Annotated in this window: 49 protein-coding genes and 1 pseudogene (1 of these 50 cut by a window edge); 30 read left to right on the top strand and 20 right to left on the bottom strand. The window is 71.7% G+C overall.

Going from position 1 to position 56,358, the window contains the following annotated elements; all coding sequences use genetic code 11:
• On the top strand, positions 1-970 hold the 3' portion of the coding sequence (locus ACZ7LV_RS06840; RefSeq protein ID WP_471936517.1) for an ABC transporter permease. The gene continues 227 nt to the left of window position 1, outside the view; the window shows 970 of its 1,197 coding nt (coding positions 228-1,197); its start codon lies beyond the left edge, outside the window; it ends in the stop codon at positions 968-970.
• A 102-nt stretch (positions 971-1,072) separates the two neighbouring features.
• Here the strand turns inward: ACZ7LV_RS06840 and ACZ7LV_RS06835 are convergent, their stop codons facing one another.
• On the bottom strand, positions 1,073-2,014 hold the full coding sequence (locus ACZ7LV_RS06835; RefSeq protein ID WP_471936515.1) for an endonuclease/exonuclease/phosphatase family protein: 942 nt from the start codon (positions 2,012-2,014) through the stop codon (positions 1,073-1,075).
• A 136-nt stretch (positions 2,015-2,150) separates the two neighbouring features.
• Between ACZ7LV_RS06835 and ACZ7LV_RS06830 the strand changes: the two genes are divergently transcribed.
• The 3 genes from ACZ7LV_RS06830 to ACZ7LV_RS06820 all read left to right on the top strand — a co-directional run bounded on the left by ACZ7LV_RS06830 (position 2,151) and on the right by ACZ7LV_RS06820 (position 4,681).
• Entirely contained in the window at positions 2,151-3,539 is a 1,389-nt protein-coding gene (locus tag ACZ7LV_RS06830; protein WP_471936513.1) for an amidohydrolase, read from the top strand.
• A gap of 118 nt (positions 3,540-3,657) precedes the next feature.
• The gene (locus ACZ7LV_RS06825) at positions 3,658-4,347 is read left to right on the top strand and encodes a DUF899 domain-containing protein (protein WP_471936511.1); all 690 of its coding nucleotides are present in this window, start codon (positions 3,658-3,660) and stop codon (positions 4,345-4,347) included.
• Between the two features lie 160 nt (positions 4,348-4,507).
• Positions 4,508-4,681, top strand: a complete 174-nt coding sequence (locus ACZ7LV_RS06820) for a hypothetical protein (protein ID WP_471936509.1) — start codon at positions 4,508-4,510, stop codon at positions 4,679-4,681.
• Positions 4,682-4,688: 7 nt separating this feature from the next.
• On the opposite strand, the gene ACZ7LV_RS06815 is transcribed toward ACZ7LV_RS06820, so the two are convergent.
• The 3 genes from ACZ7LV_RS06815 to ACZ7LV_RS06805 all read right to left on the bottom strand — a co-directional run bounded on the left by ACZ7LV_RS06815 (position 4,689) and on the right by ACZ7LV_RS06805 (position 8,016).
• Positions 4,689-6,551 carry an ABC transporter ATP-binding protein gene (locus ACZ7LV_RS06815; protein ID WP_471937768.1) on the bottom strand — a complete coding sequence of 621 codons (1,863 nt, stop codon included), beginning with the start codon at positions 6,549-6,551 and terminating at the stop codon, positions 4,689-4,691.
• A 377-nt stretch (positions 6,552-6,928) separates the two neighbouring features.
• Positions 6,929-7,363, bottom strand: a complete 435-nt coding sequence (locus ACZ7LV_RS06810; protein WP_471936507.1) for a hypothetical protein — start codon at positions 7,361-7,363, stop codon at positions 6,929-6,931.
• Positions 7,354-8,016 carry an ATP-binding protein gene (locus tag ACZ7LV_RS06805; RefSeq protein ID WP_471936505.1) on the bottom strand — a complete coding sequence of 221 codons (663 nt, stop codon included), beginning with the start codon at positions 8,014-8,016 and terminating at the stop codon, positions 7,354-7,356. Before ACZ7LV_RS06805 ends, ACZ7LV_RS06810 begins: the two co-directional genes overlap by 10 nt.
• Before the next feature lie 322 nt (positions 8,017-8,338).
• Here ACZ7LV_RS06805 and ACZ7LV_RS06800 point away from each other — a divergent pair, with 322 nt between their 5' ends.
• From ACZ7LV_RS06800 to ACZ7LV_RS06790, 3 genes are all read left to right on the top strand, one after another.
• On the top strand, positions 8,339-9,199 hold the full coding sequence (locus ACZ7LV_RS06800) for a helix-turn-helix domain-containing protein (protein ID WP_471936503.1): 861 nt from the start codon (positions 8,339-8,341) through the stop codon (positions 9,197-9,199).
• Positions 9,200-9,475, top strand: a complete 276-nt coding sequence (locus ACZ7LV_RS06795) for a DUF397 domain-containing protein (RefSeq protein WP_218513020.1) — start codon at positions 9,200-9,202, stop codon at positions 9,473-9,475.
• Positions 9,476-9,596: 121 nt separating this feature from the next.
• Complete coding sequence (locus tag ACZ7LV_RS06790; RefSeq protein WP_471936501.1) at positions 9,597-10,385, top strand: SAM-dependent methyltransferase; 789 nt, start codon at positions 9,597-9,599, stop codon at positions 10,383-10,385.
• A 158-nt stretch (positions 10,386-10,543) separates the two neighbouring features.
• On the opposite strand, the gene pdxR is transcribed toward ACZ7LV_RS06790, so the two are convergent.
• A complete protein-coding gene (gene pdxR, locus ACZ7LV_RS06785) occupies positions 10,544-11,956 on the bottom strand; it encodes a MocR-like pyridoxine biosynthesis transcription factor PdxR (RefSeq protein ID WP_471936499.1) in 1,413 nt (470 codons plus the stop codon).
• A 47-nt stretch (positions 11,957-12,003) separates the two neighbouring features.
• On the opposite strand from pdxR, the gene ACZ7LV_RS06780 reads away from it, so the two are divergent.
• Entirely contained in the window at positions 12,004-12,531 is a 528-nt protein-coding gene (locus ACZ7LV_RS06780; RefSeq protein WP_471936497.1) for a carboxymuconolactone decarboxylase family protein, read from the top strand.
• 125 nt (positions 12,532-12,656) lie between these two features.
• Here ACZ7LV_RS06780 and ACZ7LV_RS06775 read toward each other — a convergent pair whose 3' ends face one another.
• The 3 genes from ACZ7LV_RS06775 to ACZ7LV_RS06765 all read right to left on the bottom strand — a co-directional run bounded on the left by ACZ7LV_RS06775 (position 12,657) and on the right by ACZ7LV_RS06765 (position 15,665).
• On the bottom strand, positions 12,657-14,144 hold the full coding sequence (locus ACZ7LV_RS06775) for a glutamate synthase subunit beta (protein ID WP_471936495.1): 1,488 nt from the start codon (positions 14,142-14,144) through the stop codon (positions 12,657-12,659).
• Positions 14,145-14,251: 107 nt separating this feature from the next.
• A complete protein-coding gene (locus ACZ7LV_RS06770) occupies positions 14,252-14,731 on the bottom strand; it encodes an anthrone oxygenase family protein (protein ID WP_471936494.1) in 480 nt (159 codons plus the stop codon).
• Between the two features lie 202 nt (positions 14,732-14,933).
• Positions 14,934-15,665, bottom strand: a complete 732-nt coding sequence (locus tag ACZ7LV_RS06765) for a DUF2293 domain-containing protein (protein WP_471936491.1) — start codon at positions 15,663-15,665, stop codon at positions 14,934-14,936.
• A gap of 102 nt (positions 15,666-15,767) precedes the next feature.
• On the opposite strand from ACZ7LV_RS06765, the gene ACZ7LV_RS06760 reads away from it, so the two are divergent.
• A complete protein-coding gene (locus ACZ7LV_RS06760) occupies positions 15,768-16,400 on the top strand; it encodes a nucleoside/nucleotide kinase family protein (RefSeq protein ID WP_471936489.1) in 633 nt (210 codons plus the stop codon).
• Between the two features lie 139 nt (positions 16,401-16,539).
• Positions 16,540-16,968: a CBS domain-containing protein gene (locus ACZ7LV_RS06755; protein WP_401676202.1), complete on the top strand. Its 429-nt coding sequence runs from the start codon at positions 16,540-16,542 to the stop codon at positions 16,966-16,968.
• A gap of 30 nt (positions 16,969-16,998) precedes the next feature.
• On the opposite strand, the gene ACZ7LV_RS06750 is transcribed toward ACZ7LV_RS06755, so the two are convergent.
• Positions 16,999-18,126 (bottom strand): magnesium and cobalt transport protein CorA, encoded by a 1,128-nt coding sequence (locus ACZ7LV_RS06750; protein ID WP_471936487.1) that lies wholly within the window; start codon positions 18,124-18,126, stop codon positions 16,999-17,001.
• A gap of 290 nt (positions 18,127-18,416) precedes the next feature.
• Here ACZ7LV_RS06750 and ACZ7LV_RS06745 point away from each other — a divergent pair, with 290 nt between their 5' ends.
• Entirely contained in the window at positions 18,417-19,211 is a 795-nt protein-coding gene (locus tag ACZ7LV_RS06745) for a methyltransferase domain-containing protein (protein WP_471936485.1), read from the top strand.
• 31 nt (positions 19,212-19,242) lie between these two features.
• Here ACZ7LV_RS06745 and ACZ7LV_RS06740 read toward each other — a convergent pair whose 3' ends face one another.
• Positions 19,243-20,178, bottom strand: coding sequence for a carbohydrate kinase family protein (locus ACZ7LV_RS06740; RefSeq protein WP_471936482.1), 936 nt, complete (start codon positions 20,176-20,178; stop codon positions 19,243-19,245).
• Entirely contained in the window at positions 20,175-21,083 is a 909-nt protein-coding gene (locus tag ACZ7LV_RS06735; RefSeq protein WP_471936480.1) for a pseudouridine-5'-phosphate glycosidase, read from the bottom strand. Before ACZ7LV_RS06735 ends, ACZ7LV_RS06740 begins: the two co-directional genes overlap by 4 nt.
• A 99-nt stretch (positions 21,084-21,182) precedes the next feature.
• Between ACZ7LV_RS06735 and ACZ7LV_RS06730 the strand changes: the two genes are divergently transcribed.
• Positions 21,183-21,611 (top strand): VOC family protein, encoded by a 429-nt coding sequence (locus tag ACZ7LV_RS06730; RefSeq protein WP_471936478.1) that lies wholly within the window; start codon positions 21,183-21,185, stop codon positions 21,609-21,611.
• Between the two features lie 31 nt (positions 21,612-21,642).
• Here ACZ7LV_RS06730 and ACZ7LV_RS06725 read toward each other — a convergent pair whose 3' ends face one another.
• Together ACZ7LV_RS06725 and ACZ7LV_RS06720 are read right to left on the bottom strand one after the other, a co-directional pair.
• Positions 21,643-22,197, bottom strand: coding sequence for a methylated-DNA--[protein]-cysteine S-methyltransferase (locus tag ACZ7LV_RS06725; protein WP_471936476.1), 555 nt, complete (start codon positions 22,195-22,197; stop codon positions 21,643-21,645).
• Between the two features lie 56 nt (positions 22,198-22,253).
• Positions 22,254-23,132, bottom strand: a complete 879-nt coding sequence (locus ACZ7LV_RS06720; protein WP_471936474.1) for a glycerophosphodiester phosphodiesterase — start codon at positions 23,130-23,132, stop codon at positions 22,254-22,256.
• A 281-nt stretch (positions 23,133-23,413) separates the two neighbouring features.
• On the opposite strand from ACZ7LV_RS06720, the gene ACZ7LV_RS06715 reads away from it, so the two are divergent.
• The 6 genes from ACZ7LV_RS06715 to ACZ7LV_RS06690 all read left to right on the top strand — a co-directional run bounded on the left by ACZ7LV_RS06715 (position 23,414) and on the right by ACZ7LV_RS06690 (position 31,795).
• Positions 23,414-24,274: an MHYT domain-containing protein gene (locus ACZ7LV_RS06715; protein WP_471936472.1), complete on the top strand. Its 861-nt coding sequence runs from the start codon at positions 23,414-23,416 to the stop codon at positions 24,272-24,274.
• 40 nt (positions 24,275-24,314) lie between these two features.
• Positions 24,315-26,465 carry an excinuclease ABC subunit UvrB gene (gene uvrB, locus ACZ7LV_RS06710; RefSeq protein WP_471936469.1) on the top strand — a complete coding sequence of 717 codons (2,151 nt, stop codon included), beginning with the start codon at positions 24,315-24,317 and terminating at the stop codon, positions 26,463-26,465.
• A gap of 160 nt (positions 26,466-26,625) precedes the next feature.
• Entirely contained in the window at positions 26,626-27,204 is a 579-nt protein-coding gene (locus ACZ7LV_RS06705; RefSeq protein ID WP_401676182.1) for a TerD family protein, read from the top strand.
• Between the two features lie 120 nt (positions 27,205-27,324).
• The gene (locus ACZ7LV_RS06700) at positions 27,325-29,319 is read left to right on the top strand and encodes a TerD family protein (protein ID WP_471936468.1); all 1,995 of its coding nucleotides are present in this window, start codon (positions 27,325-27,327) and stop codon (positions 29,317-29,319) included.
• 241 nt (positions 29,320-29,560) lie between these two features.
• Positions 29,561-30,559, top strand: a complete 999-nt coding sequence (locus ACZ7LV_RS06695; RefSeq protein WP_471936466.1) for a TerC/Alx family metal homeostasis membrane protein — start codon at positions 29,561-29,563, stop codon at positions 30,557-30,559.
• Positions 30,560-30,694: 135 nt separating this feature from the next.
• Positions 30,695-31,795, top strand: coding sequence for a calcium:cation antiporter (locus tag ACZ7LV_RS06690; RefSeq protein ID WP_471936464.1), 1,101 nt, complete (start codon positions 30,695-30,697; stop codon positions 31,793-31,795).
• Between the two features lie 2 nt (positions 31,796-31,797).
• Here the strand turns inward: ACZ7LV_RS06690 and ACZ7LV_RS06685 are convergent, their stop codons facing one another.
• Positions 31,798-33,081, bottom strand: coding sequence for an MFS transporter (locus ACZ7LV_RS06685; protein ID WP_471936462.1), 1,284 nt, complete (start codon positions 33,079-33,081; stop codon positions 31,798-31,800).
• 96 nt (positions 33,082-33,177) lie between these two features.
• Positions 33,178-34,224, bottom strand: a complete 1,047-nt coding sequence (locus ACZ7LV_RS06680) for a S66 family peptidase (protein WP_471936460.1) — start codon at positions 34,222-34,224, stop codon at positions 33,178-33,180.
• Between the two features lie 102 nt (positions 34,225-34,326).
• Between ACZ7LV_RS06680 and aroQ the strand changes: the two genes are divergently transcribed.
• Entirely contained in the window at positions 34,327-34,800 is a 474-nt protein-coding gene (gene aroQ, locus ACZ7LV_RS06675) for a type II 3-dehydroquinate dehydratase (RefSeq protein WP_471936458.1), read from the top strand.
• A gap of 229 nt (positions 34,801-35,029) precedes the next feature.
• Here the strand turns inward: aroQ and ACZ7LV_RS06670 are convergent, their stop codons facing one another.
• Both ACZ7LV_RS06670 and ACZ7LV_RS06665 read right to left on the bottom strand, forming a co-directional pair.
• Complete coding sequence (locus ACZ7LV_RS06670; protein WP_471936456.1) at positions 35,030-35,686, bottom strand: MBL fold metallo-hydrolase; 657 nt, start codon at positions 35,684-35,686, stop codon at positions 35,030-35,032.
• Between the two features lie 50 nt (positions 35,687-35,736).
• Complete coding sequence (locus ACZ7LV_RS06665) at positions 35,737-36,447, bottom strand: maleylpyruvate isomerase family mycothiol-dependent enzyme (protein ID WP_471936454.1); 711 nt, start codon at positions 36,445-36,447, stop codon at positions 35,737-35,739.
• Positions 36,448-36,671: 224 nt separating this feature from the next.
• Between ACZ7LV_RS06665 and uvrA the strand changes: the two genes are divergently transcribed.
• Positions 36,672-39,698, top strand: coding sequence for an excinuclease ABC subunit UvrA (gene uvrA, locus ACZ7LV_RS06660; RefSeq protein ID WP_471936452.1), 3,027 nt, complete (start codon positions 36,672-36,674; stop codon positions 39,696-39,698).
• 67 nt (positions 39,699-39,765) lie between these two features.
• Here uvrA and ACZ7LV_RS06655 read toward each other — a convergent pair whose 3' ends face one another.
• The 3 genes from ACZ7LV_RS06655 to ACZ7LV_RS06645 all read right to left on the bottom strand — a co-directional run bounded on the left by ACZ7LV_RS06655 (position 39,766) and on the right by ACZ7LV_RS06645 (position 42,810).
• Entirely contained in the window at positions 39,766-40,677 is a 912-nt protein-coding gene (locus tag ACZ7LV_RS06655; protein ID WP_471936450.1) for a carbohydrate kinase family protein, read from the bottom strand.
• Positions 40,674-41,705 (bottom strand): LacI family DNA-binding transcriptional regulator, encoded by a 1,032-nt coding sequence (locus ACZ7LV_RS06650; protein WP_471936448.1) that lies wholly within the window; start codon positions 41,703-41,705, stop codon positions 40,674-40,676. The genes ACZ7LV_RS06655 and ACZ7LV_RS06650 overlap by 4 nt, the downstream gene beginning before the upstream one ends.
• A 115-nt stretch (positions 41,706-41,820) precedes the next feature.
• Complete coding sequence (locus tag ACZ7LV_RS06645; RefSeq protein ID WP_471936446.1) at positions 41,821-42,810, bottom strand: hypothetical protein; 990 nt, start codon at positions 42,808-42,810, stop codon at positions 41,821-41,823.
• 302 nt (positions 42,811-43,112) lie between these two features.
• On the opposite strand from ACZ7LV_RS06645, the pseudogene uvrC reads away from it, so the two are divergent.
• The 10 genes and pseudogenes from uvrC to ACZ7LV_RS06595 all read left to right on the top strand — a co-directional run.
• Positions 43,113-45,644, top strand: a pseudogene (uvrC, locus tag ACZ7LV_RS06640) (excinuclease ABC subunit UvrC); the annotation flags it as partial.
• A complete protein-coding gene (gene rapZ, locus ACZ7LV_RS06635; RefSeq protein WP_471936444.1) occupies positions 45,641-46,699 on the top strand; it encodes an RNase adapter RapZ in 1,059 nt (352 codons plus the stop codon). The pseudogene uvrC and the gene rapZ, both read left to right, overlap by 4 nt.
• Positions 46,696-47,763, top strand: a complete 1,068-nt coding sequence (locus tag ACZ7LV_RS06630) for a gluconeogenesis factor YvcK family protein (protein ID WP_471936442.1) — start codon at positions 46,696-46,698, stop codon at positions 47,761-47,763. Before rapZ ends, ACZ7LV_RS06630 begins: the two co-directional genes overlap by 4 nt.
• On the top strand, positions 47,754-48,743 hold the full coding sequence (gene whiA / locus ACZ7LV_RS06625; RefSeq protein ID WP_053762310.1) for a DNA-binding protein WhiA: 990 nt from the start codon (positions 47,754-47,756) through the stop codon (positions 48,741-48,743). Before ACZ7LV_RS06630 ends, whiA begins: the two co-directional genes overlap by 10 nt.
• A 221-nt stretch (positions 48,744-48,964) precedes the next feature.
• The gene (locus ACZ7LV_RS06620) at positions 48,965-51,916 is read left to right on the top strand and encodes a M14 family metallopeptidase (protein WP_471936440.1); all 2,952 of its coding nucleotides are present in this window, start codon (positions 48,965-48,967) and stop codon (positions 51,914-51,916) included.
• A 224-nt stretch (positions 51,917-52,140) separates the two neighbouring features.
• A complete protein-coding gene (gene gap, locus ACZ7LV_RS06615; RefSeq protein WP_471936438.1) occupies positions 52,141-53,151 on the top strand; it encodes a type I glyceraldehyde-3-phosphate dehydrogenase in 1,011 nt (336 codons plus the stop codon).
• 128 nt (positions 53,152-53,279) lie between these two features.
• On the top strand, positions 53,280-54,491 hold the full coding sequence (locus ACZ7LV_RS06610; protein WP_471936436.1) for a phosphoglycerate kinase: 1,212 nt from the start codon (positions 53,280-53,282) through the stop codon (positions 54,489-54,491).
• A gap of 41 nt (positions 54,492-54,532) precedes the next feature.
• On the top strand, positions 54,533-55,288 hold the full coding sequence (tpiA, locus tag ACZ7LV_RS06605) for a triose-phosphate isomerase (RefSeq protein WP_471937766.1): 756 nt from the start codon (positions 54,533-54,535) through the stop codon (positions 55,286-55,288).
• A gap of 138 nt (positions 55,289-55,426) precedes the next feature.
• On the top strand, positions 55,427-55,657 hold the full coding sequence (secG, locus tag ACZ7LV_RS06600) for a preprotein translocase subunit SecG (RefSeq protein WP_365454130.1): 231 nt from the start codon (positions 55,427-55,429) through the stop codon (positions 55,655-55,657).
• Between the two features lie 198 nt (positions 55,658-55,855).
• Positions 55,856-56,191, top strand: a complete 336-nt coding sequence (locus tag ACZ7LV_RS06595) for an RNA polymerase-binding protein RbpA (RefSeq protein ID WP_003957010.1) — start codon at positions 55,856-55,858, stop codon at positions 56,189-56,191.
• Positions 56,192-56,358 lie beyond the last annotated feature (167 nt).

Genomic DNA, 56,358 nt, shown 5'->3' with positions numbered 1-56,358 from the left:
GCGGGACGCCCGAAAGGTGCGGGGAGTTCGGCAGGTCGTGGGCGACTACTCCTCCGTGCTCTACGCCGAGGAGAACGGGACGTACGACCTGACCAGCCGCACCCTCACCCCGGGCGACGATCTCCCGGTCACAGAAGGCGCCGTCCCTGCCGCGCTGGGGCCGAAGGAGGTCGTGCTGCCTGCCCGCGCGCAGGGAACCGATTTCACCCCGCTCGTCGGGCGGACCGTCGCTTTCGGCTACACCCAGGCTTCAGGTGCGGGGTCCGGCACCACCGAGGTCGTCGAGCTGAGGATCGTCGCTCTGTACGACCCGACCTGGCAGGTCGACGGACCCGGTGTCGCCTACCTGTCCGAGGACACTGCCGCGTTCCTGGCCGCGGCACGATCGGGTGTCGAGCCGGAGGTCTTCAAGGAGAAAGAGGGCGCCCAGTCGGCCGTCGTGGTGGTGGAGCACCAGCGGCAGGTGGCCGCGGTGACCGGAACGCTGCAGGACGACGGGTTCTCGGCGTCCGCGGTTTCCGACCGCGTTCGCAACCTGCCGGGACTCTTCGGCGTTGCGGACCTCGCGATGCGGGGCGGGGTCCTGGTTGTGGCACTGGGCGCCTTCGGGCTCGGTGCCGTACGGGCGGGGGACAGCGCGCGAGCGAGGCTCGGTCAGTTCGCCGTTCTGCGGATCCTCGGCACCGGACGCCCGGAGCTGCGCAGGATTCTGCTCGGCGAAGCCCTCCTGTCCGGGATGGTGGCGGGGCCGGCCGGGGCGGTCCTCGGGACCGCGCTCTCCGTAGCGCTGGTCGGGCCGCTCAGCGAGGTGCTCGGTCTGCCCATCACCGTGACCGATGCCCTGCCCGGACCCGCGTGGGCGGCCGCCGCGCTGCTCCTGCCCGTCCTCGGCCTCGCCTGCGGCACCCTTCTCGGCATCCGCGAGGCCCTCCGGGGAGATCCCTACCTCACCGCGCGAGCGCACGGCTGACAGCCTCGAAGGCGGCCTCACCCCCGAGGGCTGCAGCAGGCGGGGCACGCTCAAAGACCCTGCATCACGGGCTCTCCTCACGCTCGGCGGCCCGGCCGGCTCTCACGTGCCGAGGCGGATCCACACCGGTGCGTGGTCCGAGCCCGGCACGCCTCGGCGTTCCGTCGGGTCCGGGCCCACGGACGGGAGGGGCGGGGGGTTGGAGCCCGGCAGGCCCGTGCCCGCCTCCGTCACGCGGCGGACCAGCCGGTGACTGCACAGCACGTGGTCGATCAGTTCGCGGCGGCCGGAGTTGACGCGCGAGAACCGCTGTGCGGCGGGGATCAGCGGGGCCACGTTCCAGAGCCGGGCGGCGTCGCCCTTGTCGGACGCCTGGAAGCCGGGAGTGCCGATCTCGGAGCCGGGCGGGCCGAGCAGGATCTGGCTGGTCGCCGCCTGCGCCTCGTCGTTGAGGTCGCCGAGGACCAGCACGTCCCGCGTCCGCCCGTCGCCCGCCAGCAGTTTGTCGGCCAGGGCGCGCAGCGCGGTTGCCTCGGCGGTCCGCCGGAACAGGGCGTAGGCGCCGTAGCGTGCGCGTTCGCCCTCGTCGCGAGGGTGGAACCGGCCGTCGGGGTAGGACAGCAGCTTCGACTTCAGATGTGCCACCGCGACGGACAGTTCACCGGCGCGCACCGCGAGCAGGCCCCGTCCCGCCGCCGCCACCTCCGGCCCGGAGTCGTCCGCCTGCACCGGCCGCAGCGGCGCCGGGAACCCCGTCGTGTCGGAGAGCACCACCATGGGCGTACGGCTGAGGAAACCGACCCGGATGCCCCGGCCGTCGGCGTGTGCGGACAGGGCGATGTGCCAGTTTCCGGCCAGCATCCCGGCCAGGTCCGCCAGGGCGTCCGGATCCCCGACCTCCTGTACGCCGAGCAGGGCCGGGTCGAGTTCGGCGATCACGTCGGCGAGAGCGGCGAGCTTGGTCTCGTAGGCTGCCTTGTCCTCGGGGCCGTACGGCCCGCCGGGCCGGTACAGGTTCTCCAGGTTCCAGGTGCCGAGCAGCATGCCGGGCTCCTTTCAGAGGCCGGACGACGTCTGTGGTCCAGGCCAGCGTGCCCGCACGGACGCTTCCTGGACAGACCCGCGACGTGATGCGCCGTTCACTTCACGTGCCCCGGCGCTCGCGTCGTACGTTGGCGGGATGACGCCCTCTCCCGCGGACGATCCCGCCGGCCCGCGCGCAGCAGCCCCCGCGGACCTCGTCGTCACGGGGTGCGCCGTCCTCGTGCACGACGACCAGGAACGGATCGGGTTCGAGGAGGACGCCGCGGTCGTCGTGCGCGGCGGAGTCGTCGAGTGCGTCACGACCGCCGAGGCCGTGCGGCAGCTGCCGGCCGTCGAGCGCATCGACGCCACCGGACAGGTCGCGCTGCCCGGCCTGGTCAACTGCCACACCCACGCCCCGATGGTCGCCCTGCGCGGCCTCGCCGAGGATCTGCCCACCGAGGCGTGGTTCAACGACGTCGTCTGGCCCGTCGAGTCCAACCTCACCGAGCGGGACGTGGAGTTGGGCGCCCGGCTGGCCTGCGCCGAGATGATCCGGGGCGGCGTCACCTGCTTCGCCGACCACTACTTCACGATGGACGCGGTGGCCGCCGTCGTCGAGGAGTGCGGAATGCGCGCCCACCTGGGCGAGGCCTTCTTCTCCTCGCAGGGACCCGAAGGGCGCGAGCGCAGCCTTGACTTCGCGCTGCGCAACCGGGAGCGCGCCGGCGGCCGCATCACCACCGCCCTCGCCCCGCACGCCCCCTACACCGTCGACGACGCCGACCTCGCCGCGACCGCTGCCCTCGCCCGTGCCCACGACCTGCCCGTGCATCTGCACGCCGCCGAGAACCGCGACCAGACCGACACCAGCCTGGCCCGTCACGGCGTCACCCCCATCGGGGTCCTGGAGCGCACCGGACTGCTCGACACCGATCTGCTCGTCGCGCACGGCACCGGCATCCTCGACCGGGACCTGCCGCTCCTGGAGCGCGCGGGCGGCCGGATCGCCGTCGCCACCGCGCCCCGTGGCTACCTGAAGTTCGGCTGGCCCACCACCACACCCGTACGTGCCCTGCGCGCCCTCGGCATCCCCGTGGGCCTCGCCACCGACGGCGCCGCCTCCAACAACTCCCTCGACGTCTGGGAGTCGATGGCGCTCACCGCCCTCGTCCAGAAGTCGGTCGAGGGCGACCCGCGTTGGCTGACCGCGCGTCAGGCCCTGCACCACGCCACGCTGCAGAGCGCCCGCGCGGTCGGCCTCGGGGACACCGTCGGTTCCCTCGCCCCGGGCCGGCGCGCCGACTTCGTCCTGGTCGACCTCAGCGGCCCGCACACCCAGCCCGTGCACGACCTCGCCGCGACCCTGGTGCACAGCGCCCGCTCCGCCGACGTCCGCACGACCGTCGTCGACGGCCGGGTCCTGATGCGGGACCGCGAGCTGCGGACGCTGGACGTGGGGGCGGTCGTCGAGGAGTTGCGCGAGCGGACGCCCGCGCTGGTCGAGCGCGGCCACGGACGCCGTATCCAGGAGTACGACACCTGACGCGCCGGCCTCCGCCACCCGGCCCGGGAAACCTCCCGAAAAATTTCGGGGATCGGCGATGAGTTCCGCTCCCTCCACCGGTCACCACACGCAACGGGACCGTTGCACAGGAGGGGCCATGTCGCTTCCAAAGATCGCCGCGCGCGAGGACTGGCGCAGGGCGCGTCAGGAACTGCTGGTCAAGGAGAAGGCGGCCACGCGCGCGCGGGACGCACTCAACGCCGAGCGCCGTCGGCTGCCGATGGTGGAGACCGACACGGAGTACGTGTTCGAGGGAGGCGACGGAAAGGCCACCCTCCTCGACCTGTTCGAGGGTCGGCAGCAGCTCGTCGTCTACCACTTCATGTTCGCGCCCGAATGGGAGAGCGGCTGCCGCAGCTGCTCCGCGTTCCTCGACCAGGTGGGCCATCTGGCGCATCTCCACGCGCGCGGGACGACGTTCGCCGCCGTGTCGCGGGCGCCGTACACGAGAATTCTTCCGTTCAAGGCACGGATGGGCTGGACGCTGCCCTGGTATTCGTCGCACGGCGACGACTTCAATGCCGACTTCGAGGCGACGCTGGTGCACGAGGGTGAACTTGTCGAGCGGCCCGGTGTGAGCTGTTTCCTGCGGGACCGGGACCGGGTGTTCCACACCTATTCGACGTATGAGCGCGGGCTCGACGGGCTCGGCTCGACCACCAGCTTCCTCGACCTCACCGCCCTGGGCCGGCAGGAGGAGTGGGAGGAGCCCAAGGGGCGCGCGTCGGTTTTCGGGGCACCCGCGGGCAGCGAACGGATTCGCTATCACGACGAGTACGAGGAGTGAAGCGGAGGGTAACGGTAAACGCGGAAACCCGGCGATACCGTTCTCGCATCCGACGGTGAACGAGTGTCAACTACGTCTCAGTCGTGTCACTTGGCGAGGCGGTTTCCCTTCCGAAGGCGTTAACTCCTACAAGTACGACGCTTTCTGGAGGTGCAGGATGATGAACGGGCGAACGGTGGTCGAACGCTTTCCCGCAGGCGGCCCGCGAGGCTCGTGGCCGGCGGAGGAGTTCGCGCAGGCGCGTCGCTCGGAGGGACTTCCGGCCGAGGTCGTGATGGACCTCGCGACGGACACGTTCCTGGTGATCGTCCGAGGCGGCGACGGCACGGAGTGAGCAGGGGTCAGCCCGCCTTCGGCGCGGGCGCCCGCATCGCGAACTGCTCGGCCTGCAAGCCGTACAGCTCCGCGTAGACCCCGCCCTTGGCGAGCAGCTCCCGCGGAGTTCCCGATTCCACGAGCCGGCCCTCGTCCAGCACGTGCACCAGGTCCGCATGGCGTACGGACGCCAGCCGATGGGTGATGAGCACGACCGTCTGGCCGGTCCCGGCCAGTGCGCGGATCTTGTCGAAGACCTCCAGTTCGGCCCGGGCGTCGAGGGCCGCCGTCGGTTCGTCGACGATCAGGATGCTGCCCCGCCGGTACGCCGCCCGGGCGATGCCGAGCCGCTGCCACTGACCGCCGGACAACTCGTGCCCGCCGCTGAAGTTGCGGGCCAGCAGCGTGTCCAGACCGCGCGGCAGATCGGCGACGACATCCTCGGCGCCCGCCTCCGCGACCGCGGCCGCGAGCCGCTCCTCGGTCACCGGCGCCGAAGGGCGCCCGACGGCCACGTTCACCCGGGCGGTGAACGGCCACCGCTTGAAGTCCTGCGCCACCATCGCGACCCGCTCGGCCAGCCGGTGCCGGTCCGCGGTCGCCGCGTCGACGCCGTCCCACAGGATCCGGCCCCGGTCGGGTTTGTACAGCCCGGCGAGCAGTTTGACCAGGGTGGTCTTGCCGGAGCCGTTCTCGCCGACCAGCGCGATGATGCCGCCCAGCGGCAGCGTCAGGGTGACGTCGTCGAGCGCGGGGCGGGTGGCGTCACCCGGGTAGCGGAACGTGACGTTCTCGAAGCGGATCTCCCGCGGGTCCTCCGGCAGGGCCGCGCCGCCGACCGGGATCGCCCGTTCGGCGGCCTCGACGTACAGCCGCTCCAGATCGCCCACGAAGAGGGCCTCCTCGTGCAACTGGTTGATCTCCAGCACGAGCGTCTCCAGGCTCGCCGAGCCGGTCCGGACGGCGATCACCGCCGTGCCCGCCACCGCCAGTGACATCGCCCCCGCGAGCAGCAGTCCGCCCAGGGTGGCGTACGTCGCCACCGTGGCGAGGCCCGTCCAGGCCGCCGCGATCAGCCCGGTGCGGGCCGCGAGCCGCGCCAGCCTGGCCTGCTCCGCCTCCGCCGCCTCCGACATCGCCCGGAAGTGCCGCAGCAGGAAGGGGCCCAGACCGTGCACCCGGATCTCCGGGGCCGCCCCCGGTTCCGTCAGCAGGCCGCTGATCAGGTGACCCGCGCGCGCGTGCTGCACCCAGGTGTGGAACGACTCGTAGCGGCGCCGGGCGTTGGTCAGCGCGCTCCAGGCGCTGGGCAGCGTCATCGTCACCAGCAGCGGCAGTAGCAGCGGATGCAGCACGGTGAGGACGCCGGCCGCGGCGACCAGCGAGATCATCGCGTTCACCACCCGGGTGCCGTACATGATCATGCGGCGGGCCGAGGAGGCCCCGTACTGGGCCGTGTCCAGCAGCTTGTGGAAGGCGTGGTCCTCGATCGCCGCGAGCTCCACGGCCGCGGCCCGCTCCAGGTACCGCTCGGTGGCGACCCGCTCCACCTTCGGCTCGAGACGGCCGGTGGCGTACGTCGACGCCGCCCGCAGCAGCGCGCCGAGCAGCAGGACGACGGCGATGGCGGTCAGCGCGGGGACGGCCCCCCGCAGCCGGTCCTCCATGGGGCCGCTGCCCATCAGGCCGCTCAGCACGCTGTTGACCGCGAACAGGCTCACCGCCTGGGCCAGGCCCCGGCCCACCTCGGCCGCCAGCACGATCCGCGCGGCACCCGGGTCGGCCTGCCGGGCCAGCCGGAGGCTCGCGGCGAGCAGGGCGGGCATCCGCGTGATCATGGCTCGGAAGCTGAGCTCCAGGAAGGCGTCCGCGTGCTGGTTCCAGCCCATGTCGTAGCGGAGGGGGCCGCCGAACAGCAGTCGCTCCGACTCGGACACCTCCGGCTCGCCCACGCCGCCTCTCGTCCCCACGGTCGACCTCCCCCGAACGTGCACGAACGGCCACTATCGCGGCACGGCCGGCGACTGGGCAGGGCGCAGGGTGGGGGGCGGGGGCGTACGCCCGGGTGCGTGGAGGTGCGGGCCGTGAGGCGGGGGCGCATGGGGGAGGGGCCGCGCGGGGCGGCCGAGCGGGGGGCGTACGCCGGTGGCGCGGAAAGCCGCCGCGGCCGAGAGGACCTGGTCCGGCGAACCCAGGCCGACCTGGACCCGCGGCGGAGAGCTCCTGGTCCGGCGAGCCCACGCCGACCCGGACCCGCGGCGGAGCCCTACGCGGTGATCGCCCGCGACCAGCTGGGCGCCGTCCCGATGATGCGGCACAGGGCCAGGTAGAGCGGGATCGGCGGGGTGTAGGGGAGGGTGCCGTCGGGCCGGTGGATCAGGCGGGGGCTCTCGGGAACCAGCGCGCCGGTCGCGTAGCGCGCGGGCGCGGGCCACTCCAGGGCGTAGTCCGAGTCGGACGGGACCAGCCACCACCAGTGCGCGTCGTCGGCGTAGACGCAGCCCACGCGCGGGAGGCGGGGCAGCACGAGCGGGCCGAAGCGCGCGGGCACCTGCACCGCGTCGCAGCCCAGGGGAGCGGTCATGCCGTCCGGCACGGACAGCCGCAGCGACGGTGCCTCCGGCCTGCGCAGTCCCCGGCCGAGGCGGACCAGCGTGTCCAGGGTGAGCGCCTGTCCGCCGGGAGCGGCCGTCACACCCATTCGGTCCCCGTTTCGCCGTTCGCCGGGCGGCACACGCGCGCGTGCGCCTCGTCGTCGTCGTCCTCGTCCGAGCCGCCGGACGGATCCGGCTTGGGGCGGGCGCCCCAGCCGAGGTCGCCGCGCGCGGCGTCGGCCTGGCGCGGCAGCTCGGCCCAGACCAGCAGCCCGAGACCGCACTCATGGGCGCCCCAGGCGTGGGCGAGCGCGTCGACGAGGAGCAGTCCCCTCCCGTGCTCCTCCTCGGCCCTGGCCGGGGTCGGGTGGGGCTCACCGGTGGCACACCCCTGGTCACGCACGGCTATGCGCACCAGGTCGTCCTCGTCGTGCAGCTCGCAGACGACGATGTCACTCGCGGTGTGCAGGATCGCGTTGGTGACCAGCTCCGACACCACCAGCGCGGCCGTGTCGCAGGTGTCCTCGCACACGGCCCAGCCGGTCAGCCGGTTCCGGGTCAGCCGTCTGGCCCGCGCGGGAGAACCCGGATGCGCGGCGAGCTCGAAGCGGAACCGGCGCTCGGCGGCGGACCCGAAGGGATCGACTGCCTCCCCCGCTCTCGCACCGGTGCGAGCGGAGGGACCTCCCGGGGCACCGAGGCCGAAGCGGCCCGCGGTGGCGTCTGTTCCTAAGGGCACGGACGGAATCACGCTTGCCACTATCGCCCTGTCGCGAACAACTTGGCAAGTGTCACTCTGAAAATTGCAGAGTGCTGTGTGACGCGGCGAGTGGTCGTGGCACACTGCTCGCAACAGCATGTGATGCGGCGCCAGTTGAGATCTGCGAGGTCGGCCCCGACCTTCGAATAGATCTTCGAATGGCGCCGCTGGGCTGTCGGGATTCGTACAGGATTCGTACGGGATTCGTACGGGATGGATACGGGATGAGTCCCGGACAGGTCCCGGACGAGTCAGGGATCCCTGCGGATCGCGCGGTTGTCAGGGTTCGAGTGGTCAGGGATGCGATGAGCGGAGGTGGGGCGTGAGCGAGCCCCGGTCGGCGCCGACGGTCGGCCAGGTCGTCCTCGGCAGGCGCCTGCTCGACCTGCGCGAACGCGCCGGGATCAAACGCGAGGAAGCGGCCCGTGTCCTGCGCGTCGCCCCCGCCACCATCCGCCGGATGGAGACGGCCGAGGTATCCCTCAAGATCCCGTACCTCCAACTGCTCCTGAAGGCCTACGGGGTCCCCGACGACGAGGCCGAGGCGTTCGTACAGCTGGCCGAGGAGGCCAACAAGCCCGGCTGGTGGCAGCGGTTCCACGACATCCTGCCCGGCTGGTTCTCGATGTACGTCAGCCTGGAGGGTGCCGCCTCCCTCATGCGCAGCTACGACCCGCACTTCGTGCCCGGACTGCTGCAGACCGAGGACTACGCGCGCGGCGTCCTGAGATCGGGGGCCGTCGGCCAGACCCGGCCCGAGGACATCGAGCGACACGTCGCCCTGCGTATGCAGCGCCAGGACCTGCTCACCCGCCCGGACGCGCCCAGGATGTGGGCCGTGCTGGACGAGACCGTGCTGCGCCGCCCGGTCGGCGGTGCGGAGGTGATGCGTGCCCAGATCGAAAGACTGCTCGACGCGACGAAGCTGCCCAACGTGACGTTGCAGGTCGCCCCCTTCGCGACGGGGCCGCACCCCGGCACCTACGGGCCCTTCGTGCTGTTCCGGTTCGCCGTGCCCGAACTTCCGGACATGGTCTACAGCGAGTACCTGACCGGCGCCGTCTACCTGGACGCGCGCGTCGAGGTGGCCACCCACCTGGAGGTCATGGACCGCATGGCGGCGCAGGCCGCCACGGCACATCGCACGAAGGAGATCCTCGAGGATCTCCGCAAGGAGCTGTGAATGGATCGCATCACGTCCCAGCCCAGGCCGCGGGTCCGCGCCGAGCGGATCTACAACGGCATGCCCGCCCGGGAACTGGGCAGCGAGGGCTGGCACAAGCCGTGGAGCGGTGGCAACGGGGGCAACTGCCTGGAGGCGATGAAGCTCGCCGACGGCCGTATCGCCGTCCGGCAGTCCACCGACCCCGACGGGCCGGCGCTGATCTACACCTCCGACGAGATGACCGCGTTCATCGAGGGTGCGAAGGCGGGGGAGGCGGACTTCCTGCTGTCCTGACGGACTTCGTGTCGTGTCTCCTGCCCCCGTCTCCTGCCCCCTGTCTCCTGTTGTTTGTTCAACTGCCTTATGTTGGTGCTGAATTGATCACACATCACGACCGACGCCCACGGAGCGCCTCATGACCGGGATCGACACCAGCAAGCCCCATCCCGCACGGATGTACGACTGGTATCTCGGCGGCAAGGACAACTATCCCGTCGACGAGGAGATGGGCCGGCAGATGCTGGCCCTGGACCCCCGGGTGCCGGTCATGGCGCGGGTCAACCGCGCCTTCATGCACCGGGCCACGCGCTGGCTGGCCACGAACGGTGTACGGCAGTTCCTCGACGTCGGCACGGGCATACCGACCGAGCCCAACCTGCACCAGGTCGCGCAGGCCGTCGCGCCGGACGCGCGTGTGGTCTACTGCGACAACGACCCGATCGTGCTGGCCCACGCGGAGGCACTGCTGCGTGGCACGCCCGAGGGCGTGACCGAGTACCTCCAGGCGGACGTGCGGGATCCGGCCACGATCATCGACGGGGCCCGCAAGGTCCTGGACCTCAGCCGGCCGGTGGCCCTGTCCCTCGTCGCGCTGCTGCACTTCGTGCCCGACGAGGACGGCGCACACGAGCTGGTCTCGGAGCTGCTGTCCGCGCTTCCGTCCGGCAGCTATCTGATGATGACCCACGCCACCGCCGACTTCACTCCGGAGGAGTCCGCGGCGGCCACCGCGCAGCTCCGGGCCGCGGGGGTGACGCTGGCGCTGCGCTCGCGGGAGGCGTTCTCCGGGTTCTTCGACGGGTTGGAGCTGGTGGAGCCGGGCGTCGTGGTGGTGCCCGAATGGCGCCCCGAGCTGGGGGAACCGGTGCCGGGCCAGGACGACGGGGTGATCCCGGGGTACGGCGCGGTGGGACGGAAGGCGTAGGCGTTCACGTCCGGCTCTCGTCACGGGGGCGATGGCTGGTGTGGGCGGGTTGCGTCCCGGGCCTCGTCATCGGGCGGCGGCTGGTGTGGGCGGGTCGCGTCCCGGGCCTTGTCGCGGGGGCGGTGGCCGGCGTGAGCGGGTCGCGTCCGGCCGTCGTGTCACGGGGGCGGCAGCAGGCCGCACAGTGCGTCCAGTGCCGCCCCGTACGCATGTTCCGACGGTGTCGCGTAGCCGACGACCAGGCCGTCCCCCGCGCTCGTCGCGGTCCGCGGGTGCCGGAACGCGTCGAGGCCGTCGAGCGCGACGCCCTGCCAGGCGGCCGCCTTGACCGTGGACCGCTCGGTGCCCGGCGGCAGTCGCAGCACCGCGTGCAGGCCGGCCGCGACACCGGTGACCTCGATGTGCGGGGTGTGCTCGGCGAGCGCGGCGACGAGCCGGTCCCGGCGGGCGCGGTAGCGCTGGCGCATCCGGCGCACATGGCGGTCGTACGACCCCGTGGTGATGAAGTCGGCGAGACCGAGCTGGTCCAGGACGCCGGCCCACGCCTCCCGCTCGCCCTTGGCCGCGAGTACGCCGTCGACGTACCGCTGCGGCAGGACCATCCAGCCGAGCCGCAGCGCCGGTGACAGGCTCTTGCTGACAGAGCCGACGAGGATCACCCGCTCGGGGTCGAGGCCCTGGACGGCGCCGACGGGCCGGCGGTCATAGCGGAACTCCCCGTCGTAGTCGTCCTCCAGCACCACGGCCCCCCTCGCGCGTGCCCAGTCGACGACGGCGGCGCGACGCGTGGCGTGCAGGGGTCCGCCGGTCGGGAACTGGTGGGCGGGCGTGAGCAGCACGCCCCGTTCGCGCGCGAGCAGGTCGACACGGGCGCCGTCCTCGTCCAGCGGTAGCGGGACCGTGCGCACGCCGGCGGACGTCAGCAACTCCCGGTGGAAGGCGAGTCCGTACGCTTCGACGGCCAGGGGGCCGCGCAGGACACCGCCCCCGAACAGCAGCCGCAGCGCGTGCGCGAAACCGGAGCAAATCACGATGCGACCGGGCGCGGTGCGCACTCCCCGCGCGCGTGCCAGGTACTCGGTGAGCGCCTCGCGCAGTTCGACCCGGCCGGCCGGGTCGCCCGGTCCGAACACCTCGTTGGGCGCCTGCTGTAGTGCCCGCCGGTACGAGGCGAGCCAGGCCGCGCGCGGGAAGGCGGACGCGTCCGGCGTGCCCTGCCGGAGGTCGTGCCGGGGGCCACCCGCGCGCGTGGGCGCCTTTCGCGCGACCCGGGTGCTGCCCTTCAGGGGCTCGGCCCGCTCGGCGACGCGGGTGCCCGAACCCTGACGGGCGGTCAGCCAGCCCTCCGCGACGAGTTCCGCGTAGGCGTCGGCCACCGTGTTACGGGCGACACCGAGGTCGGCGGCGAGCGAGCGGTACGGGGGCAGACGGGTGCCGGGGGCGAGTCGGCCGCTGCGTACGGCGTCCCGCAACGCGCGGATGAGGGCGGCGCGGCGGCCGCCCGGACCGTCGAGCTCCACGTGCAGGTCGGCGCCGATGCGTCGGGCGGAATTGACCCACGTTTCTGCCATGGAAATGCACCCTACAGCCGGTCTATATGGCCCGTAGGTTTCATGGCATGACGACGAACACGACGAACGCAACGAACGCGACCCACGCGCCGATCCCGGCCGCTACCACGACCCCGACGGCCCGGCCCCGCCTCGACTTCGCCAGGTCCGCCCCGCAGGCCTTCCGCGCCCTCGTCGGCTTCGACGCGGCGGCGCGCCAGGGCCTCGATCCGGCGCTCGTCGAGCTCGTCCAGATCCGCTCCTCGCACCTCAACCACTGCGCGTACTGCCTGCACATGCACACCAACGACGCCCGCAGGGCCGGTGAGAGCGAGGACCGGCTGCACATGGTGGCCGTCTGGCGCGAGGCCCGGCACTTCTTCACCGCCGAGGAGCAGGCCGCCCTGGCGCTGACCGACGCGCTGACCATGGTCGCCGACGCGGGCGTCCCCGACGACGTCCACGCCGCGGCCGCGGCCCTGTTCGAGGACCGGGAACTGGCGCAACTCATCGCCCTGATCTGCGCGATCAACACCTGGAACCGGGTGGCACTGGTCACGGCGAAGGTGGCCGGAACGGACGAGCGACGCCGCTGACAGCGCCGGGTCCGGGGGGGGGGAGGGGGCTCGCGGACGGTTCGGGGGTGGCTCGGGGACGGTTCGGCGGTGGCTCGGGGACGGTTCGGGGGGTGGCTCGGGAGCGGCTCGGGGGGGCGGGCTCCTCACACCACCATCGGCCGGTCGTACGGCCCGATGGGCGCCGGCAGCGCCGAACTCCCCGTCAGATAGCGGTCGACGGCCGCCGCCACCGCGCGCCCCTCCGCGATGGCCCAGACGATGAGCGACTGCCCGCGCGCCGCGTCGCCCGCGGCGAACACCCCCGGGACGTTGGTCGCGAACCCGGCGTCCCGAGCGATCGTGCCGCGCGGCTCCGTCGCGAGGCCCAGCTGGTCGACGAGCCCGTCCTTCCGGTCGGGGCCGGAGAAGCCCAGCGCGAGCAGCACCATGTCGACGGGCAGCACGCGTTCGGATCCGGAGACAGGCTGCCGTCGCGCGTCCACCTCCACGAGGTGCAGGGACCGCACCCGCCCCCGCGCGTCCCCCGAGAAGCGGAGCGTCGACGCCGCGAACAGGCGCGCGTCGGCGTCCGCCGCGGGTGCGGTGCGCAACTCGCCGGCCTCCTGGTGCGCCGGCGAGAGACGGTAGATCTTCGGATACGTCGGCCAGGGCTCCGCGTCCTCGTCCCGGTCGGCCCCCGGCAGGGCGTAGATGTCCAGCTGTGTCACGGACGCCGCGCCCTGGCGCACCGCGGTCCCCAGACAGTCCGCCCCCGTGTCGCCACCGCCGACGATGACGACGTGCCGTCCGGCCGCGGACATCGGCGAGGTCTCCAGATCTCCCTCGCACACCCGGTTCGCCAGCGGCAGGTACTCCATGGCCTGATGCACACCGGCCAGCTCGCGCCCCGGTACGGTCAGCTCCCGCCACGCCGTCGCGCCGGTCGCGACCACCACCGCGTCGTACCGTGCGCGCAACTCCACCGCCCCGACGTCCCGGCCGACCGTGGTCGACGGCCGGAACCTGGTCCCCTCGGCGCGCATCTGCTCCAGCCGCCGTTCCAGGTGGTGCTTCTCCATCTTGAACTCGGGAATGCCGTACCGCATCAGCCCGCCGACCCGGTCGTCCTTCTCGTACACGGCGACGGTGTGCCCCGCGCGCGTCAGCTGCTGTGCCGCCGCCAGCCCCGTGGGCCCCGAGCCGATCACCGCGACCGTCCGCCCGCTCAGCCGGTCCGGGGGACTCGGCCGTGCGAAGCCCTCCTCCCAGGCCCGGTCGGCAATCGCGCACTCGACGTTCTTGATCGTGACCGCGGGCTGGTTGATGGCGAGCACGCAGCCCGCCTCGCAGGGCGCGGGACACAACCGCCCGGTGAACTCGGGGAAGTTGTTCGTGGCGTGCAGCCGGTCACTGGCCGCCCGCCAGTCGTCCCGGGAGACCAGGTCGTTCCACTCGGGGATGAGGTTGCCGAGCGGACACGCCTCGTGGCAGAAGGGGATGCCGCAGTCCATGCAGCGGTCCGCCTGCTGGTTGATGATGGGGAGGAGGGCCCCCGGGACGTAGACCTCGTGCCAGTCCCGCACCCGCTCCTCGACCGGCCGCCTGGGCCACTCCTGGCGGGGCGTGGTCATGAAACCCTTGGGATCGGCCATGGCCGGCTGTCCTTGCATCGGGGTACGACGGGCCGTACGTCATCGGCGACACCCTTTCGGCCACGATACGTCCCGTGGGCCCCCCGCGCAGAGCCCCGGCCGGCGGCTCATACGAGGGCCAGCAGGTACGCCACCACGGCCCCGGCGGCGGCGACCGTCCGCACGTGGTTCCACGCCGTCCACTCGCGCACGTACGCCGGCCAGTACGCGGCCGCCTCCCCGGTGCCCGCCTCCATCTTGACCAGCGCGTTGTTGCGCGGCACGTTCGCCAGCACGGTCACCCCGAAGCACCCGAACAGATACAGAGCGCTGCCCACCAGCAGCTCCACCGCGCCGTCCTGCGGCCACAGCACGAAGGTCACCACCGCGATCACCGCGCAGACCAGCGTCGACCCCAGGAACACGGCCATGAACGGCGGCCGCAACGCCGTCACGTTGATCGCCTTCATCGCGGCGACGCCCTGCGCGGGCGGCAGGGACGCCAGCCCCCGCATCACGAACGTCGAGAAGCCGCAGAACACCCCCGCCACCAGTCCCGCCCCGAGCAGCCCCACGACCGTCAGCACGAAGTACGGCCCGTCGACCACGTCACCCACTCCTTCGACCTCGTCCCCTTGTTCCGACCGGCACCGCGGTCGTCCCCGCTGCCCCTCAGTGAATCCCGCCCGGCCGGCCCGGACCATTCCTCGACCCCGCAGGCCCATACGCGAGCGTCCAGGGACAGGGTTCCGCGTCGCGCCGTGTGAGCGGTGGACTCCAGCACTCGCCCCACGCGGTGGACTCCAGCACTCACCCGACGGAGTCGAGCCCCGCCTCCCGCCACGCCCGCAGCACCGTCTGCACGGTCGCCGCGATCCTGCGCCGCGCCTCGTACCGGTGCACCCCGCTCATCAGCAGCTGGTCGTACGGGGTGTCCACATGCCGCACCGCCGCCACCACCGCCGACGTCACCGCGCTCTCCGTCAGCGCCCGCCCGGCCGCCGACCGTCCCACCCGCCCGCTGCCCCGCTGTGACGCGTACGCCGCGATCGCTTGGGCCCGCTCCTCAGGGCACCCCGGGAACAGCCGCAGGATCTCCGACGCGAACGCCTCCGCGAACCGCGAGTCCTCCACCGCCCGGCGCCGTGCGTCCCGCGCCCGGCGTCTACGGCGCGCCTCCGCGTCGGCCAGGCACCGCTCCTCGGCCCGGGCGAGCCCGGACTCCTCGACGAGGACGCCCTGCCGTTCGTACCGGCTCCTGCGCCGGTCGAACCGCACGACGACCACCGACAGCGAGCTCTCCTCCCGGGCCCGGCGCGTCAGCGCCGTGTCGCCGCGCGGAAGGAACACCAGGTGGTCGAGGTCGGCGCAGTGGAGGCACCGGGGCGCGCCGTCCTCCATGGCGAGCAGCGACAGCGGTCCACGCCGGCAGCGGGCGCACCGCTTCTTCTTCAGCGACTGGATGACGACAGGAGCGGTACCGGCGCCGGTGAGGAGTTCGGTCCCGCCGCCGGGGGACGAGGGAGTCACGCGCAGGGCCATGTCCGCTTCCTTCCCACGGTCCACGGGCTTCCACGCACCGCGGCCGGGCCCCGGTCCGGCGGCCCTGTCCGCCACCTCCCGCGCGTCCGTAATCATGGGGGTGTGCGACTCGAAGCGATCACCTGGGACCGGCTCGTCGACCGCCTCGCCGAACGCCTGCTCGACCTGACGCCGGCCGACGGCAGCCCCTGGCCACGCATCGCCTTCGACGGCGCCCCGGCCTCCGCCCCCGGAGACCTCGCCGCGCGCGTCCACGAGGCCCTGCGCGCCCGAGGTCGCCCCTCGCTGGTCGTCGGCACGGAGGGCTTCCTGCGCCCGGCCTCCGTCCGTCTGGAGCACGGGCACCAGGACGTCGACGCCTACTACGACGGCTGGTTCGACACCGGCGCCCTGTGGCGCGAGGTGTTCGGACCTCTCGAAGCGGGCGGTGACGGGCGCGTCCTGCCCGACCTGCTCGACCCGGTCACCGACCGCGCCACCCGCAGCCCCTACGTCCAACTGCCGCCCGGCGGCATCCTGTTGCTGCACGGCCCCCTCCTGCTGCGGCACTGGTTCCCCTTCGACCTGACCGTTCATCTCCTGCTCTCCGCGGGCGCCCTGCGCCGCCGCACCCCCGAGGCCGCCCACTGGACCCTGCCCGCCTTCGAGCGCTACGAGCAGGAGACCGACCCCGCCGGGACGGCCGACGTCCTCGTCCGGGCCGACGACCCGCGCCGCCCGGCGTGGAGCGGATAGGCGCTCGGAGCTCCCGCACCGGGGCCCGGAATCCCGCCGCTCCCGGGTGCGTGCGCCGGACGCCCCGACGAGAATGAAGGCGCCGGGACTAGCGGTGTGTCCGGCGCCGCGCCGGCCGTCCGGCACCGGGAGGTACCCCATGACCACCGCCGGAGAGATCATGCACCGAGGCGCCCAGTGGATCCCCGCTCACGAGACCCTGGACCGCGCCGCCCAGCTGATGCGTGAGCTGAACGTCGGGGCGCTGCCCATCAGCGACCAGAACGAACGGCTCTGCGGCATCCTGACCGACCGCGACATCGTGGTCGGCTGCGTCGCCATGGGGCACGATCCGTCCAAGATCACCGCCGGTGAGATGGCGCACGGCACTCCGCGCTGGATCGACGCGAGCGCCGACGTCGGCGAGGTGCTCCAGGAGATGGAGGACCACCAGATCCGTCGGCTGCCCGTCATCGAGAACAAGCGCCTGGTCGGCATGATCAGCGAGGCCGATCTCGCCCAGCACCTGACGGAGGACCAGATCGCCTCCTGGGCGGAGCGGGTCTACGCCAGGAGCGCGAGCCGCTGACCGTCGGCCTGCCTCACCCGCACCGGTCGGTCACAGCCAGCCGTTGCGCCGGAAGCCACGGTAAAGGGCCAGGCAGGCCACTGATATGACACCGATGACCATGCCGTAACCGTATTTCCAGTGCAGCTCGGGCATGTGATCGAAGTTCATGCCGTAGACCCCGCAGACCATCGTGGGCACGGCGACTATCGCGGCCCACGCCGTGATCTTGCGCATGTCCTCGTTCTGCGCGACCGTCACCTGCGCCAGATGCGCCTGCAGGATGGAGTTGAGCAGCTCGTCGAACCCGGCGATCTGCTCCGTGGCGCGCATCAGGTGGTCCGAGACGTCCCGGAAGTAGGCCTGTATCTCCGGCTCCACCACCCGCATCGGCCGGTCGGCGAGGTCCAGCAGCGGTCGGCCGAGCGGGACCACCGCGCGCTTCAGCTCCAGCAGTTCGCGTTTGAGCTGGTAGATGCGGCCGGGGTCCGCGCGTGCGCCGTTCTCCGCGAAGACGTCCGTCTCCACCTGCTCGATGTCCGCCTGCACGGAGTCGATGACGTTCAGATACTCGTCCACCACGTGGTCCGCGACGGCGTGCAGGACGGCGGACGGGCCCTTGGTGAGCTGGTGGGGATCGGCCTCCAGCTCCTCGCGCAGGGGGCCCAGTGAGCCGTGCCGGCCGTGCCGCACCGTGATGACGAAGTCCTGGCCGACGAACACCATGATCTCGCCGGTGTTCACCACTTCGCTGGTGGCGGTGAGTTCCTCGTGCTCGACGTAGCAGACCGACTTGAACACCGCGAACAGTGTCTCGCCGTACCGCTCCACCTTGGGGCGCTGATGGGCCTCGATCGCGTCCTCGACGGCCAGCGGGTGCAGGTCGAAGAGCTCGGCGATGCCGGCGAACTCCTGGTCGGTCGGCTCGTGCAGGCCGAGCCAGACGAAACCCTCCCCGTTCTTGCGCACCCGGCTCACCGTGTCGACGAGGTCGCCGCCGAGGGGGAGCCGGCTCCCCTCCTCGTAGGCAACGCAGTTGACCACCGAGGAGCCCAGCGGGGACCGCGCCGGGTGGCTCAGGTCGACCCGCCGGCGCCTTCTGGCCAGCCGTGCGACCTTGCGCAGGCCGCCGACCCTGCCCAGGCCCGTGACCTTCCGCAGATTCCCTGCCATGGACATCTGCATCTCCTCGCGTGGATCCTCTCGCGCCGCATTCCTGCGCCTCTCGCGCCAGTGTGCCAGGACCGCGTGAGCAGCGGGTAAGCCTGTGGAAAGCCCTGATTCCGCTTGGTTCCCGGCTGTGGACGAAGGGAGTTGACCCCTCGGCCCGGCCCTCGTCGCCGTCGCCGCCACGGTCCTCGCCACGGTCGGCGGTGAGGTGACGCGCCGTAGACCACATGTCGTAGCGGACGTGTCCCGCCGGAGCGTCAAGCACTTCGGACAAGTAGGACAAGTGGGATGATCAGGGTATGACGCTAACCGAGAACAGCTATCGGCCCGACAGTCGCCAGCCCCGGGTGGTCTCGATCTCCGACGCCCTCGCCGGCCTCTTCGACCCGACGACGTTCCGGCACTTCGAAGCGCTCGGCGTCGGGCCCGGCTGGCGTTGCTGGGAGGTCGCGGGCGGCTCCTCCGTCGAGTCGTGGCTCGCCAAGAAGGTCGGTCCCACCGGCAAGGTCGTCGTGACCGACGCCGACGGCGCGCGGGCCTCGGGGCCGTCACGCTCACCGGTCGAGCGGCGCGCGCACGACGTGAACGAGGAGGAGCCGCCGGGAGAGGGCTTCGACCTGGTCCACGCGAGGCTCGCCCTCGTCCGGGTGACGGACCGTCGGCGGACTTTGCGGTCGATGGTCAAGGCGCTGCGCCCCGGCGGCCGGCTGCTCGTCGAGGACGTCGACCACAGCCTGCAACCCCTGACCTGCCCCGACGAGCAGGGCCCCGCGGAGCAACTGGCGAACCGGATGCGACACGGCCTGCACCGGCTGCTCGCCGGTCAGGGCACCGACCTCGCAGGCGGCCGCGCGCTGCCGCGTCTGCTCCGTGAGTCCGGCATGGTCCGTGTCGAGGCCGACGCGTACTTCCCGGTCGCCGCGCCGGCCTGCGCCGACCTGGAGGCCGCGACGGTCCGTCAGGTGCGGGGCGACCTCGTCGCCGGGAGGTTCGCCACCGACCAGGACGTCGAACAGCACCTGACCACCGTCGCGTCCGGCACGATCGATCTGGCGGCGGCGCCGATGATCTCGGCGTGGGGGCGCAAGGGCTAACGGCGGGCGGGTGTGTGGTGGGGGCCCTCGTTCACCGGTCCGCCGGTCCCACCGGCGGCCGCCCGCCCACCTGTTCCACCGCACGCGCCCCCGCCGCGCAGCCCTGCTCCGCGGCCGCCTCCGGCTCGGCGCCCGCGACGAGGGCAGCGAGGAAGGCCCCGGTGAAGGCGTCGCCGGCTCCCGTGGTGTCCCGGGGTGCCGCCGGAACGGCGGGGACGTGGGCGCGTACGGTGCCGGAGCGGGCCACCAGTGCGCCGTCCGCGCCCTGCTTGGCGACGACCAGCGGCACGTGACGGCTCAGCTTCGCCGCCGCGTCGGCCGCGTCCGGCAACCCGGTGAGCAGGCAGGCCTCGTCCCGGCTGGGCAGCAGCACCGACACACCGTCGGTGAGCGCGAGGAAACGGTCCACCCCCAGTTCGACGAGGAACCCGGCCGACGCCGGGTCCGTGCTGACCGGCACCCCACGCGCGCGTGCCGCCGCCAGGGCCACCGCCACCAGGTCCCGGCCGGTCGCGGAGAAGAGCAGATAGCCCGACAGGTGCAGCCACGCCACGCCGTCGAGCAGGGCGTCCGACCAGTCCCCGGGGCCGAGCCGCAACGAGGCACCGCTGTGGGTGAGGAACGTCCGCTCGGCGGCGGCGTCCGTGTCGACCAGGCAGATCACCGTCCCGGTGGGCGCCTGCGGGTCGACCACCAGCCGGGCACGGACCCCCGCGGCGGTCAGCGCCCTCTCGTGCCAGACCGCGGAGTCCGGTCCGACCCGCCCCAGCAGCCGTACGTCCGCGCAGCCCCAATGGGACGCCCAGCAGGCCACGTTGGCCCCGGCGCCGCCGGGCAGCGTCCGGATCACGGCGGCCGTGTCCGTGCCGGCGGCCAGCGGCCCCCGGTGCCGGGCCACGACGTCCGTGACCACGTCCCCGACGACCAGCAGCCCGCCGCCGGGCGCCCCGGGACCCGTCCCGCTCACGCCCCGGCCCAGGCCGCCGCGATCCGCGCCGCCAGCCGCACGTTGCCGCGCACCGCGGCCAGGTTGGCGCTCAGCGAGGCGCCGTCGGTGTGGCGCACCAGATGGTCGAGCAGGAACGGGGTGACGGCCTGTCCGGTGACGCCCTCCGCCTCGCACGCGCGCAGCGCGTCGTCCAGCACCCGCGCGTGCAGGACGGGATCGAGCTGCTCGGCCCGCGGCACCGGGTTGGCCACGACCAGCGCCGACTGCGGCCCGCCGACCGCGTCCTGCGCCCGCATCACGTCGGCCACCTGCCGAGGGCTGTCCAGCGTCCACTCCACGGGGTGTCCGGAGTCCGACAGGTAGAAGCCGGGGAAGCGGTCCGTGCCGTACCCGGCCACCGCCACGCCCAGCGTCTCCAGACGCTGCAACGTCGCCGGCACGTCCAGGATCGACTTCACGCCCGCGCACACCACGGTGATCCGCGTACGCGCCAGCAGGCCCAGGTCGGCGGACTCGTCCTGCGTCACCGTCCACTGCCGGTGCACTCCGCCGAGCCCGCCCGTCGCGAACACCCGCACGCCCGCCAGCGCCGCCAGCAGCGCCGTCGCGGACACCGTGGTCGCCCCGCTCGCCCCGGCCGCCACCGCGAGCGGCACGTCACGGTGGCCCAGCTTGCGGATGCCGTCCTCGTTCGCGATCCGCTCCAGCTGCTCCTTGTCCAGGCCGACCCGGGGCAGCCCGTCCAGCACGGCGACGGTGGCCGGCACGGCCCCCTCCTGCCGTACGGCCTCCTCCAGCTCCAGCGCCACCCGCAGGTTCCGTGGCCGCGGCAGCCCGTGCGCGATGATCGTGGATTCCAGCGCCACCACGGGCCGGCGGGCCTGGACCGCCTCCCGCACCTCTTCGGACACCACCAGCGTCACGCGCCCGCCTCCTGTCAGTTCGCTCCTCCCTCATCTCTGGCGGGCGGGGCGCGCCGTCAAACCCTTGCGGCCGGTGCGGGACGGGACCAGCCTGAGGGCATGACCGACAACACGGCACGTCTCGACCACGTCGTCCTCTGGGTGCGCGATCCGCTCGCCGCCGCCGACTTCTACGCGAAGGCGGTCGGTCTGGAGCCGGTCAGGCTCACCGAGTTCGCCGCGGGACAGGTGCCCTTTCCCTCGGTGCGGGTGAACGACGAGACGATCATCGACCTCATGCCGCTGGGTGCGGCGGAGCGCATGACGATGCTCCCCGGGGCGGCGCACAGCTCCGGGCACCCCGTCAACCATGTCTGCCTCGCCCTGCCCGAGCACGACTTCGAAGCCCTGCGCGACCGGCTGGAGGAACGCGCGGTGCCGATGACGGACGTGGGGCACGACTCGTTCGGCGCCCGCGGCAACGCGCGGCGCACCTTCTACTTCCGTGACCCGGACGGCAACTTCTTCGAGGCCCGCCACTACGCCTGAGGGGCCTACTGCGGGCCCCCGACGTGCTGTCTCAGAACAGCGGCTCGGGCAGCACGCCCTCCAGCGCCAGCAGCTTCCGCTTGGTCTCCAGGCCGCCGCCGAACCCGCCGATGCCGCCGTCGCTCTCCACGACCCGGTGGCAGGGCACCACCACGGGCAGCGGGTTGGCGCCCATCGCCGTCCCCACCGCCTGGGCGGCGCCGGGCTGGCCCACCCGGCCCGCCAGGTCGCCGTACCCGACGACCGAGCCGTACGGCACTCCGGACGCCAGCTCGCGCAGCACCTCGCGGTGGAAGCCCGAGATCAGCGACCAGTCGAGCGGCAGCTCGAAGGCGTGGCGCTCGCCCGCGAGGTACGCCCGGACCTGGCGTATCGCCTCGCTCAGCAGCGGGGAGCCCGGTGCCTCCACCGGCTCGGCGCCCAGCCGGGACTCCAGCCGGTCGAGCGCCTTGTCGCGGACCGGGTCCGTGGCGTGGAACACGACGTTGACCAGGCCCTGGCCGGTCGCGGCCAGCAGCAACGGACCGATGTCGGCGTCGACGACGGCCCACACGACCTGCTGCTGGTACTGCCCATGGCTGTCCATGCGCCCACGGTACGGCCCGCCACCGACAACGCCCGATCGTCGGGGGCGGCGCAGCGTCACCGCCGGGCGAGGGCGTCCCTGACGACGTCGGGCCGGTCGGTGATGACACCGTCCACGCCGTACGCGGCGACCTTGCGGGCCGTCGCGGCATCGTCGACGGTCCAGGTGAGGACCTCCAGCGGCCTGCCGTGGGCACCGGTGATCGACCGCACGGCGCGGACGTAGTCGGCCGTCAGGGACTCGTGGGAGGGGTTGACCTGGTCGACGAAGCGCGCGTGGTGCCGCACCTGCGCGAGGGACGGCGTACCGAGGAAGCCCGTCCGCACGCCTGGCCCGATCCCGTGCAGGGTGCGCAGGCTGTCCAGGTCGAAGCTCTGCACGATCAGCCGGTCCGCCAGGTGTTCCTCGTCCAGCCATCCCTCGTCGCCGAGCACCCTCAGCGTCTCCCGCTCGATGCCCGGATACAGCTCCGGCCGCTTGAGCTCCAGGAGCAGCTTCTGGCCATGGTGAGCGAGACGGCGCAGGAACTCCGTGAGCGTCGGCACGCGCGCGCCCGCGTGGTCCGACCCGAACCAGCTCCCCGCGTCCAGACGCGCGATCTCGGCGGCGGTGAAGTCCCCGACCCGCCACGGGGCACGGCCGGGGAACACCTGCTCGACGTCGGTGGTGCGCCGCAGGCTGTCGTCGTGCACGACCACCAGTTCGCCGTCCTTGGTGCGCTGCACGTCGTTCTCGACCCACTCGACGCCCAGCTCGGCGGCCCTGTCGACGGCGGCCAAAGTGTTCTCCGGCGCGTGGGCGGAAGCACCCCGGTGGGCCAGCACCAGGGGGGAGGCGGCGCCCTCGCCGTCGGCCGCGGCGCCGTCGGCCGGGAACAGCACGGCGATGCTGCCCAGCAGCGCCGTGGTCGTGGCGGCAACTGCGCGCGCGTGCATGCGTACTCCTCGCGTCGAACCGGTCACGGAAGGGGTTCACCGTGGCAGCGGAGAGCCAACGCCACAGGGGTACAGGATGGACACAGATTGAACGGAGTTGCCCGCGAGCACTCACCGGTACGGCACAACTGGGGCAGAGCCGTGTTTCTTTGCCGGAAAGTCGTTCGACCATTCCGGTGCGAGTCATACTCTCTGCCTCAACCCTGACCGCTCGGGCGGTTCTGGGAGGGGGAGCATTTCACGGTATTCCGGGACGGAACGGGGCGGAAAGGCAGCCGCGCATGCAGGGCACGGTCGACGGATTCAGCTACGGCCTCGTCACACCGCTGGTGGCCTTCGTCATGGCCTGCCTCGGTGGCGCCCTCGGCCTGCGCTGCACCACCAGGGCCCAGCTGGTGGGCGGCTCCTGGCGCCCCGCATGGCTCGCCCTCGGCTCCCTGGCGATCGGCTCCGGGGTCTGGACCATGCACTTCATCGGGATGATGGGCTTCACCGTCCACGAGGCCCCGATCCACTACGACAAGCCGTTCACCTACGCCAGCCTGGGCGTGGCCATCCTGATGGTGGGCGTCGGGATCTTCATCGTCGGGTACCGGGGCGCCTCCGGCACCGCCCTGTTCACCGGCGGCACCGTCACCGGCCTGGGCATCGCGTCCATGCACTACCTGGGCATGGCCGGCCTGGAGCTCGACGGGAAGCTGGAGTACAACACGGTCACCGTCGCCGCCTCCGTGCTCATCGCCATGGCCGCCGCCACCGCCGCCCTGTGGGCCGCCGGGCAGGTCAGGGGACTCCTGTGGAGCGTGGGCGCCAGCCTGGTCATGGGGCTCGCGGTCAGCGGCATGCACTACACGGGCATGGCCGCCCTCAAGGTCCATGTGCACGGCACCGCCGAGCCCGCCACGGGCGCCGCGCCCGCCGCGCTCCTCGCCCCGATGCTGATCGGCCCGCTCGCCCTGCTGTGCCTGGCGGGCGTCGTCGTCCTGTTCGACCCGTTGATGATCATGGGGAAGCCCGCCCGGCCGCTCCCCGAGCACAAGCCCGGCGTCCCGGCCCACGTGCCGCACCAGACCCGCCGGATCATGCTCCGCACCCGCCGGCCCCCGGCCCGCAGCGGCTCCCGCACCCCGCAGAACCGCTGATCGGAGCCCGTTGTCAGTGGGGGGTCGTACGGTTGATGGCATGCGGCCCGTTTCCAGCATCGAACGCACGGTGGCGCCCTTCGAGGTCGTCAGTCCCTACCAGCCCAACGGCGACCAGCCGGCGGCCATCGCCGACCTCGCCCGGCGCATCGAAGGCGGCGAGAAGGACGTCGTGCTCCTCGGCGCGACCGGCACCGGCAAGTCCGCCACCACCGCGTGGATGATCGAGAAGCTCCAGCGCCCCACCCTGGTGATGGCACCGAACAAGACGCTGGCCGCCCAGCTGGCGAACGAGTTCCGCGAGCTCCTGCCGAACAACGCGGTCGAGTATTTCGTCTCGTACTACGACTACTACCAGCCCGAGGCCTACGTCCCGCAGTCGGACACCTACATCGAGAAGGACTCCTCGATCAACGAGGAGGTCGAGCGCCTGCGCCACTCGGCGACCAACTCGCTGCTCACCCGCCGCGACGTCGTGGTCGTCGCCTCGGTGTCCTGCATCTACGGCCTCGGTACGCCGCAGGAGTACGTCGACCGCATGGTGCCGCTGCGCGTCGGTGACGAGATCGACCGTGACCAGCTGCTGCGCCGCTTCGTCGACATCCAGTACACGCGCAACGACATGGCCTTCACCCGGGGCACCTTCCGGGTCCGCGGCGACACCATCGAGATCTTCCCGGTCTACGAGGAGCTGGCCGTCCGCATCGAGATGTTCGGCGACGAGATCGAGGCGCTGTCCACGCTGCACCCGCTCACCGGCGAGATCGTCAGCGACGACGAGCAGCTCTACGTCTTCCCGGCCTCCCACTACATCGCCGGCCCCGAGCGCATGGAGCGGGCCGTCAACGACATCGAGAAGGAGCTGGCCGACCGGCTCGCCGAGCTGGAGAAGCAGGGCAAGCTCCTGGAGGCCCAGCGGCTGCGGATGCGCACGACCTACGACATCGAGATGCTCCGCCAGATCGGCACGTGCTCCGGCGTGGAGAACTACTCGATGCACTTCGACGGCCGCCTGCCCGGTTCCGCGCCGAACACGCTGCTGGACTACTTCCCCGAGGACTTCCTCCTCGTGATCGACGAGTCGCACGTCACGGTGCCGCAGATCGGCGCGATGTACGAGGGCGACGCCTCCCGCAAGCGCACCCTCGTGGACCACGGTTTCCGGCTGCCCTCCGCGCTCGACAACCGCCCGCTGAAGTGGGAGGAGTTCCAGCAGCGCATCGGCCAGGCCGTCTACCTGTCGGCGACTCCCGGCCAGTACGAGCTGTCCCGCTCCGACGGCGTCGTCGAGCAGATCATCCGGCCCACCGGCCTGGTCGACCCGCAGGTCGTGGTCAAGCCCACCGAGGGCCAGATCGACGACCTCGTGCACGAGATCCGCACGCGCGTGGAGAAGGACGAGCGCGTCCTGGTCACCACGCTCACCAAGAAGATGGCCGAGGACCTCACCGACTACTTCCTGGAGCTCGGCATCCATGTCCGCTACCTGCACAGCGACGTGGACACGCTGCGCCGCGTCGAGCTGCTGCGGGAACTGCGCGCGGGCGAGTTCGACGTCCTGATCGGCATCAACCTCCTCAGGGAGGGCCTCGACCTCCCCGAGGTCTCCCTGGTGGCCATCCTGGACGCCGACAAGGAGGGCTTCCTGCGCTCCGGCACCTCGCTGATCCAGACCATCGGCCGCGCCGCGCGCAACGTCTCCGGTCAGGTCCACATGTACGCCGACAAGATCACCCCGGCGATGGAGAAGGCCATCGACGAGACCAACCGCCGCCGGGAGAAGCAGGTCGCGTACAACACGGCGAACGGCATCGACCCGCAGCCGCTGCGCAAGAAGATCAACGACATCGTCGCGCAGATCGCCCGCGAGGACGTCGACACCGAGCAGCTGCTCGGCACGGGCTACCGCCAGTCCCGCAAGGACGGCCGCGGCACCAGGGCACCCGTGCCCTCCCTGAAGGAACACGCGGTCAAGGACGCGAAGCCCGCGGGGCGCCGCAAGGGCAAGGCCAAGGAGACCGTGCCGACAGACCGTCCCGCCGCGGAACTCTCCGGGCAGATCGAGGAGCTGACGGAGCGGATGCGGGCCGCCGCCGCCGACCTGCAGTTCGAGATCGCGGCGCGGCTGCGCGACGAGGTGTCCGAGATGAAGAAGGAACTGCGTCAGATGCGGGAGGCCGGCCTGGCCTGACGGGCCGGTGGGACCGGGGTGACCTCGCCGCGGCTGCGCTGTGTTGCAAGACCGACACAAAGTGCGGACCGGAGTACGTCGCTGTCAGTGCCCCTGCGTATGGTGCTCGTCATCCGCGGCTTCGCGGCAACAGGGGAATGCTCGAGAGGGGAATCAGCGCGTGACCGTCAACATGACCAAGGGTCAGGCCATCAGTCTGCAGAAGAACGACGGCGGCACCCTGACCGCGGTGCGCATGGGTCTCGGCTGGCAGGCGGCCCCGCGGCGTGGCCTGTTCGGCTCGCGCACGCGGGAGATCGACCTCGACGCCTCCGCCGTCCTGTTCGCGGACAAGCAGCCGGTCGACGTCGTCTTCTTCCGTCACCTGGTGAGCGACGACGGCTCGGTCCGTCACACCGGTGACAACCTCGTCGGTGGCGTGGGCCAGGGCGGCGACGACGAGGCGATCCTCGTCGACCTGCAGCGCCTGCCGGTCCACATCGACCAGATCGTCTTCACCGTGAACTCGTTCACGGGTCAGACCTTCCAGGAGGTGCAGAACGCGTTCTGCCGCCTCGTCGACGAGACCAACGGCCAGGAGCTCGCCCGCTACACGCTCGCCGGTGGCGGCGCCTACACGGCCCAGATCATGGCGAAGGTGCACCGCTCCGGCACCGGCTGGTCCATGACCGCTCTCGGCACCCCGGCCAACGGCCGTACCTTCCAGGACCTCATGCCGTCGGTCCTGCCTCTCCTCTGAGGCTCCGAGGCCAGGGCCCGGGGGCTTCGAGGCAGGACTCGGGGGCTTCGAGGCCACGGGCCCGGGGGGCTTCGGGCAAGCGGCACACCACGACGACAGCTACACAGGGGGATTGAGGCGATGACGGCCGAGCTGGTGCGGGGGCAGAACCATCCGCTCTCCCAGGCCCGCCTGGAGATCAGGGTCTCGGCCGGCAAGCCGATCGTGGCCGCGGCCACGCTCAGCGACGAGCAGGGCAAGGTCGGGGACACGGACCGGGTCGTGCACCCGGGCACGCCCACCCTGCCGGGCCTGGAGGTGCCCCGCCAGGCGGCGGCGGAGCACCGTCTCGCGGTGGACCTGGGCGCGCTGCCGGACAGCGTGCACCGCGTGCACGTGCTGCTCGCCCTGCCCACCGGTGCCGGGGGACCGACGCGCTTCGGCGCCGTGGCCGCCCCCTTCGTCGCGGTCACCGGGCTGGACGGCACCGAGGTCGCCAGCTACACCGTCACCGGCCTGGAGGCCGAGACGGCCGTGGTCGCCCTGGAGCTCTACCGCCGCCAGGGCGCCTGGAAGGTGCGGGCCGTCGGCCAGGGATACGCCGGCGGCCTCGCCGAGCTCTTCGCCGACCAGGGCGTGCCGCACGCGCACCAGCTCGCCGCCGCGATCAACGACGCGGTCGCCCAGGGCCTGGCGCGCTCGGTCGCGGCGCCCCCGTCCCGTACGGCGGACGGCGACCGCACCCGCCAGGCCGCCGCGCCCGGCCGTGGCGAGGACCAGGGCGGCTCGCCCTACGGCACCCAGACGCCGCAGGGCACCCCCGCGGGACGCACGGGCTACCCGGGAGACTCCACCGCCGACCCGTCCCCGCCCGCCGACCCCTCGGCCCTCACCGAGCCGTCCGTGCCCACGGGCGGCCCGATCGACTACAACCACCCGCGCCGCCGCAACTCGACGCCGCCACCGCCCCCGCCGGTCGCGCCCCCCGCGGCGCCTGGTCAGCCGGCCCGGCCCGTCGCGGGCGACGCGACCGGCTGGTCCATGGACGAGCGGCTGTACAACCAGGTCTGGGGCATGTTCGAGGACCTGGCCCGCAGCGCCGCCGCGTACCGCAGCGCCGTCGACTTCGCCGAGTCGCGCATGGACAAGGAGCTGGAAGCGGTCCTGTCCGACCCGCGCAGCCGGATCGGCGGACAGGCCGACGCCGCGCGTGAGGCGGCCCGCGCCCGGCACAGCACGCTCGTCGACGAGGCCCGGCAGGCCTTCGACCGTGACGTCGCCCAGCTGACCGCGGAGTCCGACGTCGTCGAGCCCGCGCTGCCACCGGCCTTCGCCCGCTGGGACAACCCCGTCTGGCACGGGTACCGCGTCCCGATGGAGATGCCCATGGCTCTGCGTCTGGGCGATCTGTATCTGCCGGAGAGCGCCGAGCTGCGCGTCCCGATGCTGATCCGGCTGCCGCTGGAGCGCGGTCTGTGGATCGACAGCGGGCGTTCCGGTTCGTCCGACGGCATGTTCCACGACGCGCACGACCTGAGGCGCCTCGCGATGGAGTCGGCGGTGGCGCACGTGGCGCGCCTGCTCGCCGTGCATCCGGCGGGCGAGTTCACCGTGTACGTCATCGACCCCGCGGGTTCGGGCGCGCAGACCCTGGTCCCGCTCGTGCAGAGCGGGGTGCTGGCGGCGCCGCCCGCGGTCGGTGCCGGTGGCGTGGCGGACGTCCTGGGCACGCTCACGCAGCGGGTCGACCTGGTGCAGATGGCGGTGCGCGGCGGTGCGGCCGACGCGCTCCCGCCGGGCTTCGACACCTCCCAGAACCTGGTGGTGGTCAACGACTTCCCGCACGGCTTCGACGACCGGGCCGTCACCCAGCTGCGCTACCTGGCAGACGAGGGCCCGGCCGTCGGCGTGCACCTCATGATGGTCGCGGACCGGGAGGACGCCACCGCCTACGGGCCGCTGCTCGACCCCCTGTGGCGTTCGCTGCTGCGCTTGACCCCGGTGCCCGACGACCATCTGGCCGACCCGTGGGTCGGTCACGCCTGGACGTACGAGCCGTCGTCGGTGCCCCAGGGGAGCAGGGTGCTCCAGCATGTGCTCGACCGGGTTGCGGCCGCTCGTACCAAGCATCGGTAAAGGACCTCTGACCTGCGGACTTGGCCTTAACTTGGTCTTTACTTTGCCCTGCGCTTTACCTTTCCTTGGTGATTGGGGTACTGTCGTTCGTGCGGAGGGGAGTACTCCCTGACTACTGCGGCGTACCCGTCAATACGGATCAGGCCAGATCCCGGGGCGTCGGCCCACTGTGGGTGGAAGAGACCTCCGGCAGCGACGACGCTGACCTGACTGTTCGCCGTTATGTACTGCCGGAGGCGCAGTGGATGTTTCCGTGACCCTGTGGGTCCTGACCATCGTGGGACTGGCCGCGCTCATCGCGGTCGACTTCTTCATCGGGCGCAAGCCCCACGACGTATCGATCAAGGAAGCCGGGATCTGGACCGTCGTCTGGATCGCGCTGGCCGGGCTCTTCGGCCTCGGCCTGCTCCTCTTCGGCGGGGGACAGCCCGCCGGTGAGTTCTTCGCCGGATTCATCACCGAGAAGTCGCTGAGCGTCGACAACCTCTTCGTCTTCGTCCTGATCATGGCGAAGTTCGCGGTGCCCTCGCAGTACCAGCAGCGGGTGCTCCTCGTCGGTGTGCTGATCGCCCTGGTGCTCCGCGCGATCTTCATCGCCGCCGGCGCCGCGATCATCGCCAGCTTCTCCTGGGTGTTCTACCTCTTCGGCGCCTTCCTGATCTGGACCGCCTGGAAGCTGATCCAGGAGGCCCGGGCCGAGGAGCAGGACGAGGAGTACGAGGAGAACAAGCTCCTCAAGGCCGCCGAGCGCCGCTTCGGTGTGGCCGACAGCTACCACGGCACCAAGCTGTGGATCCAGGAGAACGGCAAGCGGGTCATGACCCCGATGCTGGTCGTGATGCTGGCCATCGGCACCACGGACGTCCTGTTCGCGCTCGACTCCATCCCGGCGATCTTCGGCCTCACGCAGGACCCGTACATCGTCTTCACCGCGAACGCCTTCGCGCTGATGGGTCTCAGGCAGCTGTACTTCCTGATCGGCGGCCTGCTGAGGAAGCTCGTCCACCTGTCGTACGGCCTGTCGATCATCCTCGGCTTCATCGGCGTCAAGCTGGTGCTGCACGCCCTGCACGAGTCCGGGGTCCACGTCCCCGAGATCAGCATTCCGGTCTCGCTCGGCGTGATCTGCTCCGTCCTGATCGTCACCACGATCACGAGCCTCATGGCCTCGCGGAAGCAGGCGGCGGCCGAGGCGCAGGAGCGCGGCGAGGGCGCGTCGAAGGACAGCGTCGACGTCTGACCGTGCCGGTCGCCTCACGACCACACCGGGAGCGGTGCTCGGCGAGATGCCGGGCACCGCTCCCGTCCGTGGTTCCTGGCCGGAATAGTTCCTGGCCGGAATGCGAGGTCCTGGCCCGTCTGGGACGATCACCGCATGATCGCTCGGCTCGCGTCGCTGTCCCGTGGGTGGACGTCCGCGGTGCCGGTGCTCGCGGCGGTCCTTCTGATCTTCACCTGGGGCCGGTACGTGCCGGCCGGGGTCACCGTGCTGATGACGGTGGTGCTCGCGGGCGCGGTCCTCGCCGCCGTGCACCACGCCGAGGTGGTCGCCCACCGGGTCGGCGAACCCTTCGGCTCCCTCATCCTCGCCGTCGCCGTCACGGTCATCGAGGTGGCGCTGATCCTCGCCCTGATGGCCGACGGCGGCGACAAGAGCGCGACCCTCGCCAGGGACACGGTCTTCGCGGCGGTGATGATCACCTGCAACGGCATCGTCGGCCTGAGCCTGCTCGTGGCCTCGCTGCGCCACCGCACGGCCGTCTTCAACCCCGAGGGCACCGGCGCGGCCCTCGCGACGGTCGCCACGCTGGCCACCCTCAGCCTCGTGCTGCCGACGTTCACGACCAGTGAGCCCGGTCCGCGCTTCTCGGGTGTGCAGCTCACCTTCGCTGCGGTGTCCTCGCTGATCCTCTACGGACTGTTCGTGGCGACCCAGACCATCAGGCACCGCGACTACTTCCTCCCCATCACCCACGAGGGCGAGGTGATCACCGTGGAGTCCCACGCCGCCGCGCCGTCCACCCGCAAGGCCTCGACGAGCCTCGGACTGCTGCTGCTCGCGCTGGTCGGGGTGGTCGGCCTGGCCAAGGGGGTGTCGCCGACGATCGAGACGGCGGTGGCGGACGCCGGCATGGACCACGCCGTCGTCGGTGTGATCATCGCGCTGCTGGTGCTGCTCCCCGAGACCATCGCCGCGTTGCGCGCGGCCCGCCGCGACCGGGTGCAGACCAGTCTCAACCTCGCGCTCGGCTCCGCCATGGCCAGCATCGGCCTGACGATCCCCGCCGTGGCCCTGGCGTCCATCTGGCTCTCCGGACCCCTCGTCCTCGGCCTGAGCTCGACCCACATGGTGCTGCTCGCACTGACCGTCGTGGTCGCCTCCCTGACGGTGGTGCCGGGGCGGGCCACACCGTTGCAGGGCGGCGTCCACCTGGTGATCCTGGTGGCCTATCTGGAGCTTGCGGTCAATCCGTAGGGTCAGCCGGTGGCCGGCTCCGCCTCGGCCGGCGCCACGGTCCTCACCCGCGGCCGGGTCTCGGGGAGCAGCGCGAAGCAGCCGAGGCTGAGCAGCGCGATGCCGGTGAGATAGGCGCCGACGCCCCACGGCACCCGGCCGCCCTGTTCGGCCAGCGCCGTCGCCGCGATCGGGGTGAGCGCGCCTCCGAGGACGCCGCCGAGGTTGTAGCCGACGGCGGCACCCGTGCAGCGCACCCGGGGCTCGTACAGCTCCGGCAGATACGCGGCGATCACCCCGAACATCGTGACGAAGGCCAGCAGCGCGACCAGGAAGCCGAGGAAGATCAGCAGCGGGGCCCCGGTGGCGAGCAGCGCGACCATCGGGAACATCCACAGCACGGCCGCCGTGCAGCCGATCAGGCACAGGGGCCGCCGCCCGTAGCGGTCGCCCAGCACCGCGGCCAGCGGCGTCAGCGCGCCCTTCAGCACCACCGCGGCCATGATGCAGGTCAGCATGACGGTGCGGCTCACCCCGAGCCGTTCCGTCGCGTACGCCAGCGACCAGGTGGTCACGGCGTAGAAGATCGCGTAGCCCACGGCGAGGGCGCCGGCGGTGAGCAGCACCAGCCGCCAGTGGTCGCGCGCGACCTCGGCCAGCGGCACACGCGCGCGGTCGTCGAGCTCCAGGAAGCTCGGGCTCTCGGTGAGCGACGAGCGCAGCCACAGCCCCACCAGGGCCAGCACCCCGGCGGCCCAGAACGGCACCCGCCAGCCCCACGCGGCGAACTGGGCGTCGGTCAGCGTCGCCGACAGCGTCAGCACCGCGCCGTTCGCCAGCACGAAGCCCACCGGTGGCCCCATCTGCGGAAAGCTCGACCACAGTCCACGCCGGGCGGCCGGCGCGTGCTCGGCGGTCAGCAGTACGGCCCCGCCCCACTCACCGCCGAGCCCGAGCCCCTGCACGAACCGCAGGACGAGCAGCAGCAGGGGAGCGGCCACACCGATCGCGTCATACGTCGGCACGCAGCCGACGGCGACCGTCGACGCCCCCGTGATCAGCAGCGAGCCGACCAGGACCGGCCGCCGTCCGTACCGGTCCCCGATGTGCCCGAACAGCACGGATCCCAGCGGCCGCGCCACGAAGCCCACGCCGAACGTGGCGAAGGCGGCGAGCGTCCCCGCCAGCGGCGAGAAGGTCGGGAAGAACTGGGGTCCGAGGACCAGCGCCGCCGCCGTCCCGTAGACGAAGAAGTCGTAGAACTCGATGGCCGTCCCGGCGAGCGAGGCGGCCGCGAGCCGCAGCATGGAAGGTGCCCTTACGGAGCGTACGTCTTGCATGCCGCCTCAACTACCCACGGTGACGACCGGTTACGGGGGCGTGCGGTGGTGCGGGGGCGTGCCTCAGTAGGTCACCGTGATGCGCCGGGCGGGGCCGTCGACGCGGATCAGGCCCCCGTACGGGATCACGAGTTGAGGGTCCGTGTGGCCGAGGTCCACGTCGAGGACGACCATCATGTCGGGGGCATACATGCGCAGCGCGCGCAGTACGGCCTCGCGCTGCTCGGCCGCGTAACGCGCCCCTTCCTCGGGCGGGTGGGGGCGGTCGAAGGACCACGTCTTGGGACGGCCCATCAGCAGGGCCGGGAAGCGCCGCAGGAGACCTCTTTCGCCCATGTTCCTGAGCGTGCGGAAGACCTCCTCCGCGCTCGGCATCTCCTCCGAGGTCTCCAGGAACAGCACCCCGCCCTCGTACTCCGCGAGGTCGGGCGCGATCTCGCGGTCGGCCATCAGCAGCCAGCCGACGATCTCCAGGCAGCCGCCCCAGCTCCGGCCCTCCACGACGCGATCGGGGTTGACCCAGGTCCAGCCGTCGCCGGGCCGCGTCTCGGGTTCGGCGTCGAAGGTCGCCGGATCCGCCCAGTCGCGGCCGACGTCACGCCAGCGCTCCGCGGGCCGCAGTTCGTACGGCCCGGAGGTGAACAGCGCCGCGCGCAGCGACTCCGCGGTCAGGGGGTGCATGGCGCCGGGGCGGCCCAGCTCGGCCATCACGGATGCCCCGTGGTAGCCGACGATGCCGCAGTTGCGCAGGAAGGCGAGCAGGTTGGTGTTGTCGCTCATCCCGAAGAAGGGCTTCGCGCCGGCCCGGATCAACTCCCGGTCGAGCAGCGGCAGGACGGTGATCTGGTCGTCCCCGCCGATCGAGGCGATGACCGCCCTGATGTCCGGGTCGGCGAACGCGGCGTGGATGTCGTCGGCGCGTTCCTGGGGGGTCGAGCCCATCTTCCGGGTCGCGGGGAACTCCACGGGTTCGAGGCCGTACGCCTCGCGCAGACGCTCCAGCCCCAGTTCGTAGGGGAGTCGGAGGAGACCCGGCAGGCCGGAGGAGGGGGATATCACGGCGATCCGGTCACCGGGCGACGGCTTGGGAGGGTACGAGGGTGCGGTCATGCGCGGAGGCTACGAGGCGTCCTGGTGTCGGCACACCGTGATAAACCGGGTGCGAGCAGCGGTCCTCGCGGGCCGCCCGACCTCGACCGGACCGGAGGAACCGTGCCCCGCACCCTGGCCAACGCCCCGATCATGATCCTCAACGGGCCCAACCTGAACCTTCTCGGTCAGCGTCAGCCGGAGATCTACGGCTCCGACACCCTCGCCGACGTCGAGGCGCTGTGCGCCAAGGCGGCCGCCGCGCACGGCGGCACGGTGGACCTCCGGCAGTCCAACCACGAGGGCGAGCTGGTCGACTGGATCCACGAGGCGCGGCTCCACCACTGCGGCATCGTCATCAACCCCGGCGCCTACTCGCACACGTCCGTCGCCATCCTGGATGCCCTCAACACCTGCGACGGCATGCCTGTGGTGGAGGTCCACATCTCCAACATCCATCAGCGGGAGTCGTTCCGGCACCACTCGTACGTCTCGCTGCGCGCCGACGGGGTCATCGCGGGGTGCGGTGTCCAGGGATACGTGTTCGGGGTGGAGCGGGTCGCGGCCCTGGCCGGGGCGGCACAGGCCGACGCCTAGCGGGTGGAGGACGCCCGGGCCGCCGGCCGAGGGCGGGGAACGAGGGGACCGGCGGCCCGATACCGCGCGGAAGCCGTCGTCCCGCGCGGGGCTGCACCCAGTTGACCGCGCCACCGCGCGCCGGGGGAGCGCGCGCAAGGGACCGGCGCGTGCGCGGCGTTCACACGGGGCGCGCGCCGCTCGGGTCACGCCCCGGTGGAACCGCCGGGCGTACGGGGTCGTCCGGGCTTCACCACCCGCGCGCGTGCCACTCCGGCAGATGCGGCCGCTCCGCGCCGAGCGTGGTGTCGTCGCCGTGCCCCGGATAGACCCAGGTCTCGTCCGGGAGCGCGTCGAAGATCTTCGTCTCGACGTCGTGGATCAGGCTGGCGAACGCCTCGGGGTCCTTGCGGGTGTTGCCCACGCCGCCGGGGAAGAGGCAGTCCCCCGTGAAGACGTGCGGGTGCCCGTGGGGGTCGTCGTAGACGAGGGCGATCGAGCCCGGCGTGTGCCCGACGAGGTGGCGTGCGGTGAGTTCCACGCGCCCCACCCGGATCGTGTCGCCGTCGTCGACCAGGACGTCGGTCGGCACCGGGATGCCGTCGGCGTCGGCGCGGCCGGCGTGGGTGCGCGCTCCGGTGGCCGCGACGACCTCGGCGAGCGCCTGCCAGTGGTCGCCGTGCTGGTGCGTGGTGACGACGGACGCGATGCCGTCGTCACCGATCGTGCCGAGCAGCGTGTGCGCGTCACTGGCCGCGTCGATCAGCAACTGCTCGTCGGTGGCCCGGCAGCGCAGCAGATAGGCGTTGTTGTTCATCGGGCCCACCGCGATCTTGGTGATCATCAAGTCCTTGAGCTCGTGCACGTCCGCCGGGCCGCCGACCGTCACCTGTCCGCTGTACGTCATGCCGATCAGTCTAGGGCGGCAGGCGTACGGCGAGCAGGGGATCGGCGTCTCTACAGCGGGGGCAGCGACGGCAGCGGACCCCCTTCGACGGTCAGCCCGGAGCCGTCCCGCCGGCCGGCGAGCCAGCCCACCAGGGCGGCCGGTGAGCCCGTGACGGTGACTCCGGCCTCCCCCGCGCGCGTCGCCTGCTCCGTGTGCGCCTCCCGGCCCGTGCGCCAGGTGCGTGTGCCGTCCGTCAGGAGGGTGGGCGCCACGTCGGGGTGGCCGGCGAACCGGTGGGCGAGGAAGTCGATCTCCCGCTCCGTGAACTCCGCCGGCAGGTCCTCCAGCTCGTAGCCGATGCCGAGGTCCACGTGGTGCAGCTCGACCTCGACCCAGCGCCGGAACGGCACCCGCGAGGCGGAGTCGGTCACGCCGTTGCGCAGTTCCACCGTGCGCGACCAGTCCGCCGGCACGGCGCCCGCCTCGAGGAGGCGGTCGGCGCTCTCGCGGACGTCGGTGAGCTGGACGTCCAGGGGGCGCGGGGCGTCCCGCTCGATGTCGGCGTCGCGGGCGTCCCCGGAGACGTACATGGGGCGGCCTTCGAGAACGTTCACCAGGGCGTCCGCGTTGCGGGCGAGGTGGGCGAGGACATGGGCGCGACTCCAGCCGGGGAGCCGTGACGGTTCGGTCACAGCGGCGTTGTCCAGCTTGGCGGCTGCGGTGAGCAGCCGTTCCGTCGCGTCCCGTACAGACGCCAGGTCACGCACGTGATCAGTCATGACGCCGACCCTAGCCCCGCCACTCCTTCGGGTGAAGGCGGTGGACCTCGGCCGTAAATCGAATGCGCGTGCTATAAGGTCGGCGGTGGCGTCGGGCATGCTGGAGAACCGGGGATTGTTATGCACTCCGGGAATCCGACCGGCGTTGTCAGTGGCTCCCCCTAGTCTGAGAAAGCACGGGGGCCCCGCCCCTGTCACTTCTCTCAAGAAAGGTGCGGACCGGCGTGGCCGACCGTCTCATCGTCCGTGGCGCGCGCGAGCACAACCTGAAGAACGTCTCGCTCGACCTGCCTCGTGACTCGCTCATCGTCTTCACGGGCCTGTCGGGTTCGGGCAAGTCCTCCCTGGCCTTCGACACCATCTTCGCCGAGGGCCAGCGGCGCTACGTGGAGTCGCTCTCCTCGTACGCCCGCCAGTTCCTCGGTCAGATGGACAAGCCGGACGTCGACTTCATCGAGGGTCTGTCCCCGGCGGTCTCCATCGACCAGAAGTCGACCTCGCGCAACCCGCGCTCGACGGTCGGCACCATCACCGAGGTCTACGACTACCTCCGGCTGCTCTTCGCGCGCATCGGCAAGCCGCACTGCCCCGAGTGCGGCCGCCCGATCGCCCGCCAGTCGCCGCAGGCCATCGTGGACAAGGTCCTGGAGCTGCCGGAGGGGAGCCGCTTCCAGGTGCTCTCCCCGCTGGTGCGCGAGCGCAAGGGCGAGTTCGTCGACCTCTTCGCCGATCTCCAGACCAAGGGGTACAGCCGCGCGCGGGTGGACGGCGAGACGATCCAGCTCTCCAGCCCGCCCACGCTGAAGAAGCAGGAGAAGCACACCATCGAGGTGGTCATCGACCGTCTCACGGTGAAGGACTCCGCCAAGCGCCGCCTCACCGACTCCGTCGAGACCGCCCTCGGCCTGTCGGGCGGCATGGTCGTGCTCGACTTCGTCGACCTCCCCGAGGACGACCCCGAGCGTGAGCGCATGTACTCGGAGCACCTGTACTGCGCGTACGACGACCTGTCCTTCGAGGAGCTGGAGCCGCGCTCCTTCTCCTTCAACTCGCCCTTCGGCGCCTGCCCCGAGTGCACCGGCATCGGCACGCGCATGGAGGTCGACGCCGAGCTGATCGTCCCGGACGAGGACAAGTCCCTCGACGAGGGCGCGATCCACCCCTGGTCGCACGGACACACCAAGGACTACTTCGGCCGCCTCATCGGCGCCCTCGCCGACGCGCTCGGCTTCCGCACGGACATCCCCTTCGCGGGTCTGCCGCAGCGCGCCAAGAAGGCCCTGCTGTACGGCCACAAGACCCAGATCGAGGTCCGCTACCGCAACCGGTACGGCCGCGAGCGGGTCTACACCACGCCCTTCGAGGGCGCGGTCCCCTTCGTCAAGCGCCGGCACAGCGAGGCCGAGTCCGACGCCAGCCGGGAGCGCTTCGAGGGCTACATGCGCGAGGTGCCCTGCCCCACCTGTGAGGGCACCCGCCTGAAGCCGATCGTCCTCGCGGTCACGATCATGGGGAAGTCGATCGCCGAGGTCTCGGCGATGTCGATCAGCGACTGCGCGGAGTTCCTGGGCGAGCTGAAGCTCAGCGCCCGCGACAAGAAGATCGCCGAGCGGGTGCTGAAGGAGGTCAACGAGCGGCTGCGCTTCCTGGTCGACGTCGGCCTGGACTACCTCTCGCTGAACCGCGCGGCCGGCACCCTGTCCGGCGGCGAGGCCCAGCGCATCCGCCTGGCCACGCAGATCGGCTCCGGCCTCGTCGGCGTCCTGTACGTCCTCGATGAGCCGTCCATCGGCCTGCACCAGCGGGACAACCACCGATTGATCGAGACCCTGGTCCGGCTGCGCGACATGGGCAACACGCTCATCGTCGTCGAGCACGACGAGGACACCATCAAGGTCGCCGACTGGGTCGTCGACATCGGCCCCGGCGCGGGCGAGCACGGCGGAAACGTCGTGCACAGCGGCTCCCTGAAGGGGCTGCTCGCCAACGCGGAGTCGCAGACCGGCCAGTACCTCTCCGGGAAGAAGTCCATCCCGCTGCCGGACATCCGCCGGCCCCTCGACCCCACCCGCCGGCTCACCGTGCACGGCGCCCGGGAGAACAACCTCCAGGACATCGACGTGTCCTTCCCGCTCGGCGTGTTCACGGCCGTCACGGGCGTGTCCGGGTCCGGCAAGTCGACGCTGGTCAACGACATCCTGTACACGCACCTGGCCCGCGAGCTGAACGGCGCGAGGAACGTGCCCGGCCGGCACACGCGCGTGGACGGCGACGACCTCGTCGACAAGGTGGTCCATGTCGACCAGTCGCCCATCGGCCGCACGCCGCGGTCCAACCCGGCGACGTACACCGGTGTCTTCGACCACATCCGCAAGCTGTTCGCCGAGACCACCGAGGCGAAGGTCCGCGGTTACCTGCCCGGCCGCTTCTCCTTCAACGTCAAGGGCGGCCGCTGCGAGAACTGCGCGGGCGACGGCACGATCAAGATCGAGATGAACTTCCTCCCGGACGTGTACGTCCCGTGCGAGGTATGCCACGGTGCCCGGTACAACCGGGAGACCCTGGAGGTCCACTACAAGGGCAAGTCCATCGCCGAGGTCCTGAACATGCCGATCGAGGAGGCGCTCGACTTCTTCGAGGCCGTCCCCGCGATCGCCCGGCACCTGAGGACCCTGCACGACGTGGGCCTCGGCTACGTCCGCCTCGGCCAGTCGGCGACCACCCTCTCCGGCGGTGAGGCCCAGCGGGTGAAGCTCGCCAGCGAGCTCCAGAAGCGCTCCACCGGGCGCACGGTCTACGTACTCGACGAGCCGACCACCGGTCTGCACTTCGAGGACATCAGCAAGCTCCTGAAGGTGCTGTCCGGCCTGGTCGACAAGGGCAACACGGTCATCGTCATCGAGCACAACCTCGATGTGATCAAGACCGCCGACTGGCTCGTCGACATGGGTCCCGAGGGCGGCGCGGGGGGCGGCCTCGTCGTCGCCGAGGGCACGCCCGAGGAGGTCGCCGCGGTGTCCACCAGCCACACCGGCAAGTTCCTGCGGGAGATCCTCGGTGCCGACCGGATCAGTGACGCCGCCGCGGTGAAGGCCCCGCGCAAGGCGGCGGCCAGGAAGACGGTGGCCGCCAAGGCGCCCGCGAAGAGGACGGCCACGGCCAAGGCGGTCAACAACACGGCCGCGAAGAAGGCGGCCGGAGCGGCCAAGAAGGCGCCCGCGAAGAAGACGACGCGGGCCCGGAAGGCCTGAGAGACCGATATGAAGGGGCGGTGACCGCGGGGAGTGCCCGCCGGTCACCGCCCCTTCGCCGGGCCCGTCACATCTCGCCGAGCTCCGAGGCGTAGGGCGGTTCGGCGCCCGCCCGCGAGCAGGTGATCGCCGCGGCGCGGGCGGCGAAGCGCAGGAGCCCCCTCCAGGCGTCGGCGTCCAGGGCGGCGAGGGCCTCGCGGGACAGGGCGTTCCCGGCCACCAGACCGTGCAGCAGGGCCGCGTTGACCGTGTCGCCGGCGCCGATCGTGTCCACCACGTCGACCCGCTCGCCCGGCACGGAGTGCTCCCCACCGTCCCGGGTGAAGACGGTCAGCCCGTCACCGCCCCGCGTGATCACCACCGCCGACGGTCCCGCCGCCAGCCACTCGCGGGGCGTGCCGCCCAGCCACGCCGCGTCGTCCTCGGAGAGCTTGAGCAGGGTCACCGAGGGCAGCCAGCCGAGGAACCGCGCCCGGTAGGCGTCCGCGTCGGGGATCAGTCCCGACCTGATGTTGGGGTCGAGCGTGGTGAACACGCCCTGCGCGGCGGCGGTGCGCATCAGCTTCTCGTAGGCGCCGGCCCCCGGTTCCAGGACCAGCGAACACGTGCCGAACGACACCGCGCGGGTGGCGGCCGGCAGGCCCTGCGGGACCGCGAACAGGCGGTCGGCGGTGCCCTCGACGTAGAAGGAGTAGGCGGCCGAGCCGTTCTCGTCGATCGTCGCGACGGCGAGGGTGGTGGGCTCCGGGCCCCGCTGTACCGCCGAGACGTCCACGCCCGCCTTGCGCAGCCCGTCCAGCAGGGCCTCCCCGAAGGCGTCGCGGGAGGTGCGGGAGCAGAACGCGGTGGGGGAGCCGAGGCGGCCGAGGGCCACGGCCGTGTTGTACGGGCCGCCGCCGAGGGCGGGCCGAAGGCCGGCCAGGGCACCCGTGCCCTGCGGTACCAGGTCGATCAGGGCCTCACCGGCTACGACGATCACGAGTCGGGTCCTTTCTCGGGGCAGCCGCAGGACGTGCGGTGGACGAAGGCGCAGGGGAGCCGCACGGTCCGGGCGGGCCGGTCCGGAGCGGCGAGGCGTTCCAGCAGGATCCGCACGGCCTGGGCGCCCAGATCCTTGCTGGGCTGGGCGATCGCGGTGAGCCGGGGGGAGAACAGATCCGCCCAGGCGAAGTCGTCGAAGCAGCACAGCGCGATGTCGTCGGGCACGGACAGGCCCCGGGCGCGCAGCGCGTGCAGGGCGCCGATGGTCATGGCGTTGTTGGCGGTGACGAGAGCCGTGGGCGGCGTGGCCAGGGAGAGCAGGGCGGCGGTGGCGCGCTCCCCGGCGGCCGATTCGGAGTCGCCGTGTGCGACGAGGCGTTCGTCGTGCGGGAGACCGGCGGCGGCCAGCCCGTGCCGGTACCCGGTGATCCGTTCGGCGGTGGTGCTCAGCCCGCGACGGCCGGCGACCAGGCCGATGCGGCGGTGGCCGAGCTCCGCGAGATGCGTGACCAGGCTCGTCACCGGCTCCGTGCTCTGCGCGCACACCTGGTCGAAGCGCGGTGTGCCGCTCGCCGGATCGTCCACCACACGGTCCAGGAGCACGGTGGGCACCTTGTGCCGGTGCAGGTAGGAGAGCAGCTCGCGCGGGGAGGGGGAGGGGGCGACGATCAGGCCGTCCACGCGTCGCTCGTGCAGCAGCTGGACGACCTTGCGCTCGTGCCGGGGGTCCTCGTGCGGGTCGGCGATGAGCAGGCCGTAGCCCTCTTCGAGGGCGGTCGCCTCGACGCCCTGGAGGATCTCGGTGAAGTAGGGGTTGCTGACGGCCGAGACCGCGAGCCCGATCGAGCGGGTGCGGGAGGTCACCAGGGAGCGGGCCAGGGTGTTGGGGGTGTAGCCGAGCCGGTCGACGGCGTCCAGGACGGCCTGCCGGGTCCGCGGGAGCACCGGCCGGGTGCCGTTCAGCACATGGGAGACGGTGGCCACGGAGACTCCGGCGCTGCGCGCCACATCCGCCATCGTCGCCATGGGGCCTCCTCGTGGCCGAGCCCTTCCTGGCCGTGCCCATTCCGGCCGAGCCCTTCCTGGCGGGGACCGTATCCCATCCTGCGCCGCACGTAAACGCTTGCGCAAACGTTTACGTCTAGCTGTCCCACTCCCACCCGATCCCCACGATCCCGGCCCGCACCCTCGGCTCCACGAGGTGCACCGAGTGGTGCCGGCCGGTCAGCGGCAGGTCCTGGTGACCGCTGCGCGGGGCCGCCGCCGAGTGCTGGGCGAACCGGTGACAGCGCACCGGCAGCGCCTGGGCGTCGAACCGCACCTGGAGGGCGTACTGACCGCCCGCCGGTCCGAAGGCGCGCAGGTACTCGCGGGACACCCCCGCCGTGCCGTCCTCGACGGCGAAGCGGAAGAGGAAGGTGTCACCGGCCCGCAGCCGGGTGTCGAAGTGCAGCTCGGCGACCAGGATGCCGGTCTCACGATCCCAACGGACGCGACCGGTACGGCAGTTCTCCAGCGCGTGCACACGCGTCCGGTCCGGTGCGCATCCCGGGTCGCCGTGGTGCACGGCCACGAAGCGGTCGACGCCCTCCTGGTGCGCGCGCACGATGTGGTGCGACTCGCGCCCCAGCAGCTCGCGGCGCGGCCCTATCCGCACCTGTTCGTGGTGCCCGAGCATGTGCAGGCCGCCGTCGAGCGGGGCGTCCAGCTCGGCGAGCAGACGGCCGAGGACGTCCGAGGCCTCGACGAGGGACCGGTAGGAGCGGCCTTCGGGGCGGCGCGCGGATCCGGGCTCGTCGGCCGGTTCGGCGAGGAGCCGGATCAGTGACTCCTCAGGGAGCTGGAGGATCTCCTCCAGGGCCCGTACGGCGCGCAGCGACTCGGGGCGCTGCGGGCGGCGGGCGCCCTGCTGCCAGTAACTCAGGCTCGTGACGCCGACCTTCACGCCGTAACGCGTCAGGTGATGCTGCACCCGCTGCAGCGGCAGCCCGCGGGCGGCTATCGCGGCGCGCAGCGCGACGTGGAAGGGGCCGCCGCGCAGGGCCGTGTCCAGTTCCGTGCCCGGTTCGGCGCGCAGGTCGGTGTCCAGGTCCGCGGGGACGACGTCCGCGTGCGGTGTGGCGTGCGGCATGCAGGGGCCTTTCTGTGCTGGATCACGACGGCTGGTCAGGCCGTTCGCGCAGGTCGTCCGGGGCACCCGGGCGGCGGCAGGCCGCCTTCACATCGGTACGCCGCCGTTCACCGGCCCGAGTTCCTCCGCATTGAAGCGTGTTGACCATGCCTCGACAACACCTGCAGCCCAACCGTGGTGTGCTCGTGGCCGAGGTTCGACCGGTGCCCCGCGGGCCGTCGTCCACCGGGCGGCCCGGCACCGTGAGGGGCGTTGTCCACAGGCTCACCGGAGTGTCACCGCTCGCCAGTAGGGTGTGAGACATGGCCGATCCCTCCAGCTACCGCCCCAGGCCGGGAGACATCCCGGACACCCCCGGGGTGTACCGGTTCCGTGACGAGCACCGCAGGGTGATCTACGTCGGAAAGGCGAAGAGCCTGCGCCAGCGCCTGGCCAACTACTTCCAGGACCTGGCCGGCCTGCACCCGCGCACCCGGAGCATGGTCACCACGGCCGCGTCCGTGGAGTGGACGGTGGTGTCCACGGAGGTCGAGGCGCTGCAGCTGGAGTACTCCTGGATCAAGGAGTACGACCCCCGCTTCAACGTCAAGTACCGCGACGACAAGAGCTACCCCTACCTCGCGGTGACGATGAACGAGCAGTATCCGCGCGTGCAGGTGATGCGCGGCCACAAGAAGAAGGGCGTCCGCTACTTCGGACCGTACGGGCACGCGTGGGCCATCCGGGACACGGTCGACCTGCTGCTGCGCGTCTTCCCGGTGCGCACCTGCTCGGCGGGTGTCTTCAAGAACGCCCGCCGTACCGGGCGGCCCTGCCTGCTCGGCTACATCGGCAAGTGCTCCGCGCCCTGCGTCGACCGGATCTCCGAGGAGGACCACCGGGAGCTGGCGGAGGAGTTCTGCGACTTCATGACGGGGCGCACGGGCACCTACCTGCGCCGCCTGGAGAAGCAGATGGCGGAGGCGGCGGAGGACCTGGAGTACGAGCGGGCGGCCCGGCTGCGCGACGACATCGAGGCCCTCAGGAAGGCCATGGAGAAGAACGCGGTCGTGCTCGCCGACGCGACCGACGCCGATCTCATCGCCGTGGCCGAGGACGAGCTCGAAGCGGCCGTGCAGATCTTCCACGTCCGTGGCGGGCGCGTGCGCGGTCAGCGCGGCTGGGTGACCGACAAGGTCGAGGAGATCACCACCGGCGCCCTGGTCGAGCACGCCCTCCAGCAGCTCTACGGCGAGGAGACGGGCGACGCGGTCCCCAAGGAGGTCCTCGTCCCGGCGCTGCCTGAGCCGGTGGCGCCGGTCCAGGAGTGGCTGACCGTGCGCCGGGGCTCGAACGTCTCGCTGCGCATCCCGCAGCGCGGCGACAAGAAGGACCTGATGGAGACCGTGCAGCGCAACGCCCTGCAGGCCCTCGTGCTGCACAAGACCAGGCGTGCCTCGGACCTGACCACGCGCTCACGCGCGCTGGAGGAGATCGCCGACGCCCTGGACCTCGACAGCGCCCCGCTGCGGATCGAGTGCTACGACATCTCGCACCTCCAGGGCGACGACGTGGTGGCGTCCATGGTCGTCTTCGAGGACGGCCTGCAACGGAAGAACGAGTACCGCCGGTTCCAGATCAAGGGCTTCGCCGGGCAGGACGACGTGCGCTCGATGCACGAGGTGATCACACGCCGCTTCCGGCGCTACCTCGCCGAGAAGGAGCGGACGGGAGAGTGGGCCGACGCCGAGCCCCCGCTCACCGACAGCACCGCGCCCGCCGCCGGCGCCCTGCCCGTGGACGCGGACGGCTCCACGGCTGACGACACGGACGGCTCCGGGTCTGTCGGGGCGGACGTCCGCCCGCCCGTGGACGCGGACGGCTCCCGGCCTGCCGGCGCGGAAGCCCGCCTGCCCTCCGACGCGGACGGCGCCATGGCTGACGACACGGACGGCTCCGGGTCTGTCGGGGCGGACGGCCACCCGGCCGTGGACGCGTACGGCTCCCGGCCTGCCGGCGCGGAAGCCCGCCTGCCCTCCGACGCGGACGGCGCCATGGCTGACGACACGGACAGTCGCGTGCCCGCGTCGGCGGACGGCGCCCTGCCCGTGGACACGGACGGCTCCCCGGCGGTCGGTGTCGGCGGGGCGAACGGTGCCCCCCGTGACGGCGGCACGGTCGTGCTCGCCGACGGCGGCGCGGAAGGTTCCCTCGGACGTGGCGGCGCCCCCCTGGGCGGCGGCCTCACCGAGGACGACGGCCGACCCAAGCGCTTCGCCTACCCCCCGCAGCTGGTCGTCGTCGACGGCGGCCGGCCGCAGGTGGCCGCCGCCCAGCGCGCCCTGGACGAGCTGGGCATCGACGACATCGCCGTGTGCGGCCTCGCCAAGCGCCTGGAGGAGGTCTGGCTGCCCGGCGACGACGACCCGGTGATCCTGCCCCGCAGCAGCGAGGGCCTCTACCTGCTGCAACGCGTCCGCGACGAGGCGCACCGGTTCGCGATCACCTACCAGCGCAGCAAGCGCGCCAAGCGCATCCGTTCCAGCCCCCTGGACGACGTCCCCGGGCTCGGCGAGACACGCAAACAGGCGTTGATCAAGCACTTCGGTTCGGTGAAGAGGCTGCGATCCGCGACAATCGACCAGATCTGCGAGGTTCCGGGCATAGGCCGCAAGACGGCCGAGACGATCGCCGCGGCACTCGCCCGCACGGCCCCGGCCGCACCCGCCGTGAACACGGCGACTGGAGAGATCATGGATGACGTGGAAGACGGCGCACCCGGGACGACGGCGGGTGCTCCAGGGGAGCCCGTGCCCACGGGCGCCCCGGACGAGCGACGGGGGCAGGAGAGATGACCGAGTACGAGAAGCAGTCCACGGACCGGCGAGATCAGGAACCCGAGGAATCCCACAAGGTGACCGACGAGGAACGCACGCGCAGCGACGCGCCTCAGGACGACGTGGCGAGGGCGGGCGACGACGCGGCGCAGGCCGGCAACGACGCGGCGCAGGCGGGCACGGCCGGGGACGCGGGCGGGGCCACCGAGGCGGCCATCCCCGAACTGGTGATCATCTCCGGCATGTCCGGAGCCGGCCGCTCGACGGCCGCGAAGTGCCTGGAGGACCTCGGCTGGTTCGTGGTCGACAACCTTCCCCCCGCGCTGATCCCCACCATGGTGGAGCTCGGTGCCCGCTCGCAGGGCAACGTGGCACGGATCGCGGTCGTCGTCGACGTACGTGGCAGGCGCTTCTTCGACAATCTGCGCGAGTCCCTCGCCGACCTCGACACGCGCGGGGTGACCCGGCGGATCGTCTTCCTGGAGTCCTCCGACGAGGCCTTGGTGCGCCGCTTCGAGTCGGTGCGCCGCCCGCACCCGCTGCAGGGCGACGGCCGGATCGTCGACGGCATCGCCGCCGAGCGCGAGCTGCTGCGCGAGCTGCGCGGCGACGCCGACCTGGTGATCGACACCTCCAGCCTGAACGTGCACGAGCTGCGCGCCAAGATGGACGCCCAGTTCGCGGGCGAGGAGGAGCCCGAGCTGCGGGCGACCGTCATGTCCTTCGGCTACAAGTACGGCCTGCCGGTCGACGCCGACCTCGTCGTCGACTGCCGCTTCCTGCCGAACCCGCACTGGGTGCCGGAGCTGCGCCCCTTCACCGGCCTCAACGAGGAGGTGTCGGGCTACGTCTTCAACCAGCCCGGTGCCAAGGAGTTCCTCGACCGGTACGCCGAGCTGCTCCAGCTGATCGCGACCGGCTACCGCCGCGAGGGCAAGCGGTACGTGACCATCGCGGTCGGCTGTACGGGCGGCAAGCACCGCTCGGTCGCGATGTCGGAGAAGCTCGCCGCGCGCCTGGCGGCCGAGGGCGTGGAGACGGTGGTCGTGCACCGGGACATGGGACGGGAATGACGGGACGTACGTTGCGGCTGAGCCGGCTGCGCAAGGCCACCCCCGAGGGGCGTGGCGGCCGGCTCACCGAGCCCCGGGGTGCCCGGGCGCGCCGCCGGGGCACCCAGCCCAAGGTGGTGGCCCTGGGCGGGGGCATGGGGCTGTCCGCCTCGCTGGCCGCGCTGCGCCGGATCACCGGCGACCTCACCGCCGTCGTCACCGTGGCCGACGACGGCGGCTCCAGCGGTCGGCTCCGGGACGAGCTGGGCGTGCTGCCGCCCGGCGATCTGCGCAAGGCCCTCGCCGCGCTGTGCGGCGACGACGACTGGGGCCAGACCTGGGCCCGGGTCATCCAGCACCGCTTCCAGTCCGGTGGCGAGATGCACGGGCACGCGGTCGGCAACCTGCTGATCGTCGCCCTGTGGGAGCAGCTGGGCGACCATGTCCTGGCGCTCGACCTGGTCGGCAAGCTGCTCGGCGCGCACGGGCGGGTGCTGCCCATGTCGGCGGTCCCGCTGGAGTTGCAGGCGCTGGTCAAGGGGCACGACCGTGAGCGACCCGAGGACATCGACACCGTGCGCGGGCAGGCGACCGTCGCCCTCACCCCGGGCGAGGTGCAGTCCGTGCACCTGGTCCCCAACGATCCGCCCGCCGTCCCGGAGGCCGTCGAGGCGGTCCTGGACGCGGACTGGGTGGTGCTCGGGCCCGGCTCCTGGTTCTCCTCGGTCATCCCGCACCTGCTCGTCCCCAAGCTGCTGGACGCGCTGTCGGAGACGAAGGCCCGTCGGGTGCTCTCGCTGAACCTCGCGCCGCAGCCCGGAGAAACCGAGGGCTTCTCCCCGCAGCGTCATTTGGAGGTTTTGGGACGACACGCCCCTAAACTCGCCCTGGACGTGGTGCTGGCCGACGAGGCCGCCGTGCCCGACCGCGACTCACTGACCGACGCCGCCAAGCGTTTCGGTGCCGCGGTCGAGCTGGCACCGGTGGCCCGGAGGGACGGTACTCCGCGGCACGACCCGGAGCTGCTGGCCGCCGCGTACGACCGTATTTTTCGGATGCATGGAAGGATCGGCCCATGGCGATGACGGCAGCGGTGAAGGACGAGATCTCCCGGCTCCCCGTCACCCGGACCTGCTGCAGGAAGGCGGAGGTCTCCGCCATTCTGCGGTTCGCCGGCGGCCTCCACCTGGTCAGCGGGCGCATCGTGATCGAGGCGGAGCTGGACACCGCGATGGCGGCGCGGCGGCTCAAGCGGGACATCCTGGAGATCTTCGGGCACAGCTCGGAGCTGATCGTGATGGCTCCGGGTGGTCTGCGACGCGGTTCGCGCTACGTCGTGCGGGTCGTGGCGGGCGGCGACCAGTTGGCCCGGCAGACGGGCCTCGTCGACGGCCGGGGCCGGCCGATCCGGGGTCTGCCCCCGCAGGTGGTCTCGGGGGCCACCTGCGACGCGGAGGCCGCCTGGCGCGGGGCCTTCCTGGCCCACGGTTCGCTCACCGAGCCCGGCCGCAGCTCCTCCCTGGAGGTGACCTGCCCGGGTCCGGAGGCCGCGCTGGCCCTGGTCGGCGCCGCCCGTCGGCTGTCGATCGCCGCGAAGGCCCGCGAGGTGCGCGGCGTCGACCGGGTGGTCGTCCGTGACGGTGACGCGATCGGCGCGCTGCTGACCCGGCTCGGTGCCCATGAGTCGGTGCTGGCCTGGGAGGAGCGGCGGATGCGCCGCGAGGTGCGGGCCACCGCCAACCGGCTCGCCAACTTCGACGACGCCAACCTGCGGCGCTCCGCCCGCGCGGCGGTCGCCGCCGGGGCCCGGGTGCAGCGTGCGCTGGAGATCCTCGCCGACGACGTCCCCGAGCACCTCGCGGCCGCCGGCCGGCTGCGCATGGAGCACAAGCAGGCCTCGCTGGAGGAGCTGGGCGCGCTCGCCGACCCACCGCTGACCAAGGACGCCGTCGCGGGCCGTATCCGGCGGCTGCTGGCGATGGCCGACAAGCGGGCGTCGGACCTGGGGATCCCGGGCACGGAGGCGAACCTCAGCGAGGAACTGGCGGACAATCTCGCCGGGTGACGCCGGGTCGGACTCACCGGTGCCGCTCCCTGCCCCGGCAGGCCCGGCACCGGCGTCACGACGCCGCACGCTCCCCGGCACCGGCGTACCCGACCGCCTCAGCCTCCCGGCGGCAGCGGGTCCGCGCACTCAACTCCCTTGACGCGCTCTTGACTTGACCATGATCTGTCATGAGCCTGGCATCCATTCGCCACTGTGGCGAACCACCGCAAGGGGGGCTCATGAGACGAAGAGCGAGATCGATCCTCGCCGCCGGCGTGCTCCTGCTGGGCGGCCTCACCCTGGCGCCCGCGGCACAGGCCGACGACAAGGCGTCCGGACCGGACGCCGACGAGGTCAAGGTCTTCCGCGCCGACGTCACCCGGCAGCAGGTACCCCTGCTGCTCGCCACCGGTCAGGACAGTCACGAACTCGGCGAACAGATCCCGGACAAGGGCACCGCCACCGTCGAGGTCTACCTGACCGACAAGCAGGCCGAGAAGCTGGAGCGGCAGGGCGTCGACCTCACCGAGCACAAGCTCTCGGCGAAGGCACGCGCACGCGTGGCCGCCGCCGGCGACGGGGTCTTCCGGCCGTACAGCGGCAAGGGCAACCTCCAGGAGGAGATCCTGCGGACCGGTCAGGAGCATCCGTCCCTGACCAAGGTCGTCTCCATCGGCAAGACCCTCCAGGGCCAGGACATCCTCGCCCTGAAGCTCACCAAGAACGCCAAGAAGACCAAGGACGGCGCCAAGCCCTCCGTCCTCTACGTCTCCAACCAGCACGCGCGCGAGTGGATCACGCCGGAGATGACCCGCCGGCTGATGCACCACTACCTCGACAAGTACGCCACCGACAAGCGCGTCCGGAAGATCGTCGACACCACCGAACTGTGGTTCGTGCTCTCGGCCAACCCCGACGGCTACGACTGGACGCACCACGCCGACGGCGACCGCCAGTGGCGCAAGAACATGCGGGACAACAACGGCGACGGCGCCCACACCATCGGCGACGGCGTCGACCTCAACCGCAACTTCGCCTACAAGTGGGGCTACGACGACGAGGGTTCGTCCCCCCAGCCCACCAGCCAGACCTACCGCGGCCCCGGCCCGAACTCCGAGCCCGAGACCAAGGCGCTGGACGCCTTCGAACGGCGGATCGGCTTCGAGTACGGCATCAACTACCACTCCGCCGCCGAGCTCCTGCTCTACGGCGTCGGCTGGCAGGTCGCCACCCCGACCCCGGACGACGTCCTCTACAAGTCCCTCGCGGGTACGCCGGACAACTCCGCGATCCCCGGCTACCACCCCCAGCTCTCCTCCGAGCTGTACACCACCAACGGCGAGGCGGACGGCCACGCGGCCAACGTCCACGGCACGGCGATGTTCACCCCGGAGATGTCCACCTGCCAGACCGTCTCGAACGTCGACCCGGACGACGCCTGGAACCCGGCCGACTGCGAGTCGATCTTCACCTTCCCGGACGACGAGAAGCTGATCCAGCAGGAGTTCGTCAAGAACGTCCCGTTCGCGCTCTCCGTCGCCGAGTCCGCCGCGCGGCCCGACCAGCCCAGGTCGTCGGTCGGCGTGGACGCGCCCGACTTCACCCCGGCGGCGTTCACGACGTCGTACTCGCGCGGCGCCGACCAGGAGGTCTCCGTCGTGGCGCGGAAGTCCGTGCGCGACAAGGAGCTCAAGTACCGCGTCAACGGCGGCCGTACGCACGACATGCGGCTGCGGGCCTGGCAGGGCGGCGAGACGTACGGCGGCGAGGACAACCTCTACTTCGACGAGTACCGGGCGAAGGTCGCCGACGGCGTGCCCGGGGACGAGGTCGAGGTCTGGTTCTCCGGCGAGACGCGCTCGGGTAAGGCCACCACGAGCGAGCACTTCACCTACACCATCGCCGAACGGCCGCGCGGCGACGTCCTCGTCGTCGCCGAGGAGGGCACGGCCGCGACCCAGGCCCAGACGTACGTCGACGCGCTCAAGGCCAACGGGGAGCGGGCCGCCGTCTGGGACGTCGCGACCCAGGGCGCGCCGGACGCGCTCGGCGTGCTGTCGCACTTCGACACCGTCGTCCACTACACCGGAGCCGTCCGCCCGGGCGTCGCCACCCAGCTGCAGCTGCGCGCCTTCCTCAACGAGGGCGGCAGGCTCATCGAGGCCGGCGAGACGGCCGGCGGCTCCGTCGACCTCGGCGGGGGCACCCTGTCGAACGACTTCAGCCAGTACTACCTGGGCGCCTACACCCGTACGTCCCTCCCGGCCGTCACCGGCTTCACCGGCACCGGCGCGCTCGGCGGCGTCACGGCCACGCTCGGCGACGCGCCCGGCAACCCGCTGAACACCGCCGGATCCTTCGGCGTCACCTCCGACACCCTGACCGTCGAGACCTTCCCGCAGTTCGCGAGCGAGGGCGCGGGCCAGTACCCGGGGACCGTCAATCCCTACGGCCCCTACGAGGGCGCGTCCATGGCCGCCGTCACGCACTCCGACTACGCCTGGAACCGCCTGACCCGCACCGTCGACCTCACCTCCGTGACCGCGGCCGAGGCTCCCACGCTGCGCACCCGGCTGCTGTGGGACACCGAGGCCGGCTACGACCACGCCGTGCTGGAGGCCCACACGGCAGGGGCCGACGACTGGACCACGCTCCCGGAGAAGAACGGCGCCACCGGCACCGCGGTTCCGACCGAGTGCGAGGCCGGGTTCTTCCTCCAGGCGCACCCGGCGCTGGAGCGGTACCTGACCCTCGGGGCCGACGGCTGCACGCCCTTCGGGACCAGCGGCGCCTGGAACAGCTTCACCGGTTCCGCCGACGGCTGGCAGCAGGTCGAGTTCGACCTCTCCGCCTACGCCGGCAAGACGGTCGAGCTCTCCCTCAGCTACGTCACCGACCCCGGCTCCGGCGGCCACGGCGTCCTGGCCGACAACGCCGCCGTCGTCATCGGCGGCACGGCGGGGCAGACCGACGGCTTCGAGACCTCGCTCGGCGCCTGGACCACCACCGGACCGCCCGCGGGCAGCCCGGCGGTGGTCACGGACTGGGGCCTGTCCGGAGAGCTGTTCAAGACATATGGAGCGGTCACCACGGAGGACACGGTGCTGCTCGGTTTCGGTCTGGAACACGTCCCCGCAGCGGCCGACCGCCGCGCCCTGATCCGGGAGGCGCTCGCCGCGCTCGACCGCTGAACAGAGGGTCCGTGACGGCACACCATCCGTAGTCACATCGGGTGATCCGCTCGCACGGCCCGGGCGGTCCGTACCCCTACTGACGGGTACGGACCGCCCTGCCGTGTATGGGCCATCTCGATGTCACCACAGGGGCCGCGGGGAGGTAGGGTCGTAGGCGGTCGGGGACATCCCATACAGCTCGCCGGCATCAACGGCCGGCGTACCAACGAGGAGATCGGTTCGTGACGATCCGCGTAGGCATCAACGGCTTTGGCCGCATCGGTCGTAACTACTTCCGCGCGCTGCTGGAGCAGGGTGCTGACATCGAGATCGTGGCTGTCAACGACCTGGGTGACACCGCGACCACCGCTCACCTGCTCAAGTACGACACCATCCTGGGGCGTCTCAAGCACGAGGTGACGCACACCGCCGACACGATCACCGTGGGCGGCCGCACCATCAAGGTGCTCTCCGAGCGCAACCCCGCCGACATCCCGTGGGGCGAGCTGGGCGTCGACATCGTCATCGAGTCGACCGGCATCTTCACCAAGAAGGACGACGCCGCCAAGCACCTCGCCGGTGGCGCGAAGAAAGTCCTCATCTCGGCCCCGGCCAAGGACGAGGACATCACCATCGTGATGGGCGTCAACCAGGACAAGTACGACCCGGCGAACCACCACGTCATCTCCAACGCCTCCTGCACCACCAACTGCGTGGCGCCGATGGCGAAGGTGCTCGACGAGAACTTCGGCATCGTCAAGGGCCTCATGACGACGGTCCACGCCTACACGAACGACCAGCGCATCCTGGACTTCCCGCACAAGGACCTGCGCCGCGCCCGTGCCGCCGCCGAGAACATCATCCCGACCACGACGGGTGCCGCCAAGGCCACCGCCCTGGTCCTGCCGCAGCTCAAGGGCAAGCTCGACGGCATCGCGATGCGCGTCCCGGTCCCGACCGGCTCGGCCACCGACCTGGTCGTGACCCTGCAGCGCGAGGTCACCAAGGACGAGGTCAACGCCGCGTTCAAGAAGGCCTCCGAGGACGGCGACCTCAAGGGCTACCTGGTCTACACCGAGGACGAGATCGTCTCCTCGGACATCGTCAGCGACCCGGCCTCCTGCACCTTCGACTCCTCCCTGACCATGGTCCAGGAGGGCAACACGGTGAAGATCCTCGGCTGGTACGACAACGAGTGGGGCTACTCGAACCGCCTCGTCGACCTCACGGTCTTCGTCGGCAATCAGCTCTGAGCAGCTTCTCGCAGGCATCTTGAGGTGAGGACAGGGCTCGGGCAGCGCACGCCGCGCCGCCCGAGCCCTGACTCGCGTACGGATCGCCCAGCCCCCTCGTATCGAGAGCCCTTCCCAGGAGCCCCTTCATGAAGACGATCGACGAGCTTCTCAACGACGGTGTGGCCGGCAAGCGGGTCTTCGTCCGCGCCGACCTCAACGTGCCGCTGGACGGCACCACCATCACCGACGACGGCCGCATCCGCGCCGTGCTGCCCACCGTCAAGGCGCTGGCCGAGGCGGGCGCCCGCGTGGTCGTCGCCTCGCACCTGGGCCGCCCCAAGGGTGCCCCGGACCCCGCCTTCTCGCTGGCCCCGGCCGCCACGCGGCTCGGCGAACTGCTCGGCACCGACGTCGCGTTCGCCACCGACACGGTCGGCGACTGCGCGCAGGCCACCGTCGGCTCCCTCGCCGACGGCCAGGTCGCGGTGATCGAGAACCTGCGCTTCAACGCCGGTGAGACGAGCAAGGACGACGCCGAGCGCGCCGCCTTCGCGGACCAGCTCGCCGGCCTCGCCGACGTCTACGTGGGCGACGGCTTCGGCGCGGTGCACCGCAAGCACGCCTCGGTCTTCGACCTCCCGGCCCGGCTGCCGCACTACGCCGGCCACCTGATCGCCACCGAGGTCGGCGTCCTGAAGAAGCTCACCCAGGACGTCGAGCGGCCCTACGTCGTCGCCCTCGGCGGCGCCAAGGTCTCCGACAAGCTCGCCGTGATCGACCAGCTGCTCGGCAAGGCCGACCGCCTGCTGATCGGCGGCGGCATGGCGTACACCTTCCTGAAGGCCCAGGGGCACGAGGTCGGCATCTCCCTGCTCCAGCAGGACCAGGTCCCGGTCGTCCAGGAGTACATGGAGCGGGCCGAGAAGAACGGCGTCGAGCTGGTCCTGCCGGTCGACGTCCTGGTCGCCCCCGAGTTCCCGGACCTGAAGACGAAGGCTCCGGCCCACCCCACGACCGTCGCCGCGGACGCCGTCCCGGCCGACCAGCAGGGCCTGGACATCGGTCCGGAGACCCGCAAGCTGTACGCCTCGAAGCTCGCCGACGCCGCCACCGTCTTCTGGAACGGCCCCATGGGCGTCTTCGAGCACCCCGACTACGCCGAGGGCACCAAGGCGGTCGCCCAGGCACTCCTCGACTCCCCGGGCTTCACGGTCGTCGGCGGCGGCGACTCCGCCGCGGCCGTGCGCACCCTGGGCTTCGACGAGAGCGCATTCGGCCACATCTCGACCGGTGGCGGCGCCTCCCTCGAATACCTCGAGGGCAAGACGCTCCCCGGCCTCGCCGCACTGGAGGACTGACCCCGATGGCCGCATCCAATGTTTCCGGGCGCACGCCGCTGATGGCGGGCAACTGGAAGATGAACCTCAACCACCTCGAGGCCATCGCCCACGTCCAGAAGCTCGCCTTCGCCCTGGCCGACAAGGACTACGAGGCCGTCGAGGTCGCCGTCCTGCCGCCCTTCACCGACCTGCGCTCGGTGCAGACCCTGGTCGACGGCGACAAGCTGAAGATCAAGTACGGCGCCCAGGACGTCTCGGTCCACGACTCCGGCGCGTACACCGGTGAGATCTCCGGCGCCATGCTGGCCAAGCTGAAGTGCACCTTCGTCGCGATCGGCCACAGCGAGCGCCGCCAGTACCACGGCGAGACCGACGAGCTGGTGAACGCCAAGGTCAAGGCCGCCTTCAAGCACGACCTGACGCCGATCATGTGCGTCGGCGAGGAGCTGGCGGTGCGCGAGGCGGGCGACCACGTCGCGCACACGCTGGCCCAGGTCGAGGGCGGTCTGAAGGGTCTCCCGGCCGAGCAGGCCGAGACGATCGTGATCGCCTACGAGCCGGTGTGGGCCATCGGTACCGGCAAGGTCTGCGGTGCCGAGGACGCCCAGGAGGTCTGCGCCGCCATCCGCGGCAAGATCGCCGAGCTGTACACCCAGGACGTGGCCGACAAGGTCCGCATCCAGTACGGCGGCTCCGTGAAGTCGGGGAACGTCGCCGAGATCATGGCGCAGGCCGACATCGACGGCGCGCTGGTCGGCGGCGCCTCGCTGGACGCGGACGAGTTCGTCAAGATCGTGCGCTTCCGTGACCAGTGAGCCGGCCACCGACTCGGCTCCCGGCCGATCAGTGAGTAGGCGGTAGCGGCGATCCGTCGTACCCTTGCGGGGGCATGGCTGTAAACGCTGTGCCCCCGTCGTTCATCCGTTTCCGAGGAAGTTGGTCCAGCCGTGGTTTTGGGGTTCTCGATCGCCCTGATCGTCTTCAGCCTGCTGCTGATGCTGCTGGTGCTGATGCACAAGGGAAAGGGCGGCGGCCTCTCCGACATGTTCGGTGGCGGCATGCAGTCGTCCGTCGGCGGCTCCTCCGTCGCCGAGCGCAACCTCGACCGGATCACCCTGGTGGTCGGTCTGCTGTGGTTCGCGTGCATCGTCGTGCTGGGCATCATGATGAAGATCAACAACTGAACCGCCCACGCGTTTCGCACGTAACGCCCCATGTTCGGTACGCGCAGCAGAGCGCGGCCTATCATGGGGCGTGCGTCTAGGTGGGGGGTTGTAACTCCAATCACTGGACGCGCGTTGGGCCTTACGTAGACTGAGGCGCTCGCAGCGAAGCGAAACGCCGACTCGCTTCGCGGCACCATCACGCAGGGAGTTACGACCGTGGCAAGTGGCAACGCGATCCGAGGAAGCCGGGTCGGGGCGGGGCCGATGGGCGAAGCCGAGCGGGGCGAGTCCGCGCCCCGTCTGCGCATCTCCTTCTGGTGCTCCAACGGGCACGAGACGCAGCCCAGCTTCGCCAGCGACGCGCAGGTTCCCGACACCTGGGACTGTCCGCGCTGCGGCTTCCCTGCCGGTCAGGACCGGGACAACCCCCCGGACCCGCCGCGCACCGAGCCCTACAAGACGCACCTCGCCTATGTGCGGGAGCGCCGCAGCGACGCGGACGGCGAGGCGATCCTCGCCGAGGCGCTCGCCAAACTGCGAGGCGAGATCTAGAAGTTGGATCCGGCCGGGCACCGCACGGTGCCCGGCCGGCTCCGCTTGGTCCCCGGATCGACGGCACCGTCGACACCGCTGACACCTGGGGTCGTGGGGGACGTATGTGTTGTTGCACGGCACGACGACGCGACGACAGCTCACGTCCACCCCTGATCAACTAGGTT

Source organism: Streptomyces sp. NPDC107562 (genome assembly GCF_055657325.1).
The sequence above is the reverse complement of the archived record's forward strand: the minus strand, read 5'-3'. Positions and strand labels throughout refer to the sequence as shown.

Excerpts from the sequence above, each read along its gene's own strand:
- ACZ7LV_RS06730 (WP_471936478.1), top strand. The coding sequence starts at position 21,183 with ATGACCGACAACACGGCACGTCTCGACCACGTCGTCCTCTGGGTGCGC.
- ACZ7LV_RS06715 (WP_471936472.1), top strand. The coding sequence starts at position 23,414 with ATGCAGGGCACGGTCGACGGATTCAGCTACGGCCTCGTCACACCGCTG.
- ACZ7LV_RS06825 (WP_471936511.1), top strand. The coding sequence starts at position 3,658 with ATGTCGCTTCCAAAGATCGCCGCGCGCGAGGACTGGCGCAGGGCGCGT.
- ACZ7LV_RS06720 (WP_471936474.1), bottom strand. The coding sequence starts at position 23,132 with ATGCACGCGCGCGCAGTTGCCGCCACGACCACGGCGCTGCTGGGCAGC.
- uvrB (WP_471936469.1), top strand. The coding sequence starts at position 24,315 with ATGCGGCCCGTTTCCAGCATCGAACGCACGGTGGCGCCCTTCGAGGTC.
- ACZ7LV_RS06680 (WP_471936460.1), bottom strand. The coding sequence starts at position 34,224 with ATGACCGCACCCTCGTACCCTCCCAAGCCGTCGCCCGGTGACCGGATC.
- ACZ7LV_RS06790 (WP_471936501.1), top strand. The coding sequence starts at position 9,597 with ATGACCGGGATCGACACCAGCAAGCCCCATCCCGCACGGATGTACGAC.
- ACZ7LV_RS06620 (WP_471936440.1), top strand. The coding sequence starts at position 48,965 with ATGAGACGAAGAGCGAGATCGATCCTCGCCGCCGGCGTGCTCCTGCTG.
- whiA (WP_053762310.1), top strand. The coding sequence starts at position 47,754 with ATGGCGATGACGGCAGCGGTGAAGGACGAGATCTCCCGGCTCCCCGTC.
- ACZ7LV_RS06830 (WP_471936513.1), top strand. The coding sequence starts at position 2,151 with ATGACGCCCTCTCCCGCGGACGATCCCGCCGGCCCGCGCGCAGCAGCC.
- ACZ7LV_RS06700 (WP_471936468.1), top strand. The coding sequence starts at position 27,325 with ATGACGGCCGAGCTGGTGCGGGGGCAGAACCATCCGCTCTCCCAGGCC.
- ACZ7LV_RS06780 (WP_471936497.1), top strand. The coding sequence starts at position 12,004 with ATGACGACGAACACGACGAACGCAACGAACGCGACCCACGCGCCGATC.
- ACZ7LV_RS06755 (WP_401676202.1), top strand. The coding sequence starts at position 16,540 with ATGACCACCGCCGGAGAGATCATGCACCGAGGCGCCCAGTGGATCCCC.
- ACZ7LV_RS06795 (WP_218513020.1), top strand. The coding sequence starts at position 9,200 with ATGGATCGCATCACGTCCCAGCCCAGGCCGCGGGTCCGCGCCGAGCGG.
- ACZ7LV_RS06835 (WP_471936515.1), bottom strand. The coding sequence starts at position 2,014 with ATGCTGCTCGGCACCTGGAACCTGGAGAACCTGTACCGGCCCGGCGGG.
- pdxR (WP_471936499.1), bottom strand. The coding sequence starts at position 11,956 with ATGGCAGAAACGTGGGTCAATTCCGCCCGACGCATCGGCGCCGACCTG.
- ACZ7LV_RS06670 (WP_471936456.1), bottom strand. The coding sequence starts at position 35,686 with ATGACGTACAGCGGACAGGTGACGGTCGGCGGCCCGGCGGACGTGCAC.
- rapZ (WP_471936444.1), top strand. The coding sequence starts at position 45,641 with ATGACCGAGTACGAGAAGCAGTCCACGGACCGGCGAGATCAGGAACCC.
- ACZ7LV_RS06685 (WP_471936462.1), bottom strand. The coding sequence starts at position 33,081 with ATGCTGCGGCTCGCGGCCGCCTCGCTCGCCGGGACGGCCATCGAGTTC.
- ACZ7LV_RS06775 (WP_471936495.1), bottom strand. The coding sequence starts at position 14,144 with ATGGCCGATCCCAAGGGTTTCATGACCACGCCCCGCCAGGAGTGGCCC.
- ACZ7LV_RS06610 (WP_471936436.1), top strand. The coding sequence starts at position 53,280 with ATGAAGACGATCGACGAGCTTCTCAACGACGGTGTGGCCGGCAAGCGG.
- ACZ7LV_RS06725 (WP_471936476.1), bottom strand. The coding sequence starts at position 22,197 with ATGGACAGCCATGGGCAGTACCAGCAGCAGGTCGTGTGGGCCGTCGTC.
- ACZ7LV_RS06820 (WP_471936509.1), top strand. The coding sequence starts at position 4,508 with ATGAACGGGCGAACGGTGGTCGAACGCTTTCCCGCAGGCGGCCCGCGA.
- ACZ7LV_RS06665 (WP_471936454.1), bottom strand. The coding sequence starts at position 36,447 with ATGACTGATCACGTGCGTGACCTGGCGTCTGTACGGGACGCGACGGAA.
- tpiA (WP_471937766.1), top strand. The coding sequence starts at position 54,533 with ATGGCGGGCAACTGGAAGATGAACCTCAACCACCTCGAGGCCATCGCC.
- ACZ7LV_RS06645 (WP_471936446.1), bottom strand. The coding sequence starts at position 42,810 with ATGCCGCACGCCACACCGCACGCGGACGTCGTCCCCGCGGACCTGGAC.
- ACZ7LV_RS06630 (WP_471936442.1), top strand. The coding sequence starts at position 46,696 with ATGACGGGACGTACGTTGCGGCTGAGCCGGCTGCGCAAGGCCACCCCC.
- ACZ7LV_RS06650 (WP_471936448.1), bottom strand. The coding sequence starts at position 41,705 with ATGGCGACGATGGCGGATGTGGCGCGCAGCGCCGGAGTCTCCGTGGCC.
- ACZ7LV_RS06750 (WP_471936487.1), bottom strand. The coding sequence starts at position 18,126 with ATGTCCATGGCAGGGAATCTGCGGAAGGTCACGGGCCTGGGCAGGGTC.
- ACZ7LV_RS06690 (WP_471936464.1), top strand. The coding sequence starts at position 30,695 with ATGATCGCTCGGCTCGCGTCGCTGTCCCGTGGGTGGACGTCCGCGGTG.
- ACZ7LV_RS06765 (WP_471936491.1), bottom strand. The coding sequence starts at position 15,665 with ATGGCCCTGCGCGTGACTCCCTCGTCCCCCGGCGGCGGGACCGAACTC.
- ACZ7LV_RS06745 (WP_471936485.1), top strand. The coding sequence starts at position 18,417 with ATGACGCTAACCGAGAACAGCTATCGGCCCGACAGTCGCCAGCCCCGG.
- ACZ7LV_RS06810 (WP_471936507.1), bottom strand. The coding sequence starts at position 7,363 with ATGGGTGTGACGGCCGCTCCCGGCGGACAGGCGCTCACCCTGGACACG.
- ACZ7LV_RS06815 (WP_471937768.1), bottom strand. The coding sequence starts at position 6,551 with ATGGGCTGGAACCAGCACGCGGACGCCTTCCTGGAGCTCAGCTTCCGA.